We start from the raw sequence: 55,881 nt of genomic DNA on the forward strand, positions 1-55,881 counted from the left end.
GCGAGGGCTGCGTCGTGACGTACGACCACATCGCCTTCCGGCCTACCTGGCCGCGCGATCTGCGAGACGGAAGCTGAGCACGAAGGTCACCGCGAGCAGCCCCGCGCTGATGCCGACGGCCAGCCGCATCCCGGTCACGAAACCGTCGGAGATCAGCGCCCCGAAGACCGCGATCCCGAGCGCTCCGGACATCTGACGCGCCGCGTTCAGGACACCGGCCGTCAGACCCGCCCGCTCCGCCGGCACGGCGTCCATCATCGCCGCGGTCAGCGACGGCACCGTGAGCGCGCAGCCCAGCGCCATGGGGACCAGCAGCACCGCCAGCAGACCCGGCGGCGTGTCGGCGTCGACGTACAGCAGGAGGAGCAGTCCCGCGACGGCCAGGCCCTGGCCCAGCAGCATGGGCAGGCGGGTGCCGTGGCGGCTCGCGAGCTTGCCCGCGATCACGTTCGTCCCCGCGATCAGGCCGGTCATCGGCAGGAACAGCAGACCCGTGTGGAGCGCGCTCAGCCCCTGGACCTGCTGAAAGAAGAGCGAGAAGACGAAGACCATGCTGTAGAAGGCGACGCTGATCGCCGCTCCCGCCGCGACCGCCGCGGTCACCGCCCGGTTGCGGAACAGGGCGAGCGGCACGACCGGATGCGGATGGCGCGCCTCGATGCGCAGGAACGCCGCCGCCGACACCACGGCCACCCCCAGCGCGGCCCAGCCCACCGTGCCGCCCTCGATCACCGCGAACGCCAGCGAGGTCAGCGCCAGCGCCGCCGTCACCTGGCCCGGGACGTCCAGCGGCGCCGGACGGCGGTCGGAGCGGGGGGCCCGGCGGAGCAGGACCACGATCAGCAGGCCCACCGGCAGGTTCACGAAGAAGATCCCCCGCCAGTCGAGGGCCGTCGTCAGCGCCCCGCCCACCACCGGGCCGAGCGCCACCGCCACCGAACCGCCCGCCGCCCACGCGGCCACCGCCCGGGCCCGCCCCGCGGTGTCGGGGTACGCCTGCCGCACCAGCGACAGCGAGGCCGGGAGCACGACCGCCGCCGCCATGCCCTGCGCCACCCGCGCGCCGAGCAGCACCGGGAGGTTCGGGGCCAGGCCGCAGGCGACCGAGGCCAGCGTGAACACCGCGGTGCCGAGGGCATACGCCCGGCTCGCGCCCACCCGGTCGGAGAAGGCACCGGTGGAGAGCATCAGCGCGGCGAGGGGCAGCATGTACGCGTCCACCACCCACTGCAGTCCCGACATGCCGCTGCCGAAGGAGTCGCCGATCGCGGGCAGGGCGACGTTCACCACGGAGGCGTCGAGGCAGATCAGCCCGAAGCCGAGGAGCGCCGCGGTGAGGGTAAGCGCGGGAGAGGGCCGCTCGAGGTGCGACGGGGTGCCGGTGCCCGTCGGTCCGGCGGTCTGCTTCGTTGACATGCCCCCATCCTGCGGATCTTGGGCGGCGTACAGTAGTGGCCCGAATGCCATACGTCCGGAGGTTCTGGCCATGCACCGCGTCGCCGTCATCGCTCCCTTCCGGGTGTCGATGTTCAACCTCGCCATCCCGGAACTGTTCTTCGAACGGACGCTCGTCGACGGCGCGCCCGGGTACGAGGTGACCGTCTGCACCCCGGAACCGGGGACCATCGTCACGACCGGCGGCCTGGACCTGCACGTCGGCCGAGGTCTGGAGGTCCTCGACGACGCCGACACCGTGCTCGTCGCCGGCACCGGGGAGCGGTTCGCGCCCGAGCCGCGCACCGTCGCCGCCGTCCGCCGGGCCGCGGCCGCCGGCAAGCGCGTCGCCTCCATCTGCAGCGGCGCCTTCGTGCTCGCCGAGGCCGGACTGCTCGACGGGCGCAGCGCCACCACCTACTGGCAACTGACCCGGGAACTGCGCGAGCGCTACCCGGCGCTCGACGTGCAGGGCGACGTGCTGTACGTGCAGGACGGCCAGATCCTCACCGCGTCCGGCTACGCGGCCGGTATCGACATGTGCCTGCACATCATCCGCACCGACTACGGCGCCGCCGTCGCCAACGAGGTGGCCCGCCTCGCCCTGGTCGCGCCGGTCCGGCCCGGCGGGCAGACCCAGTTCACCCAGACCCCGCTGCCGCCCGAGCGCGGCACCGCCTGCGCCGACACCCGGGCCTGGGCCATGCGCAACCTCGACAAGCCGCTCACCCTCACCGACCTGGCCCGGCACGCGGGGGTGAGCGTGCGCACCCTCAGCCGCCGGTTCCACGCCGAGAGCGGGGTGAGCCCGCTGCAGTGGCTGCTCCACCAGCGCGTCGAGCGGGCCCGGGAACTGCTGGAGACCACCACGCTGGCGATGGACCAGGTGGCCCGCGCCTGCGGCCTGGGCACCGCCGACTCGCTCCGCGCCCACCTGGTCCGCCGCACCGGACTGACCCCGAGCGCCTACCGGGCCCAGTTCAGCTGCCTCGGGACGGCCCAGGGAATGAACCCGGCCGCTTGAACGTTCACATACTTTCGTGGAGGGTGTCTCCGCGCCCGCCCGAACCGGAGAGAGCCGAGAACCATGCGCGTCGAGATCTGGAGCGACATCGCCTGCCCCTGGTGCTACGTGGGCAAGGCCCGCTTCGAGAAGGCGCTCGCGGCCTTCCCGCACCACGACCGGGTCGAGGTCGTGCACCGCTCCTTCGAGCTGGACCCGAACCGCGCCAAGGACGACACCGGCCCGGTGGTCCCGATGCTCGCGAAGAAGTACGGCATCAGCGAGGCGCAGGCCCAGGCCGCGGAGGACAACCTCGGCACCCAGGCCGCCGCCGAGGGTCTCGCCTACCGCACCCGCGGCCGCGACCACGGCAGCACCTTCGACATGCACCGCCTGCTGCACTTCGCCAGGGAACACGGCCGCCAGGGCGAGCTGATCCAGGCCCTGTACGAGGCGAACTTCGCCGAGGAGGACTCCGTCTTCGGCGACGACGAGCGGCTCGTACGGCTGGCCGCCGCCGCCGGTCTCGACGCGGACGGCGCCCGCACGGTGCTCGCCGACCCCACCGCCTATGCCGACGACGTCCGCGCCGACGAGCGCGAGGCCGCCCGGCTCGGCGCGACCGGTGTCCCCTTCTTCGTCATCGACCGCACGTACGGCATCTCCGGCGCACAGCCCGCCGAGGTCTTCACCCAGGCCCTCACCCAGGCGTGGGGCGAGCGCTCCCCGCTGACCCTGATCGACCAGGGCGGGGCCGAGGCCTGCGGGCCCGACGGCTGCGCGGTGCCGCAGAGCTGAAAAGCGCAGGTCGGGCCGGACCTATAAGGACCGCTTAGCGAAACCACGTAAATATTCGCAATGGACGGGGAGTTCCAGGGGCCGCAGAGTGGTCCCATGGAGACCTTCGAGAGCCTCGTCCGTGCCGAGTTCGCCCCGGAGCACACCTTCCTCAACACCGCGAGCAACGGCCTCCTGCCGGCCCGCACCGTCACCGCCGTACAGGAGGCCCTGCGGATGCGGGCCGAAGGGCTGCCGATCGGCTCCCTCTACGAGGACGCGGAGCGCGTCCGGGCCGCGTTCGCCCGGCTGGCCGGGGTGCCGGTCGAGCGGGTCGCGATGGGGGCCTCGGTCGCCGAGTACGGCGGGCTGATCGCGGCCTCGCTGCCCGCCGGAGCCGAAGTCCTCACCGCTGAGGCCGACTTCGCCTCCCTGGTGAATCCCTTCCACATGCGCGGCGACCTCAAGGTGCGGGCCGTGCCGCTGGAGCGGATCGCCGAGTCGGTTCGGCCGGGCACCGCGCTCGTCGCGGTCAGCGCGGTCCAGTCCGCCGACGGGCGCCTCGCCGACCTGACCGCGGTGCGCGAGGCGGCCGGTACGCACGGCGCCCGGACCTATGTCGACGCCTCCCAGTCCGCGGGCTGGCTGCCCATGGAGGCCGGCTCCTACGACTTCCTCGCCGCCGTCGGCTTCAAGTGGCTGATGGGCCCGCACGGGAACGCCTTCTTCGTCACCCCCGAGGACTTCGGCGGTCTGACCCCGCTGCTCGCGGGCTGGGTCGCGGGCGAGCTGCCCTGGGAGAGCTGCTACGGCCCGGTCCAGGAACTCGCCCACTCCGCACGCCGGTTCGACGTCAGTCCCTCGCTCCTGACCTACGCCGGCCTGGCCGCGTCCCTCTCCCTCATCGAGGAGCTCGGCGTCGACGCCGTGCACACCCACGACGTCGCCCTCGCCGACCGCTTCCGCTCCGGCCTCGCCGACCTCGGCCACACCCCGCTCCCGTCCCCGGGCTCGGCGATCGTCTCGGTCCCGCAACTCGGCCACCGCCAGGCGGAGTTGAGCGAGGCGGGCATCGAGGTCTCCAACCGCGCGGGCAACCTGCGCGCCGCCTTCCACCTCTACAACACCCCTACCGACGTGGACCGCCTGCTGACGGCTCTCTCGTCCTGACGGGTGCCACAGGCGACGCGGCCGTCTCCGGAACGTACGGGAGACGGCCGCGTCGACGGCGTGGCGGTGATGCGGGGCGGGACTACTGCACCGGTGTGAAGTCCCGGGCGCCGATGAACTCCGGCCGCCGTACCGGCGCCGCGAACGGCTCGACCGCCTTGTTCTCCACGCTGTTGAACACGATGAAGACGTTGCTGCGCGGGAACGGCGTGATGTTGTCACCCGAACCGTGCATGCAGTTGCAGTCGAACCAGGTCGCCGAACCGGCCCGGCCGGTGAACAGCCGGATGCCGTGCTGGGCGGCCAGCGAGGTCAGCGCCTCGTCCGAGGGCGTGCCCGCGTCCTGCATCTGCAGGGACTTCTTGTAGTTGTCCTTCGGCGTGGCCCCCGCGCAGCCGAGGAACGTCTTGTGCGACCCCGGCATGATCATGAGTCCGCCGTTGGTGTCGTAGTTCTCGGTCAGCGCGATCGAGACGGACACGGTACGCATGTTCGGCAGGCCGTCCTCGGCGTGCCAGGTCTCGAAGTCCGAGTGCCAGTAGAAGCCGCTGGCGCCGAACCCGGGCTTGACGTTGATCCGGGACTGGTGGACGTACACGTCCGAGCCGAGCAGCTGCCGGGCCCGCCCGACGACCCGCTCGTCGCGCACCAGCCGGGCGAACACCTCGCTGATCCTGTGCACCTCGAAGACCGACCGGATCTCCTTGGACTGCGGCTCGATGATCGAGCGTTCGTCGGCGCGGATCTCCGGGTCGGTGACCAGCCGCTCCAGCTCCTGCCGGTAGACGGCGACCTCGTCGTCGGTGATGAGCTGGTCGACGGCGAGGAAGCCGTCGCGCTCGTACGCCTGGAGGTCCGGGTCCGAGATCGGTCCCGGTGTGCCGGGCGGGGACCAGACGACCGGGTCGCGGCGGGGGGTCGTCACCTCGGTGGCGCCTCGGCTCGGGTACAGGTCGGTCATCTCAGTCATCTGAGTCATCGTCATGATGCGTCACACCTCCTCGTCCTCGGTGAGCAGCGGATACACGCCGTTCTCGTCGTGGTCCTCCCGGCCGGTCACCGGCGGGTTGAAGACACAGATGCAGCGGAAGTCCTGCTTCACCCGCAGCGTGTGCCTCTCGTGGCCGTCCAGGAGGTACATGGTCCCGGGCGTGATCGAGTGGGTCAGCCCGGACTCGTGATCGGTCAGTTCGGCCTCGCCCTCGACGCAGACGACCGCCTCGATGTGGTTCGCGTACCACATCGACGTCTCCGTCCCCGCGTAGAGGATCGTCTCGTGCAGCGAGAAGCCGACCCGCTCCTTGGCGAGGACGATGCGTTTGCTCTCCCATGTGCCGGACGCGGCCTTCACATGCCGGTCGGTGCCTTCGATGTCCTTGAACGAACGGACGATCACGGTTCTGGACGCCTCCTGATCAGATGGTTTCTCGTACGGACCGGGCGAGGACGCTCAGGCCCTCGTCCAGCTCCTCGGGGGTGATGGTGAGGGCGGGCAGCAGCTTGACGACCTCGCTCTCGGGGCCGGACGTCTCGATGAGCAGCCCGAGTTCGAAGGCGCGCCGCGCGATGCGCTCGGCACGGGCCTTCTCGTGGAACTCCAGGCCCCACACCAGGCCGCGGCCCCGGTACTCCTTCACATCGGCGAGGTTCTCCTCGGTGATGGAGATCAGCGCCTGCTCGACCTGCTCACCGCGGGTCCGGGTCTGCTTCTCCATCGCCGAGCCGTCGGCCCAGTAGGTCTCCAGGGCGGCGGTGGCGGTGACGAAGGCGGGGTTGTTGCCGCGGAAGGTGCCGTTGTGCTCGCCCGGCTCCCAGATGTCCAGCTCCGGCTTGAACAGGCAGAGCGACATGGGCAGTCCGTAGCCGCTGATGGACTTGGACACGGTGACGATGTCCGGGGTGATGCCCGCCTCCTCGAAGGAGAAGAAGGCACCGGTACGGCCGCATCCCATCTGGATGTCGTCCACGATCAGCAGCATGTCCTGGCGCTCGCACAGCCCGGCGAGCGCGCGCAGCCACTCCGCGCGGGCGACGTTGATGCCGCCCTCGCCCTGCACGGTCTCCACGATCACCGCGGCCGGCTTGTTGAGCCCGGAGCCCTGGTCCTCCAGCAGCCGCTCGAACCACAGGAAGTCGGGGACCTGGCCGTCGAAGTAGTTGTCGAACGGCATGGGCGTGCCGTGCACCAGCGGGACACCGGCGCCGGCCCGCTTGAAGGCGTTGCCGGTGACGGCGAGCGAGCCCAGCGACATGCCGTGGAAGGCGTTGGTGAACGAGACGATGGCCTCGCGCCCCTTCACCTTCCGCGCCAGCTTCAGCGCGGACTCCACGGCGTTGGTGCCCGTCGGCCCCGGGAACATGACCTTGTACGGCAGATCGCGCGGCCGCAGCACCAGGTCCTGGAAGGTCTGCAGGAAGGCCCGCTTGGCGGTGGTCGACATGTCGAGCCCGTGCGTGACGCCGTCGCGCTCCAGGTAGTCGAGCAGCGCCCGTTTCAGGACCGGGTTGTTGTGCCCGTAGTTCAGTGATCCGGCGCCGGCGAAGAAGTCCAGGTACTCGTGGCCGTCCTCGTCGTACATACGGCTGCCGCGCGCACGGTCGAAGACGGTGGGCCAGCCTCGGCAGTAGCTGCGCACCTCGGACTCCAGGGTCTGGAAGACGCTGAGGTCGGGCTGGGTGATGGTCACGACGAATCGCTCCTCGATGCGTGGGGGGTTCAGTGGGGGAGGGGACCGATGCGGTACAGGACTTCCGGGTCGTGCGGCCCGTCGGGGAACAGGCCCGTCTCGAACAGCACCTCGCGCTCCAGCGCGGCGCCGTGCCGTTCGGCGAACGAGGTGAACAGCCGCTCGGAGGCGGTGTTGCCGGGTGTGATGGTGGTCTCGACGCGGGTGACGCCGTACTCGCCGCCGACCCGGGCGACCAGACCGTCGAGCAGGGCGGCGGCGAGACCGCGTCCGCGGTACGCGTCGTCCACCGCCACCTGCCAGACGAGCAGGGTGTGCGGACGGTCCGGCCGTACGTAGCCGGTGACGAAGCCGACCGGCTGCCCGTGCTCGTCGCGGGCGACCGCCGAGGTGCCGGCGAAGTCGCGGCACCACAGCAGATAGCTGTAGGACGAGTTCAGGTCGAGGGCTTTGGAGTCCCGGGCGATCCGCCACAGCGCGGCGCCGTCGGCCACCGTCGGCCGGTCGATTTGCAGGTCTGCTTGTGCGGCAGTCATGCGAATTGAACTTACCGATGGCAATTGAAAAATGCATGGCCGTGCGGGGTTCCATGGCGTGGCCGGATATGTTATCCGCGCGAGGAGGGAAACACCCGATTTGCCCGAGAGAAAAACCGCAAAAGGGACGCGATGTGTAACGCGTCACAACCGTTTAACCTGCACGAAATCTTTGCGTTTAGCTCAAAAAAAACAGGGCAGAAGAGAACGGTAAGCTGCCCGTGAAAAAGAATTCAGAATTACCTTGAATTCAGCATTCGGTAACTCGGTGGATGTCCTCGTGCGTCATTGCGGCCTCCAGCGCCGCCAGGCACCGCCGTACCGTTTCCGGGGTCGCGTCCGTGCCGTAGTGGTTCACCCGGATCATCTCCTTGGCCAGCGCGCCCCCGCCCGCGGCGAGCGGCAGCGTGGGGTCCAGGCTCAGGGCCCTGGCCACCACCCCCGAGGCGTCCACCCCGGACGGGGTCCGCAGGGTCGTCGCGACCGGCGCCGCCTCCGCCGCCCGGTGCACGTACGGCTCCAGCCCGCCGCCCAGGGCGACCGCACCCGCACGGGTCGCCGCCGCGGCCGCCGCGTGCCGGGCCATCACCGTGTCCAGGCCCTCCGCCTCGATGCGCTCCACGCACGCGTCCAGCGCCAGCATCTCCAGCTGGGCCGGGGCGTGCAGCAGGGCGCGGCGGCCGCCGTCGATCCACCTCTCCTTCCAGTCCAACAAGGAGAGGTACGAGCGGCGCGGGGCCTGGGCGTTCGCGGCCATCCGCGCCCACGCCCGCTCGCTCACCGACACCGCCGACACTCCCGCCGGGCCGCCCATCGCCTTCTGCGCCCCGATCACGCACAGGTCGACGCCCCACGCGTCCGGCAGCACCGGTTCCGCGCCGATCGACGCCACCGCGTCCAGGTAGAACAGGGCGCCGTGCGCGCGGACGACCTCCCCGATCTCCGCCACCGGGTTGGTGTTGCCCGTCGCCGCCTCCGCGTGGACCAGGGAGACGAAGTCGATCTCCGGGTGCTCGGTGAAGGCCTCGGAGATCTGCGCGGCCGTGACCGCCGTGTGGAAGGGCACCGCCAGATCGATCACCGTGGCGCCGCAGTCCCGCAGCCAGTCGCCGAAGGTCTGCCCGTAGGGGCCGGTGATCACGTTGAGGGCGGTCGTGCCGGGGCCCGCGGTGCCGCGGATCGCGCCCTCCAGCGGGAGCAGCGCCTCGCCCTGCATGATCACGACGTCCTGCCGGGTGTCCAGCAGCCGCGCCACCCGGTCCTCGATCGAGGCGAACTGCGCTGCGCTCAGCGGGGCGAGATCCAGGAAGGGGTGGGTCACGGCGGTGCTCTCTTCTCGGTCATGAGGGTCGACGGAGTCGAGCGTAGTGCCCGACCCGAGGGACCTCTGCTCCCGACTTCTTAGGCCGAACGCCCCGGCAGCCATGGGTTTGTTTTGAGGGACTCAAACTTCTCCTTATAATCGGAACGCACAGTTCCCGTACAGGAGGCTCCCCCGTGAAGACGACCTTCGGGCGCCGGACCCGCATTCTGGCCGCCACCACCGCGACGGCCGGGCTGGTGCTCGTGGCCGGCTGCTCCTCGGACGACGACGGCGGCAGCGGCACCAAGACCGCCGCCGGCGGTGTCGAGCTCGTCAAGGCGGGCCGGCTCACCACCTGCACCCACCTGCCCTACCCGCCCTTCCAGTCGGAGATCGACGGCAAGGTGCAGGGCTTCGACGTCTCGCTCATCGACCTGGTCGCGGACGACCTGGGCGTCAAGCAGGCGATCGTCGACCAGCCCTTCGAGAACTTCAAGACCGGTGGGTCCCTCAACGCCGGCCAGTGCGACCTCGCCGCCGCCGGCATGACCATCACCGAGGAGCGCAAGAAGAACGTCGACTTCTCGGACCCGTACTTCGAGGCCACCCAGGCCGTCCTCGCCGACAAGGACAGCGGCGTCGCGTCCTTCGCGGACCTCAAGGGCAAGAAGGTCGGCGCCCAGGCGCAGACCACGGGTGAGGACTACGCCAAGAGCCAGGGCCTGGACCCGGTCTCCTTCGAGTCCTCCGACGCCGTCCTCAACGGCCTGCGCACCGGCCAGGTCGACGCCGTCGTCATCGACTACCCGGTCGTGCAGGGCTGGCTGAAGGACAAGGCCAACGCCGACGCCTTCGAGGTCGCCGAGCAGATCAACACCGGTGAGCAGTACGGCTTCACGGTGAAGAAGGGCAACGCCGAGCTCCTCGCCGCGATCAACAAGGCGCTCGCCGACGCCAAGGCCGACGGCGCGTACAAGGAGATCTACGAGAAGTGGATCGGCCCGTACGACGAGTCCGCCGCCTCGCCGTCCGCGTCGGCGTCCTGACCCCATGGCCGATTCGGACGTACAGCTGCAGCCCAAGAAAACGGGACTGACCCGGCGTCAGAAGCGCAAGCTGTCCCAGGGCATCCAGTACCTCGTCTTCGTCGCGGCCGTGATCGCCTTCGCGCTCGCGGCCGACTGGGACCGTCTGCAGAACCAGTTCGCGCAGGCGGACATCGCCGAGCAGATGTTCCCGGAGATCATCACGCTGGCGCTGAAGAACACCGTGCTGTACACCCTGTCCGGCTTCGCCTTCGGACTGGTCCTCGGCATGGTGATCGCGCTGATGCGGCTGTCGTCCGTGGGCCCGTACCGCTGGTTCGCCGGGGTGTACATCGAGATCTTCCGGGGCCTGCCCGCCCTGCTGATCTTCATCTTCATCGGGGTGGCCGTGCCGCTGGCCTTCCCGGGCACGGAGATCCCCGGCGGCACCTACGGCAAGGTCGCGCTCGCGCTCGGCCTGGTCGCGGCCGCCTACATGGCCGAGACGATCCGCGCGGGCATCCAGGCGGTGCCCAAGGGGCAGCTGGAGGCGGCCCGTTCGCTGGGCTTCTCGCCCGCCCGCGCGATGGTCTCGATCGTCCTCCCGCAGGCGTTCCGGATCATCCTGCCGCCGCTGACCAACGAGCTGGTGCTGCTCTTCAAGGACTCCTCGCTGGTGCTGTTCCTCGGTGTCACCCTGGAGGAGCGCGAGCTGTCCAAGTACGGCCGTGACCTGGCCAGCACCACCGCCAACTCCACGCCGATCCTGGTCGCGGGCCTGTGCTACCTGCTGGTCACGATCCCGCTCGGCTTCGTCGTGCGCCGCATGGAGGCCAAGGCCCAGGAGGCCGTGAAGTGAGTCGTCCCGAGATCCGTGTCAAGGGCCTGCACAAGTCCTTCGGCGACAACGAGGTGCTGCGCGGCATCGACCTGGAGATCCGGCAGGGCGAGGTCGTCTGTGTCATCGGCCCGTCCGGCTCCGGCAAGTCGACGCTGCTGCGGTGCGTCAACCTGCTGGAGGAGCCGACCCGGGGCCAGGTCTTCGTCGGCGGTACCGAACTCACCGACCCGGACGTGGACATCGACGCCGTCCGCCGCCGTATCGGCATGGTCTTCCAGCAGTTCAACCTCTTCCCGCATCTGACGGTGACCGAGAACCTCACGCTGCCGCAGCGCCGGGTGCTCCGGCGCGGCAAGGCGCAGGCCGCCGAGGTCGCCGCCGAGAACCTGGCGCGGGTCGGCCTCGCGGAGAAGGCGGACGCCTACCCGTCCTCCCTCTCCGGCGGCCAGCAGCAGCGGGTGGCCATCGCCCGTTCGCTGGCCATGGGCCCCGAGGTGATGCTCTTCGACGAGCCGACCTCGGCGCTCGACCCGGAGCTGGTCGGCGATGTCCTGGCGGTCATGCGCATGCTGGCCGACGAGGGCATGACGATGATGGTCGTCACCCACGAGATGACCTTCGCCCGCGAGGTCGCCGACCGGGTCGTCTTCATGGACGGCGGAGTGATCGTCGAGGACGGCACCCCCGCCCAGGTCATCGGCAGCCCCCGCCACGAGCGCACCCGCCACTTCCTGTCCCGCCTGCTCGACCCGGCGATGGCCGAGGTGGAGGAGGAGACCTCGGACCAGGTGGGCACGTCCGAGTAGCGGCTGACTAATGTGCGGTGCATGAGCGATCACGCGGTGCTGCACGTGCGAGGCCGGGTCCTGGCCGGGCCCGACGACGTCCGGGACGAGCTGTGGGTCATCGACGGCCGGATCTCCTACGACCGCCCCACGGCCGCCCAGGACATCCGTACCGTCGACGGCTGGGCCCTGCCCGGCCTCGTCGACGCGCACTGCCACGTCGGGCTCGGCGCGCACGGCCCGGTGGACCGGGACACCGCCGAGCAGCAGGCGCTGACCGACCGCGGGACCGGCACCCTGCTCATCCGGGACGCGGGCTCCCCCTCCGACACCCGCTGGACCGACGACCGCGAGGACCTCCCGAAGATCATCCGGGCGGGCCGGCACATCGCCCGTACCCGCCGCTACATCCGCGGCTACGCCCACGAGATCGAGCCGCACGACCTGGTCGCCCACGTCGCCCGGGAGGCCCGCCGCGGCGACGGCTGGGTGAAGCTGGTCGGCGACTGGATCGACCGCGACCTCGGCGACCTCGCCCCGAGCTGGCCGCGCGAGGCGGCCGAGGCGGCCATCGCCGAGGCCCACCGCCTCGGCGCCCGCGTCACCGCGCACTGCTTCGCCGAGAACTCCCTGCGGGACCTGGTGGAGGCGGGCATCGACTGCGTCGAGCACGCCACCGGGCTGACCGACGAGCTGATCCCGCTCTTCGCCGAGCGCGGCGTCGCCATCGTGCCGACCCTGGTCAACATCGCGACCTTCCCCAAGCTCGCCGACGGCGGCGAAGCCAAGTTCCCCCGCTGGTCGGCCCATATGCGCCGACTCCACGAACGCCGCTACGACACCGTCCGCGGTGCCTACGACGCCGGCATCCCCGTCTTCGTCGGCACCGACGCCGGGGGCACCCTGCCGCACGGCCTGGTCGCCGCCGAGGTCGAGGAACTGGTCACCGCCGGCATCCCGCCCCTCCAGGCGCTCTCGGCGGCCACATGGGGCGCACGGCGCTGGCTCGGACGCCCCGGCCTCGACGAAGGAGCGCCGGCGGACCTGGTGGTGTACGAGACGGACCCGAGGGCCGATGTACGGGTGCTGGCCGCGCCGCGGCGGATCGTGCTGAACGGCCGGGTCGTGGGATGACCGGGTGACGGTGGTGAACGTGCGTGCCCAGGGATTCGAAGATGTGCACGGAGCACTCACGTTGGAGTGAACCCTCGCCGGCTTGCTGACGGCCACCCGTGCGCGCGCCCATCCTTACGGGGTCCCAAGCATGTCTCTCTGGGGGTCCCACCACCTTGAACGGCAACAACTTCCGCATGCCCGCACGCCGTTTCGCAACCGTCGCGGCGGCCACGGCCCTCGCCGCCGGACCAGCGGCATTGGCCGGCGCGGGCTCCGCGCACGCGACCGGCGACCAGGGCCGGGCGAGCGCCGTCGTGCTGCGCACCGGGCTCGACGTGTCCCTGCTCAACAAGACCGTGAACATCCCGCTCGCGGTCTCCCTCAACGAGGTCCAGGCACCGCACAGCGACGAACGGACCACGCTCACCGCCCGGTTGGACGGCGTGAACGGCGGACAGCCGTTCAGCGTGCTGCGCGCCGACGTGGCCTCGGCGAAGGCCACGGTCACCGACACCAAGGCCGAGGGCCGCACCCACCTCGCGCAGGCCAGGATCCACGTCCCGGGGCTGCCCCTGCTCTCCCTGATCGAACTGGAGGGCGTCACTTCCGAGGCGACCTGCGAGGCCGGGAAGGCTCCGGCGGCGACCTCCAACCTGCTCGGCGCGGTGACCGTCCTCGGCAAGAAGGTCACCGTGACCACCGGCGGCACCACCGACGTCCAGGTGCCCGGCGTCGGCGAGGTCCGCCTGGACCTGTCCAGGACGCAGACGACCTCCCGTACGGCCGCCGCCACCGCCCTCGAACTCACCGTGTCCGTCAACCCGTTGAAGCTGAACGTGGCCGAGGTGACCGGCACGGTCACCCTGGCGAAGGCCACCTGTGAGACACCCGCGGTCCGCAGTGAGGCACCCGGGATCGAACCGCAGGGCGCCCCGGTCGAGGAGGCGGGCCTCGCCGAGACCGGCGGCAACTCCATGACCCCGTACCTCGCGGGCGGCGCGCTCGTCCTGCTCACCGCGGGCGGGGGAGCGGTGGCCCTGTCCCGCCGCGGCAAGGGCTGAACCGCACCTTCACCCCTGTGTGGGCACCAGAGCCCGCTCCAGCGCCCGGAGGAAGGAGTCCGCCGTCGCCCGGTCCCGCACCGCCAGGCGCAGCCACTCCTCGTCCAGGCCCGGGAAGGTGTCCCCGCGGCGCACCGCGAAGCCCAGCTCGCGCAGCCGTCCTCGTACGGCCGCCGCCCCCGGTAGCCGTACGAGGACGAAGGGGCCCTCCGCCGGTTCCGTCAGGCGAAGGCCCGCGGAGGTGAACTCCCGCAGGCCCGCGACGAGATGGGCCCGGTCGGCGGTGATGCGGTGGGCGGCGTGGGCCGCCTCGGCCAGGGCCCGCGGCTCCACGCACGCCTCCGCCGCGGCCAGCGCCGGGGTGGACACCGGCCACAGCGGCTGCGCCCGCTCCAGTTCCGCGATCGTCTCCGGGGCGGCGAGGACGTAGCCGATGCGCAGCCCGGCCAGGCCCCAGGTCTTGGTCAAGCTGCGCAGGACGACCAGACCCGGCACGTCCGTACGTCCGGCGAGCGCCTCCCGCTCGCCCGGGACCGCGTCCATGAACGCCTCGTCCACGACCAACGTCCGCCCCGGGCGGGCCAGTTCGGCGAGGGACGAGGCCGGGTGCAGCACCGATGTCGGGTTCGTCGGATTGCCGACGACCACCAGGTCGGCGTCCCCGGGGACGGCCGCCGGGTCGAGCCGGAAGCCGTCCTCCGCCCGCAGCAGCACCCGGTCCACCGTGTGCCCGGCATCCCGCAGCGCCGCCTCCGGCTCGGTGAACTGCGGATGCACCACCACCGGCCGGCGGACCTTCAGGGCGCGCGCCAGCAGCACGAACGCCTCGGCGGCGCCCGCCGTCAGCAGCACCCGCTCCACCGGCAGCCCGTGCCGCGCCGCCACCGCCGCCCGCGCGGCCCGCCCGTCCGGGTAGGCCGCCAGCGAGCCGAGCGAGCCGGCGATCCGCTCCCGCAGCCAGGGCGGCGGGGTGTCGGCGCGGACGTTCACCGCCAGGTCGACCAGCGCCGAGCCGTCGTCCCGGACCTCGGCGTCCCCGTGGTGCCGCAGATCGTGGTGGCCCTCAGTGCGCATGGGAGTGGGCCCCGTGGTGGTGGCCGTGGTGGTGGCCGTCGTCGTCCGGGTGGAAGTGCGGCTGCTGCGGCAGCCCCACCTTGTCCTCGAACCCGGGCAGCGCGATCCGGTACACGCAGGAGTCGCAGTTCATCCGCAGATCACCCTTGATGGCCTCCGCGTACCGCTCCATGACCAGATCCAGCAGCTCCGGCTCCGGGCCGATCACCTCGGCCGAGCGCACCTCGACCTCCGGGTGCGCGGCCGCCCACCCCTCGGTCTGCTGCTTCACCCGGTCCGGCAGGATCCCGGTGAACAGGAAGTACGGCAGCACCACGATCCGCCGCGCGCCGAGCTTCGCGCACCGGTCCAGGCCGCTCGGCACGTCCGGCGCCGCCAGCGACACGAACGCCGTCTCCACGGCCGCGTACCCGCGCCCCTCCCACAGCAGCCGGGCCGCCTTCAGCACCTCGGCGTTGGCGTCCGGGTCCGTCGACCCGCGCCCCACCAGCAGCACCGTGACGTCCTTCCGGCCTTGCGGATCGCGCCCGCCGAGCGCTTCGTCGAGCCGCCGCTCCAGCACGTTCAGCAGCGCGGGGTGCGGGCCGAGCGGGCGGCCGTAGGTGTAGGAGATGCCGGGGTGGCGCTCCTTCTCGCGGGCCAGCGCCGCCGGGATGTCGCCCTTGGCGTGCCCGGCGGACACCAGCATCAGCGGCACCGCGGCGAACCGGCGCACGCCCCGCTCCACCAGCTCGGCGACGGCGTCGCCCAGCGGCGGCGGGGACAGCTCGATGAAACCGCCCGCGACGGGCAGTTCGGGGTGGCGGCGGCCCAGCTCCCGTACGAAGTCGCGGAACGCCTCGGCCCCGGCATCGTCCCGGGTGCCATGGCCGGCGATGAGCAGCGCGGGCGGGGGGGTGGTCACGGTTTCTCCTCGGGTGAAGTGGGGTGGTACAGCAGGGCGTTCAGCGCCGCGGACGCGACGGCCGAACCGCCCTTCTCGGACACGTTGCTGACCGCGGGCAGCCCGCTCTCGCGCAACGCGGCCTTGGACTCGACAGCGCCGACGAAACCGACGGGCAGGCCGATGACGAGTGCGGGGGCGGCGTCCAGGGTCAGCAGCTCCTCCAGGGCGGTCGGCGCGTTGCCGATCACCCAGAGGGCGCCGGGCCCGACCTGCTCGTACGCCAGCCGGATGCCGTGGGCCGAACGGGTCAGACCCGGCCCGGCCACCCCGTCCCTGAGCCGGCACACGGTCTCGCGCCGGGTGATCCCGGCCCCGACCATCTCCACGTCCACGACCACGGGCGCACCCGCGTGCAGCGCGGCATGGGCCCGCGCGAGGTGGGCCTCGTCCATGACGAGGTCGGCCGCGTACTCCAGGTCGGCCGCGGAGTGGATGACCCGTTCCACGACCGCCCGGGTCAGCGGCGGGAAGTGCGAGGTGTCCAGCCGGGCGCGCAGCCGCCGGTAGGACTCCTCCTCGATCGGATGGACGACTCGGTTCACTTCGGGTCCTCCTGCGCGGCCTGCCAGCGGTAGCCGCGCGGCGTCACCATGCGCCCCGCGATGGTCCGGGTCGCGGTGTTGCCCACGGTCACCACCGTCATCATGTCGACCGTCGCCGGGTCCAGTTCCCCGAGCGTGGTCACCCGGGCCGCCTCGTCGGGGCGGGAGGCGTTGCGCACGACACCGACGGGCGTCGTCGGCTCCCGGTGCCCGGCGAGGATCGCCAGCGCCTTCGGCAGCTGCCAGTCCCGGCCGCGCGAGCGGGGGTTGTAGAAGGTGACCACGAGGTCCGACTCGGCCGCCGCCCGCACCCGCCGCTCGATGATCTCCCACGGTGTGTGCAGGTCGGACAGGCTGATCGAGACATGGTCGTGGCCGAGCGGAGCCCCGAGGATCGCCCCGGCCGCCAGCGCGGCGGTGACCCCGGGCACGCCGATCACCTCGATGTCGTCGCTCGCCTCCGCCAGCGCGGGCGAGGCCATGGCGTACACCCCGGCGTCCCCGCTGCCGATCAGCGCGACGGCATGCCCCTGCCGGGCCTCGGCCACCGCCGTCCGGGCCCGCTCCTCCTCGGCCCCGAGCCCCGACTCCAGCACCCGGGTGCCGGGGCGGAGCAGATCGCGGATCTGGTCGACGTACTGGTCGAGCCCGACGAGCACTGCGGCGCGCCGCAGTTCGGCCTTCGCGCGCGGGGTGAGCAGGTCCCGGGCGCCGGGTCCGAGCCCGACGACCGCGAGCCGGCCGCGCGCGGGACGCCGTACGACCGCACAGGTCGCCATCGCCGACTTCCGCTTGGGCACGAGGAGTTCACCGCCCTCCCGCAGCGCCGACGCCTCGGCGACGGACGGCGTGCCCACGGCGGCCAAGGGGGCGGCCGAGGGGTTGGGGACCTCGACGGCCGCCAGTTCCGACGCCGGGTAGGTGACCAGCGGGACGCCGAGCCGCTCGGCCGCCGCGACGATGCCGGGCTCCCCGGCCTTGGCGTCCACGGTGGCGAGCCGGGCCACCGAACGGACCGACAGGCCCTCCAGCGAGCCGTGGATCAGCTCCAGGATCTCCTCCACCGGTGCCCCCTTCGAGGCGCCGACGCCGACGACGAGGGACGGCGGGCGCAGGACGACCTCGCGCTCGGCGGGGTCGACGGCACGGTCGGTCACCCGGACCGTGTACGCGCCCTCGCCGGAGACCTTCAGCGCGGGCAGCGGCCACGCCGACTCCGCCTTCAGGGCGACCGGTTCACCGTCCAGCAGGGCCCGCGAGACCGCGGCGACATCGCCCTCCACCGGGAAGCCGAGCGTGTCGAGACCGGGCAGACCGACGGCATCGGTCGCCGTCGTCACCACCGGCCGCGCCCCCAGCACTGCGGCGACCTCGCCGGCGAGGTCATTGGCGCCGCCCCCGTGGCCGCCGACCAGCGACACGGCGAACCGCCCGCCCTCGTCGACGCAGACCACGCCCGGGTCGGTCCTTTTGTCGCCGAGCAGCGGCGCGACCAGACGCACCACCGCCCCGGTGGCCAGGAAGCACACGAGCTGCTCGCACTCCGCGAACGCGGCCCGTACGGCGTCCGCCACGGGACCCTCGTACACGCGCGTCCGGTCCGGCCAGGCCGCGGCCAGCCGGTCCCGCGCAGCCGCCCCCGCCGCGGTGGCGGAAATGAGGCCGATCACTGAGCAACTCCTTCACGAGAAAGGGGCGTTCGCACACCCCAGAGCAGAAATACGGGATTGGTCGCCGCCAGCCGGGACACGTCCCCCGGCAGCGGCGCGAGCCGCGAGGACTGCAGCAGCACCCCGTCGCAGTCGAACCCCGCCCCGGTCAGCGCCGCCCGCACGGCCGGCACCCGGTCCAGCGCCGCCATGGCGACCACCACGGCCCGCCGGGCCCGCCGGGCACAGGCGGTCACAATGGCGGGCAGCTCCCGCCCCCCGCCCCCGATGAACACGGCGTCCGGATCGTCGAGATCGGACAGCACCGTCGGCGCGGCCCCGTGCACGGCCCGTACGTCGACCCCGTGCGCGGCCGCGTTGGCGCGGATCCGCTCGATGCCGTCCCGGGTCTTCTCCACCGCGGTGACGGCGGCGCCGAGCCGCGCGCACTCCACGGCCACCGAACCCGAGCCCGCGCCGACGTCCCAGACCAGATCGCCGAGCCGGGGCCCGAGCCTGGCCAGCGCCAGCGCCCGCACCTCGAACTTGGTGATCATGGAGTCCCGGTGGGTGAACTCCGTCTCGTCCAGCGCCCATCCGGCGGGCCCGACAGGCGGACCGGCGACCGTCCGCACCGGTCCCAGCAGCCGCGTCTCGTCCAGGCACAGGACGACACTCACCGCCGTACCCCAGTCGCGGGCCGCGGCCTCGGCCGGCGTGACCCGCTCGACGCGCTCCTCGGCGGTGCCCAGCGCCGAGGCGACGAGCAGGACCCGCGCCTCGCACCTGAGGGCCGCGCCCAGTTCGGCGGGGCCGGAACCGGGACCCGTCAGCACGGCCACCTTCGGCCGCGCCCGGCACACGTTGACGGCCGTCCGCAGCTCCCGCCCGTGCGCGCTGACCACGACGGCGTCGTCCCAGGGCACCCCGGCCCGCGCGAACGCCGCGGCCACGGACGAGACACCGGGCCGCACCTCCAGCGCACCGGACCCGAACCGCTCGGCCAGCACCCGCACGATCCCGAAGAACCCCGGGTCGCCGGAGGCCAGCACGACCACCCGGTCCGACTTCTCCAGATGCCGCTCGATGACGTCCAGCGCCGGTGCCAGCGGACCGAGGACGACCCGCTCGGCATCGGCGGGGACGGCGGCGGCATCGAGGTGCCGCCGCCCGCCGACGACGAGCCGCGCCCCGGCCAGCACCTCGGCGGGAACCGGCGCCCCCGTCCCCGTACCGACGACCGTGATCACGTACTCGCCCCCCGCTCGCGCAGCGCACGACGGGCCTCCGGGTCCGCCTTGCGGAAGCCGTGGAAGTGACCGGGGTGGTAGAGGTGCGAGCGGGTGCCGTGCGCGGAGAGCGCCGGGCCGACCAGGAAGAGGGTGTGCTTCCAGAGCTTGTGCTCCTTCACGGTCTCCTCCAGCGTGCCCACCGTGCACCGCACGATCAGCTCCTCCGGCCAGGTGGCCTGGTAGGCGACCACGACCGGGGTCTCGGTCGGATAGCCGCCCTCCAGCAGCTCCCGCACCAGTTGCCCGCTGCGGGCCGCGGACAGGAAGATCGCCATAGTGGTGCCGTGCTTGGCGAACTCCCGCACCTCCTCACCGGGCGGCATCGGCGTCTTGCCGCCGCCGAGCCGGGTCAGCACGACGGACTGCGCCACCTCCGGAATGGTCAGCTCGCGCTGGGCGAGCGCGGCGACCGCGGAGAAGGCGGAGACACCGGGAATCACCTCGGTCGCGATCCCGATCCGGGCACACCGGTCGAGCTGCTCCTGCGTACCGCCCCACAGGGCGGGGTCCCCGGAGTGGATCCGGGCGACCCGCAGCCCTTCGTCCCGGGCCCGCTCGTACACCGTGACGACGTCCTCCAGGGACATGGCCGCCGAGTCGAGGATCTCCGCGTCCGCACGCGCGTGCTGCAGGACCTCCGCCTGGACCAGGCTGGCGGCCCAGATCACCACGTCGGCCTCGGCGATGGCACGCGCGGCACGGAACGTCAGCAGATCGGCGGCGCCGGGGCCGGCACCGACGAAGGTCACCTTGCCGGCGGGGGCATCGGCCATGGGGATCGGTCCTCTCGGGTTTGCGGGGGAAGCGGTGGGGATGGGACGGGCCGGAAAAGTCAGTGGGCAAGCGGGCGTCGGACCCGCACGGACGCGTGCCGATCGGATAGCAAGGCCCTATGGCGGTCTTCGTAGCGCTCGGCGCGTTCCTGATGACGCTGGCCGGCGGCTGGACGGCGCAACGCGTCACCGACCGCCGCCACCTGGTGCTGGGCCTGGCCGGCGGCCTGATGCTCGGCGTGGTCGGCCTGGACCTGCTCCCGGAAGCACTGGACGCGGCCGGCGAGGAGATCCACGGCGTACCGGCCGCCCTGCTCCTCTTCGTGGCCGGTTTCCTCCTGGCCCACCTGGTGGAACGGCTGCTGGCCGCCCGTCAGGCCGCGCACGGCGCCGAGGAGAAGGACGGGCGCGCCCCCGAGGTGGGCCTCACCGCGGCCGCGGCGATGGTCGGCCACAGCGCCATGGACGGCGTGGCCATCGGCGCGGCCTTCCAGATCGGCGACGGCATGGGCGCGGCGGTCGCCGTCGCCGTCATCGCCCACGACTTCGCGGACGGCTTCAACACGTACACGATCACCAGCCTGTACGGCAACGCCCGCCGCAGAGCCCTCGCGATGCTGTTCGCCGACGCGGTCGCGCCCGTGGCGGGCGCCGCGTCCACGCTCTTCGTGGACATCCCCGAGGGCCTGCTCGGCGCCTATCTCGGGCTGTTCGGCGGCGCCCTGCTCTACCTCGCGGCGGCGGAGATCCTGCCCGAGGCCCACCACGAGCATCCGGCCGGCTCGACGCTGCTGTGCACGATCGCGGGGGTGGTGTTCATCTGGCTGGTGGTCGGCGTGGCCGGCTGACCGCGGCCCGGGACCGCTCACAGCTTCCCGCCCCGCCCGCCGTCGCGCCGGGCGGGCGCGATGAGCGTGGAGAGGTACGGCAGCGGCGCCCCGTCGAGGTCGGCGGCGGGCCGGATGGACTCCTCGGGCAGCCCGAGCGCGGCACCCCACACGGCGTCGCCGATCCGCCCGGTCTCCCGCAGCGCCTCGGCGACCTCGGCGGCCTGCCGCCCGAACTTGTAGGCGACGACCGTGCCGGGCCCGGCCAGGGCGTCCTTGAGCACGGCGGCACCGGCGGTGACCGGAACGAGGGTCAGCGGCTCGGTGCCCTCGGTGAGCACGGCACCGGAGCGGGCGGCGAGATCCTGCATCGCGGTGATGCCCGGCACGGTCTCCACGGCCGTGTCCGGCAGCAGTTCCCCGATGGTCAGGGCGAGATACGTGAAGGTGGAGTACACGTTGGGATCGCCGATGGTGGCGAAGGCGACGACGGAGTGCTGGCGCAGCAGCCGCGCCACGCGCTCCCCGGCGGCGTCCCAGGCGTCCTCCCGCCGCTTGCGGTCGCTGCGCTCGTTGAGTGCGAACACCACCCGTACGACCTTGTCCTCGGGCACGTAGTGCAGCACGGTCGCCTCGGCGCGCCCCCGCTCCCCGGTGTCCAGGACGGGCACCACGACGACATCGGCGGCCCGCAGAGCGTTGACACCCTTGACGGTCACCAGCTCGGGATCGCCGGGGCCCACCCCGACTCCGATCAGCCTGCTGCTGCTCATGACGTCCGGCACCTCTCCACGAACCGACGGGCGACACCGGGCCGGGACGCCCAGTGCGTGTGCAGATAACTGGCGTGCACACCGCGCTGTACAAAACCTTCGACGCGACGCTCCGGGGCGCGCACGCCCCACGCGGGGTCCGCCCCCGCCCCCGGCTCCACGACGGTCCGGTGGAACTCGTGCCCCCGCATCCGGGTCCCGGCGACGGCGAGCGAACTGTCACTCACCGCCACGGCATCCCGGTACCCGAGGGTGAGCCGCTCCGACATCCGCGCCTCGGCATCGAGGATCCCGCACATCGGCAGCCCGTCGAGCTCCCGGCACAGATAGAGCAGCCCGGCGCATTCGGCGGCGACGGGAGCGCCGCTCAGGGCGAGCTCGGTGACGGCCTTGCGCAGGGGCTCATTGGCGGACAGCTCGGCCGCGTACACCTCCGGGAACCCGCCCCCGATGACCAGACCCCGGGTCCCGTCGGGCAGTTGCTCGTCCCGCAGCGGATCGAAGGGGACGACATCGGCACCGGCGGCGGTGAGCAGTTCCGCGTGTTCCGCGTAGGAGAAGGTGAACGCGGGCCCGCCGGCGAGGGCGACCGTCACCCGTTCAGTCCGTCCGGCGCCCTCATCCGGAGACCAAGCGGCACCCGACACCGCCCCCGCACTACGCGCCAGCGCCAGCAACCCCTCCAGATCACACCCCGCGGCCACCTGCGCCGCCATCGCGGCGACCGCCTCCACCGCCGCCGGACGCCGCTCGGCAACCGGCACCAATCCCAGGTGCCGAGAAGGCGTGTCCACCTGCGCGACCCGCCGCAGCACCCCCAGCACGGGCACCCCGACCGACTCCAGCGCCTCCCGCAGCAACCCCTCGTGCCGATCCGACGCGACCTTGTTCAGGATCACGCCCCCGACCCGGACCTCCGGATCCCACGACACGAACCCGTGCACCAGCGCCGCGACGGACCGCGACTGCGAGGACGCGTCCACCACCAGCACCACCGGCGCCCGCAACACCTTCGCCACCTGGGCGGTGGACGCCAGTTCACCCTCGCCCGCGGCCCCGTCGTACAGCCCCATCACGCCCTCGACCACGGCGAGGTCACATCCGCGCGCCCCGTGCAGGAACAGCGGCCCGACCAGCTCGGGCCCGCACAGATACGCGTCGAGATTGCGCCCCGTCCGCCCGGTCGCGAGCGCGTGATACCCGGGATCGATGTAGTCGGGCCCCACCTTGTGCGCGGACACGGCAAGCCCGCGCGCGGCGAACGCGGCCATCAGCCCGGTGGCGACGGTGGTCTTGCCGCTGCCGGAGGCCGGCGCGGCGATGACCAGACGGGGGACCGCGGACATCACCACTCGATGCCCCTCTGCCCCTTCTGCCCGGCGTCCATCGGATGCTTCACCTTGGACATGTCGGTCACGAGATCGGCGAGGTCGACGAGCTTTCCGGGAGCGTTCCGCCCGGTGATCACCACATGCTGGGTCCCGGGCCGGTCGCGCAGCACGTCGACGACCTCATCGGTGTCGACCCACCCCCAGTGCATCGGGTACGCGAACTCGTCGAGCACGTACAGCCGGTACGTCTCGGCCGCCAGGTCCCGCTTGACCTGCTCCCAGCCCTCCCGGGCCTTCTCCTCGTTGTCCATCTGGGCGTCGCGCTGCACCCACGACCAGCCCTCGCCCATCTTGTGCCAGTCGACGGACCCGCCCTCACCACTGGCACCGAGCACCCGCAGCGCGTTCTCCTCGCCGACCTTCCACTTGGCCGACTTCACGAACTGGAACACCCCGATCGGCCACCCCTGGTTCCAGGCGCGCAGCGCGAGCCCGAAAGCGGCGGTCGACTTGCCCTTCCCGATGCCCGTGTGGACCACGACCAACGGCCGGTTACGCCGCTGACGCGTCGTCAGCCCGTCGTCCGGAATCACACTCGGCTGCCCCTGAGGCATTACGCGGCCCTCCTCTGTACGTCCTTGACCAGCCCGGCGATGGAGTCGGCCCGCAACTCGTCCAGCGTCACGGCCGTACCCCCCAGCTCCCCGGCCAACTGCCCGGCGAGACCGAGCCGTACGGGCCCCGACTCGCAGTCCACGACGACCGACGCGATCCCCTCGGCCGCGAACAGCCGAGCCGCCCGACCGGCCAGCGCGACCGGCTCCGGCCCACCGGTGGCGCGTCCGTCGGTCACGACCACGAGCAGCGCCCGCCGGGCGGGATCCCGCAGCCGCTCCACCCGCAGCACGTCATGCGCCTTCAGCAGCCCGGCGGCGAGCGGCGTACGCCCACCCGTGGGCAGCGACTCCAGCCGGCCCGCGGCCGCGTCCACGGACGAGGTCGGCGGCAGTGCCACCTCCGCGGCCGAGCCCCGGAAGGTCACCAACCCCACCTTGTCCCGCCGCTGGTAGGCGTCCAGCAGCAGCGACAGCACGGCCCCCTTCACCGCGGCCATCCGCTGCCGGGCCGCCATCGACCCGGACGCGTCGACCACGAACAGCACGAGATTGGACTCGCGGCCCTCCCGCACCGCCTGCCGCAGATCGTCCCGCCGCACCAGGAGCCCGGCTCCCGTGCGCCCCCGCGCCCTCTGATGCGGCGCGGCGGCCTGCACGGTGGCCGCCAGGTGCAGCTTGGTCAGCGGGCCCCGGGGCCGCCGCGCACCCGTCGTCCGCCCCTGCTCGGTACGCGCCCGCGAACGCCGCCCGGCGGCACCCTCGCCGATGCCGGGCACGTTCAGCACCTTGGTACGGAACGGCTCGGAGGGGCGTACGGCGGACTGCTCGCCCGCGCCCGAGGGCTGCGGCTCGCCGCCCTCCCCGGCCTCGGGGGGCGCACCCGCGTCCCCGCCCTCCGGGCCCTCGTCGGGCTCCGGCGCGCCACCGCCGCCCCCGCCCGGGCCGTCCGGACCGGGATCGGGATCGTCGTCCTCCCCGGCGAACTCCTCCAGCGTCTGATCCAGCTTGTCCTCGTCGAGTCCCGGCGCGTCGAAGGGGTTGCGCCGCCGGCGGTGCGGCAGCGCGAGCAGCGCGGCCTGCCGTACGTCCTCGGCCAGCACCTCCGTCCGCCCGGCCCACGCGGCCAGCGCGGTGGCGGTGCGCGCCATCACGATGTCGGCGCGCATCCCGTCCACCTCGAAGGCGGCACAGGTCGCCGCGATCTGCCGGAGCGCCCCGTCCCCGAGCCGCACCGACGGCAACAACTCCCGCGCGGCGACGATCCGTTGCCGTACCGCCGTCTCCTCGTCCGCCCAACGGGCCGCGAAGCCGCCCGGATCGTCGTCGTAGGCGAGCCGCCGCCGGACCACCTCCACCCGCTGGTCGGGCTCCCGGGAGGCGGCGACCTCGACGGTCAGCCCGAACCGGTCGAGGAGCTGCGGCCGCAGCTCGCCCTCCTCCGGGTTCATGGTCCCGACGAGCAGGAACTTCGAGGCGTGCCGTACGGAGACACCCTCCCGCTCCACGTACGACGCGCCCATCGCCGCCGCGTCGAGCAGCAGGTCGACCAGGTGGTCGTGGAGGAGGTTGACCTCGTCGACGTAGAGGATCCCGCGGTGCGCGTCGGCCAGCAGGCCCGGCTCGAAGGCCTTCACGCCCTCGGCGAGCGCCCGCTCGATGTCCAGAGCGCCCACCAGCCGGTCCTCGGAGGCCCCGACGGGCAGTTCGACCATGCGGGCGGGCCGGGCGGTACCGGGCCCGGCCTCGTGCGGCCCGTCCGGGCAGGCCGGGTCGGGCCGCCCCGGATCACAGGAGAACCGGCACCCGGGCACGACGGCCACCTCGGGCAGCAGCGCCGACAGCGCGCGTACCGCCGTCGACTTGGCGGTGCCTTTCTCACCGCGCACCAGCACACCGCCGACGGCCGGGGACACGGCGTTCAGCAGCAGCGCGAGCCGCAGATCGTCCTGGCCGACAACGGCCGTGAACGGGAAGGGGGTGGTCACTGGTCGCCCTCCAAGTCGCCTTCCAGCTCCAGATACGTGGCCCGCAGCCGCTCCAGCGTCTCCGCGTCCGGCTCCGCCCACAGCCCGCGGTCGGCGGCCTCCAGCAGCCGCTCGGTGATCCCGCGCAGCGCCCAGGGGTTGGACTTCTTCATGAAGTCCCGGTTCTCCGGGTCGAAGACGTACTCGGTGCTGAGCTTCTCGTACATCCAGTCGTCCACCACGCCCGCCGTGGCGTCGTAGCCGAAGAGGTAGTCCACGGTCGCCGCCATCTCGAAGGCGCCCTTGTAGCCGTGCCGGCGCATCGCCGCCATCCAGCGCGGGTTGACCACGCGAGCCCGGAAGACGCGGTGCGTCTCCTCACCCAGCGTGCGGGTCTTCACCTGGTCGGGGGTGGCGGAGTCGCCGACGTACGCCTCGGGGGACGCGCCCGTCAGATGGCGCACCATGGCCACCATGCCGCCGTGGTACTGGAAGTAGTCGTCCGCGTCGACGAGGTCGTGCTCACGGGTGTCGACGTTCTTCGCGGCGACCGCGATCCGCCTGAACGCCGTCTCCATGTCCCCGCGCGCCGCCCGCCCGTCGAGCCCGCGCCCGTAGGCGTAGCCGCCCCACACCGCGTACACCTCGGCGAGGTCGGCGTCGGAGCGCCAGTTGCGGGCGTCGATCAGCGGCAGCAGACCGGCGCCGTACGCGCCCGGCTTGGAGCCGAAGACGCGTGCCGTCGCCCGCCGCCGGTCACCGTGCTCGGCGGTGTCCTCCTCCACGTGCTTGCGGACGTAGTTGGACTCGGCGGGCTCCGCCAGCTCGGCCACCGCCCGTACCGCGTCGTCGATCAGCGCGACCACATGCGGGAACGCGTCCCGGAAGAACCCGGAGATCCGGACGGTGACGTCGATGCGCGGCCGTCCCAGCTCCGGCAACGGCACCACCTCGAACCCGGTCACCCGGCGCGAGGCGTCGTCCCACACCGGGCGGCAGCCCAGCAGCGCCAGGATCTCCGCGATGTCGTCGCCCTGGGTGCGCATCGCGGACGTGCCCCACACCGTGAGCCCGACGGACTTCGGGTACTCCCCGGTGTCCTGGAGGTAGCGGGCCACCAGCGAGTCGGCGAGGGACTGGCCGACCTCCCAACTCAGCCGGGACGGAATGGCCTTGGGGTCGACCGAGTAGAAGTTGCGGCCGGTCGGCAGGACGTTCACCAGACCGCGGGTCGGCGACCCGGACGGGCCCGCCGGGACGTAACCGCCGTCCAGGGCCCGCAGGATGTGCCCGATCTCGTCGGTCGTCCGCGCGAGCCGCGGCACGACCTCGTCGCAGGCGAACTCCAGCACGGCGACGGCCTCGGGCAGCTCGGTGCCGAGCACCTCGCGCACGAGAGCGGGGACCGCGGCGGCCTCCCAGTCCCGCTCCTCCATGCCCTCCGCCACCCGGCGGCACAGCTGCTCCAGCAGATCGATCGCGTCGGCGGCCGTACGCGCGGGCCCCTCCACCAGGTCCGACAGCTCCACCGGCACCTTCAGCGGCGCGCCCGGCTCGGCCAGCAACTCCTTCTCGCTGAGCCCGAAATGGGCCGCGAAGGACGCCCTGAGTCCGGGCAGCGCGTTCGCCTTCCCGCCCCACACCTGCGCGGCGCGCAACACGGCGAGCACCAGGTTCACCCGCGGCTCACCGACCGGACCGCCGCCGAGGATGTGCAGGCCGTCACGGATCTGCACGTCCTTGATCTCGCACAGATAGCCGTCGATGTGCATGACGAACTCGTCGAACTCGGTGTCGTCCGGCTGCTCGTCGACATGCAGGTCGTGATGGAGCTCGGCCGCCTTCACCAGCGTCCAGATCTGCGCGCGCACGGCCGGCGCCTTCGTCGGGTCCAGGTCGGAGACGAGCGCGTACTCGTCGAGCAGCTGCTCCAGCTTCGCCAGGTCACCGTAGGTGTCCGCGCGCGCCATCGGCGGTACGAGGTGGTCGACGACCGTGGCGTGGCCGCGCCGCTTGGCCTGGGTGCCCTCGCCGGGGTCATTGACGATGAAGGGGTAGACGAGGGGGAGTTCACCGAGTACGGCGTCCGGCGCGCAGCCTCCGCTCAGCCCGAGCCCCTTGCCCGGCAGCCACTCCATCGTGCCGTGCTTGCCCATGTGGACGATCGCGTCGGCGCCGAACGAGTTCTCCAGCCAGCGGTAGGCCGCCATGTAGTGGTGGGACGGCGGCATGTCCGGGTCGTGGTAGATCGCGATCGGGTTCTCGCCGAAGCCGCGCGGCGGCTGGATCATGACCACGACGTTCCCGAACTGCAGGGAGGCGAGCACGATGTCGTCCCCGTCGACGTACAGCGAGCCCGGCGGCTCGCCCCACGCCTCCAGCATGGCGTCCCTGAGCTGCGGGTCGAGCCGGTCGAACCACGCCCGGTAGTCCGCCAGCGGCACTCGCGCGGGCGCGGAGGCCAGCTGCTCCTCGGTCAGCCACTCGACGTCATGGCCGCCGGCCTCGATGAGCCGGTGGATCAACTCGTCGCCCTCGGACGGGTATTCCGTCACCCCGTACCCGGCTTCCTTCAGCGCGTCCAGGACCCGCACCGCCGAGACGGGCGTGTCGAGACCGACCGCGTTGCCGACCCGGGAGTGCTTGGTCGGGTAGGCCGTGAAGACGAGCGCCAGCTTCTTCTCGGCGTTCGGCTTGTGCCGCAACCGGGCGTGCCGTACGGCGATTCCGGCGACGCGCGCGGCCCGCTCGGGGTCGGCGACGTACACCGGGACGTCGTCGGGGCCCTGCTCCTTGAAGGAGAACGGCACGGTGATCAGCCGGCCGTCGAACTCCGGGATCGCGACCTGCATGGCCGCGTCCATGGGGGAGAGGGCGGCGTCGGACTCGTCCCAGGCCCGGCGCGAGGAGGTCAGGCAGAGCCCTTGCAGCACGGGGATGTCGAGGTCGGCGAGGGCTCCGATGTCCCACGCCTCCTCGTCGCCGCCGGCCGATGCCTGGGAGGCGTGTGTGCCGCCGGCGGCGAGGACCGTGGCGACGAGGGCGTCGGCCCGGCCGAGGATCTCGTACAGCCCCGCGTCCGCGCCGCGCAGGGAACCGCAGTACACCGGAAGGGCGTTGGCGCCGCGGGCCTCGATGGCGTCGCAGAGCGTGTCCACGAACGCGGTATTGCCGCTGAGCTCATGGGCCCGGTAGAAGAGCACGCCGACGGTCGGGCGGCCGCTCTCCTGCGTGCGGGAGCCATGGACGCCGTACTCCGGCATCTGCTGCGGCTCCAGGAAACCCTCGCCGGTCAGCAGCACGGTGTCGGAGAGGAACCGGGCGAGTTCGGTGAGGTTGGCGGAGCCGCCCTCGACGAGGTACCGCAGCGCCTCGGCGACCACACCGGCGGGCACCGACGACTCGGCCATCAACTCGGCGTCCGGGACGCTCTCTCCGCCCAGCAGCACCGTCGGGATGCCGGACGCCTTCAGCGCGGCGAGCCCGTCCTCCCAGGCGCGCTTGCCGCCGAGCAGCCGGACGACGGCGATGTCGGCGCCCGCGATGAGCGCGGGCAGTTCCGCGGCGACGTCCACGCGGGTCGGGTTGCCGATCCGGTAGGAGGCGCCGGACGCGGCCCTGGCCGCCAGCAGATCCGTGTCGGCGGTCGACAACAACAACACTGTGCTCATGCGGGCGCTCCCGGTGGAATGAAAGGCAGTCCTTGCGGCGCGCCCGACTCGATGAGCCGCCAGAGCGCGTCGGTGTCCGCGTGCTGTTCGATCAGATCGCCCAGCCGGTCCAGCTGTTCCTCGCGCAGCGCGGCGAAGGAGGTGTCGGGGGCCGGTACGAAGCGGCGACCCGCGGCGGCCGCCACCTCCCGCAGGAACGCCCGGCGGAAACCGTCCGACTCCAGCGATCCGTGCCAGTGCGTGCCCCAGGTCTGCCCGACCCGGCAGCCGTCTAGGAAGGGCTCGCCGCCCGCGACGGAAGCGACCCCGTGGTGGATCTCGTACCCCTCGACCCGCTCGCCGAGGGCTTCCCCCACCGGCCGGGTGAGGGTCTTCTCGCGCGCGAACCGCACCCGTACGGGCAGGACGCCGAGCCCTTCGACGCGGCCCCTGCGGCTCTCCACGTCGTCCTCGATGTGCTCGCCGAGCACCTGGAAGCCGCCGCAGATGCCGAGCACGGGCCGCTGTTCGGCGGCCCTGCGCACGAGGGCGTCGGCGAGCCCCCGCGCGCGCAGCCACTCCAGCGCCTTCACCGTGCCCCGGGTCCCGGGGACCACGACGAGGTCGGCGTCGGCCAGTTCCTCCGGCCGGTCCACGAACCGCACGACGACACCCGGCTCGGCGGCCAGCGCGTCGACGTCGGTGAAGTTGGACATGAGCGGGACCGCGCAGACGGCCACCCGCAGCACGTCCGCGCCGACGGGCGGGGCGACCACGGACTCCCGCACGGTCCCGCGCAGGGAGACGCGCAGTCCGTCCTCCTCGTCGATGCCGAGCCCGTGCCGGAAGGGCAGGACGCCGTACGTGCGGCGCCCGGTGAGGTCGTGCAGCATGTCGAGGCCGGGTTCCAGCAGCGAGACGTCACCGCGGAACTTGTTGACCAGGAACCCGGCGACGAGTTCCTGGTCCTCCCGGGAGAGGAGCGCCACCGTCCCGAAGAAGGAGGCGAAGACGCCCCCGCGGTCGATGTCACCCACCACCAGCACGGGCAGCCCGGCGCGGCGCGCGACGCCCATGTTGACGATGTCGGTGCGCCGCAGATTGATCTCGGCCGGCGAACCGGCCCCCTCGCAGATCACGGCGTCATACGTGCCCCGCAGCTCGGCGAGGCAGTCGAGCACGGTCCCGAGGAGCTGCTGCTGCCGCCCGCCGTGATAGCCGCGCGCGCTCAACTCGCCCACCGGCTTGCCCATGAGCACGACCTGACTGCTCTGCTCGCCGCCCGGCTTGAGCAGCACCGGGTTCATCAGCGCGGTCGGTTCGACGCGGCAGGCCTGCGCCTGCATGGCCTGCGCCCGGCCGATCTCGGCGCCCTCGCGGGTGACGAAGGAGTTCAGCGACATGTTCTGCGCCTTGAAGGGCGCGACCTTCACCCCCTGCCGGACCAGCCAGCGGCAGATCCCGGCGGTGACGACACTCTTGCCGGCGTCGGAGGTGGTACCGGCGACCAGGAGACCTCCGCCGTTCATGACCGCCTCCCCGCCACGACGCGGCGCGCGACGACGCTGACCGCCAGCGCCAGCCAGCTCACCCGCCGGGACAGCCGTACGGCCCGTTCGATGTCCCCGACCTCCACAGCACGCCCTTCCCCGTTCAGCACCGGCCGGTGCTCGATCCGTCCGCCGTACGACAAGGTCCCCCCGAGCCGCACCCCCAGCGCCCCCGCGAACGACGCCTCCACGGGCCCGGCGTTGGGGCTCGGATGCCGCGCCGCGTCAGCCCGCCAGGCCCGCACCGCACCCCGGGGATCGCCTCCGGCGACGGCGGCGAGTACGGCGGTCAGCCGCGCCCCGGGCCACCCGGCGACGTCGTCGAGGCGGGCGGAGGCCCAGCCGTAGCGCCGGTAACGGGGCGACTTGTGGCCGACCATGGCGTCGAGGGTGTTCACCGCCCGGAACCCGAGGAGCCCCGGCACCGAGCCCACGGCCCCCCACACCAGTGCTCCCACGACGGCGTCGGAGGTGTTCTCGGCGACGGACTCCACCACCGCCCGCGCGATCCCGTCGGCGTCCAGCGCCTGCGGATCCCGCCCGCACAGATGCGGCAGCCGCGCCCGCGCCGCCTCGACGTCCCCCGCCCGCAGCGCTCGCCCGACGGTCCGGGCCTCCCGCCCGAGCGAAGTCCCCCCGACCACCGCCCAGGTGGCGGCAGCGGTCAGCGCGACGGAAGCGGCGGGGGAGCGGCGTACCGCACGGGAGGCGAGCGCACCCACGGCGACGGCGCCACCGGCGCACACGGCGGTGTGCAGCGCGCCCCGGCCCCGGTCGTCCCGCCACAGCCGCCGTTCCACGGCGCTCGCGGCCCGCCCGAACACGGCGACCGGATGCCCGCGGCGGGGATCGCCGAGGATCAGGTCACCGAGGAGGCCGGCGGCGGCGCCGTACGCGAAGACGCGATCGGCCCGCATCGGCTCAGCCGGCCGACGGGTCGGCCGGAACCCCGGCGTCGGGGGTCGTGCATCTCGGAGCCTGTGTCAGACGGCAGCCGCGCATGGCGATATGTCCTCACTCAGGGTGTCCACGCCCTGGTTCGACTAGACCGGCGGTGAGAGTTCCTGGCTCCCGGGGCTTCCTACCCCGGTGACAGTGGCGGGACCGCGCCGGAATCGCACCGGCTTCCTCTCCTGCCGCCGTAAATGGCTCCGGCAGTCCACCACGGGCCCGGAACAGCCGTCAACTTGCTGTTGACCTGCGAGAGGAGAGTGTGCTGAGGCCCACACCGGGTCCGGCCGGGCGGGGTTGGCCCCTGGGGTCACCCGCCCCCGGCCGACTGCCCGCAAGTGCCTTGCGCGACCGCGCGCGTACGCGAAAGCGCCCTGCCCCGAACACCCCGTAAGGGGCACCGGAACAGGGCGCGAGCCCGTCGCGCGAGGCGCGTCAGACCACGATCAGATAGATCCCGTACGCCACAGCCGCCGCGCACGCCGCGAAACACGCGTACGCGCCGGTGACCGCCAGTCCCGCGGAGCCCCCCTGCTCCGCGGCCCGCTCGCGCCGCGTCAGACCCGCGATGCCGAGGGTGAACAGGGCCACCAGGGCCACGGTGACCACGAGGCTGACGCCGAAGACGGAGCCGAGAGCCGCCCAGTCGATCTTCATGATGCTGCTTCCTTGAGTATCCGGTCGGGGGTCAGACGCGGGCCGACGGCGTCGGGCCCCCGGCCGGGGCCGGGATCGTCGCCGCGAGCTCCTCGGTCACCGGGCCGGCGGGCGGCGGCGTGACGGCCGCCATCGCCGTGGTCACGACACCCGCGGGCTCCTCGGTCTCGTTGACGTTGGTGTGGTCGACGATCTCGCGGCGGGACACCTTCCAGATGGCCGCGCTGGAGCCGACCAGGAACACCGCCACGACCGCCGTGCCCCAGGGGCCGAAGTTCGTGACCCACTCGGCCAGCGCACCGACGAGCGCCGCGGCCGGCAGCGTCAGGCCCCACGCGACGAACATCCGCGTCGCCGTGGACCAGCGGACGACGCCGCCCTTGCGGCCGAGGCCCGCGCCCATCACCGCACCGGAGACGGAGTGCGTGGTGGAGAGGGAGAAACCGAGGTGGGAGGAGGCCAGGATGACCGTCGCCGCGCTGGTCTGGGCGGCGAAGCCCTGCTGCGGCTGGAGGTCGGTCAGGCCCTTGCCCATGGTGCGGATGATCCGCCAGCCACCGAGGTAGGTGCCGAGCGCGATGGCCACGCCCGCGGAGAGGATGACCCACATCGGCGGGTCCGAGTCGGGCGCCAGGGTGCCGCCGGCGACGAGGGCGAGGGTGATGATGCCCATCGTCTTCTGCGCGTCGTTGGTGCCGTGGGCGAGGGAGACCAGGCCGGCGGAGGCGATCTGGCCGGCGCGGTAGCCCTTCTCGGAGGACTGGCTGCCGTCGGCCTTCTTGCCCAGGGAGTACATCAGCTTCGTCGCGAGCATCGCCGCGAGGCCCGCGACCAGCGGGGCGGCGATCGCCGGGATGAGGACCTTGGTGACGAGCACGTCGCCGTGGACCGCGCCGACGCCCGCCGAGGCGATGGTCGCGCCGATCAGGCCGCCCATGAGGGCGTGCGAGGAGCTGGAGGGCAGACCGACCAGCCAGGTCAGCAGATTCCAGAGGATCGCCCCGACCAGCGCGGCGAAGATGACCTCGGGACGGATGCCGGTCTCGTCCACGAGACCTTTGGAGATCGTGTTGGCGACCTCCACGGAGAGGAACGCGCCGACAAGGTTCAGCACGGCGGACATGGCCACCGCGACCTTGGGCTTGAGGGCACCGGTCGAGATGGTCGTGGCCATCGCATTGGCGGTGTCGTGAAAACCGTTCGTGAAATCGAACGCGAGTGCGGTTATTACCACAATCGCGAGGATCAGCGAGAAGTTTTCCATTTACCCAGGCAATCGTTCGAGGTCATTGGCTGGACGAACGTAAGTAACCTGAGTGAACGGAAGGTGAACTGGGGTGAGCTACGGGGTGTCTGAACAAGGCGTTCCGTCTTGCGTCGGTTCCATGCGGCTCCGCAGGCTTCAGGCGCCCCAAGGGCCGGGAGCCCCGGGCGACCTTCCGGAGCGGGCTCAGGGGCCGTGAAAGAGATCCTGGTCACCCCTGAAGCCGGGCGCGTCGGCTGGCAGGATCGCCGCATGGCTGAGCAGCGAGAGAACCGGCGGGGCGCGGGGGAGTCATGGCCGGAGGGCGTGGGCCCCGAGGAGGCGCGCGCGTGGCAGGAACTGGTCGCGACGGCCCGCCGGACCGTGTCCGACGGTCTGGTGGTGGGCACGTCCGGGAACGTCTCGGTACGCGTCGGTGACACGGTCCTGGTCACCCCCACGGGGGTGCCGTACGACCGGCTCACGCCCGAGGACGTGACGGGCGTCGACCTGTCCGGGCGCCGGGTCCTCGGAAAGCTGCGGCCCACGAGCGAGCTGCCCATGCATCTCGCCGTCTACGGCGCCACCGGCGCCCGCGCGATCGTCCACACACACGCCGTGCACGCCACGGCCGTCTCGACGCTGGTCCAGGAGGTCCCGGCGATCCACTACATCACCGCGGACCTCGGCGGCCCCGTCCGGGTCGCCCCGTATGCGACGTACGGCACCGAGGAACTGGCCGAGAACATGCTCCGGGCCCTGACCGACCGCACCGCCTGCCTCCTGCAGAACCACGGCACCCTGGCCTACGGCGCCACCCTGACCCAGGCCTACGACCGCACGGCCCAGCTGGAGTGGATGTGCCGAGTCTGGCTCACGGCGTCCTCGATACCGGGCCTGTCCCCCTCCCTGCTGTCCGCCGAACAACTGACGGAGGTGAGGGAGAGGCTGCGGGGCTACGGCCAGCAGTCCTGACCCGGCGGCCCTCGGGCCCGCGCGCTACCCCGCTGGCGGTGCCGGGGGTCCTCCGCCTCGCGCGTCCGCTGTTCCGTTGTCCGAGAGGCATGTCGTCCGTCCCGCTGACCGCCGCCTGCGCCCACCGTCCCGCTGGCGGTGGCGCGTGCGCGTCGCCCTGCTGGCGTGGCCCGGTCCGGTGTCCCGTCGGCCGTGAGGCATGTCGTCCGTTCCGCTGGCCGGCGCCCGCGTCCACCGTCCCGCTGGCGGTGACCCGCGTCGGCCCTCCCGCCGGCGGTGACGCGCGCCCGCCGCCCCGCTGGCGTGACGCCGGTCCGCCGTCCCGCTGACCGGCGCCTGTGTCCTCCGTCCGCTGGTAGTTACGCGCGTCCGCCGCCCTGCTGGCGTAGCGCGGGTCCGCAGTCCCGTTGGCCGTGACGCATGTCCGCCGTTCCGCCGACCGGTGCCTGCATCCGCCGTCCCGCTGGCGGTGACGCGCGCTCGCCGACCCGCTGGCGTGACGCCGTTCCGCTGTCCCTTTGGCCGTGACGCATGTCCGCCGTTCCGCTGACCGTCGCCCGCCCCCGCCGTCCCGCTGGCCGTGACCCGCGTTTGCCCTCCCGCTGCCGCGACGCGGATCCGCCGCTCCGCTGACCGTCACGCGCGTCCGCTCTCCCGCTGACGGCGCCCGCGTCTGCCCTCCCGCTGGCCGCCCCCCCGGCCTCCGCCCACCCTTGCCGCCCCCGCGTCCGCCCACCCCTGCCGCCCCCGCGTCCGCCCACCCCTGCCGTCTCGCCCCCCTAACCGTCTCGCCCCCCTAACCGCCCCGCCCCCGCCCTCCCACTGGCCGTACGCGGGGTCCGCCAGGACACTGGTGGCGTGCGCACTGTCACCGCGACGGCCGCTGCCGTCACCATGGCCCTGGCCGCCGGCGCGGCAAGCGTGGCCGCCGGGCGACTCGCCAGCGATGCCGCGCTCAAGGCGCCCCCCGGCAGGCCCCTGCCCACCGAACCCCGGCTCACGGTGCACGGCACGGCGGCCGGCCAGATCTCGCTCACCCGCGACCTGGCCTCCCTGCGCCCCGGCGTCTACGGCCTCGGCGGCGACGGCTCGCACGCGGTCGTGGGCCCCGTCCTCGGCACCGCGACCCACACCGCCGACACGGTCGTCCGCCGCCTGGAACGCGTCACCCACGGCACCCTCAGCCCCGGCGACCGGGTCTGGCTCACCCCCAACCTCCACGTCGGCGACCCCCGCGCCGCACTCGGCCTCGACCACGCCGACGTCGACATCCCCGGCGAACTCGGCCCGCTGCCCGCCTGGTTCGTGCCCGGCGCCCGCCCCACCTGGATCATCGCGGTGCACGGTCTCGGCACCACCCGCGAACTCGCCATGAACGTCATGGAGTCCCTCACCGCCCGCCACTTCCCGGTCCTCGCCCTCGGCTACCGCGGCGACCTGGGGGCACCCCGCTCCCCGGACGGCCTGAGCCACCTCGGTGAGACCGAGTGGCGCGACCTGGACGCGGCACTCCGCTACGCCGTGCGCTACGGAGCCCGGCAGTTCGTCCTGCTCGGCTGGTCCACCGGCGCCACGATGGCCCTGCGCGCCGCCGCCCGCTCCGGGCTGCGCGACCGGATCTCGGGACTCGTCCTGGACTCCCCGGTGCTCAGCTGGGAGGCGACCCTGCGCGCCCTCGCCGCCGCCCGCCGCACCCCGGGCGCCGTGCTCCCCCTCGCGGTCCGCGCCGCCCAGGGCCGCACGGGCCTGTACGGCGACCGCGCCGCCCCCGACGAGATCAGCTACCGGCTCAGTGTGCCGACCCTGATCTTCCACGGCCCCGACGACATCGTCGCCCCCTGGACCCCTTCCCGCCGCCTGGCCGACGCCCACCCCGGCCTGGTGAGCCTCCACACCGTCAAGCGCGCCCCGCACGGAGCCATGTGGAACGCGGACCCCAGGGCCTACGAGGAAACCCTGCGCCGCTTCCTGACCCCTCTCATGTGAGCGCCCCGGACGACGGGCACCCCGGACCGGTCCCACCGGTTCCGTTTAACCCGGTACAACTGGCCTGTTCTCGGTCCTCCGTCGCCCGCCGGACCCCGTGCGTTGGCCATCCCCGTCGCCCCTCGTGACATTCCGTTTGGGTTTTCGGACCGTCAACCGGAAGACTGCACCCGTGACGTCCCGTATCCCGCGCGACTCCAGGCTTCGACTCGTCCGCCCGCGACCCCTGGCCGCCGCCCCCAGAGCTGTGAACCAACGGCGCCCACGCCGCCCCGCCCCCCGCCCTCCCGAGGGCACCCCGGCCCCCGCGGAGCTGGCCAGAATGGCGCGCTCCGGCCTGGCCGCGGCGGCCCGGGTCGCGCACTGGGCCGACGTCGCCCTGCGCCCCGGCCGCGACGGCGCCCACCCTGACAGCAAGGGCACCCTCTCCGACGCGAGCGCCGAACGGGCCGCGGCCGAACTGGACCTGACCGTCGCTCAGGTCCGCGCGGACTGGGACACCGCACGCCTCGCCGGTCTGATCGAGGTGCACGGCGACAGCGCGCGCCCCGGCTGGCGGCTGCGCGCATGGCACCGGGACGACAGCGCCGTACTGCGCGGCTGGGTCGCCCTCTTCGACGCCTGGTCGCTCGCCCACCCGGAGCCCGCCGACCACGAGCCCGCCGCGGTCGCCGAGGTCGTCTCGGCCATGCCCCAGGTGCTCTCCTTCCTCCAGCTGTCCGCCGGCCCGGTGCCGGTGGCGCAACTCCTCGACCTGCTGGAACAGCGCGTCACCGAACTGCGCACCGAGCGCTGCGAGATCCCCTACGGCCCGCAGCCCGAGCCGGACCGCGCCGCCCCCGCCGAGGACACCCCGCTCGCCCCGCTGCTGGACTGGGCCCTGCACGCCCTCGCCTCGGTCGGCGCCCTCACCTACGGCGACGGCCAGGCCACCTTGACCCCGCTCGGCAGCTGGGCGGTCTGGGTCAAGCTGGAGCAGATCTGCGTCGCCGCGCAGAGCCCCGCCGGGAACATCGAGCAGGCGGCCGAGGACATGCTCCGCGGCTGCGCCCAGCTCCGCCCGAACGCCGCCCGTGCCGAGTACCGCGCCTGGCTGGCGGCCCGCCCGGTCGGCAGCGCGGTCACCGAGCTGATCGACGCCGCCCGCGGCGAGGACGCCCTGCTGCGCGGCCTCGCCTTCGAGGCGCTGCGCGTGGTGGGCGCCCCCGCCGAACCCGACGTACGGTCCGTGGCCGAGGAACCGGCCCTCAGGCCGTACGCGCTACTGTGGCTGGCCGAGCACGACGGGGTGGACCCCGAGGACGCCCATGAGGTCCTCACCCGCGAAGAGGCCACCTGGCTCTGGGTCGACACCGCCGCCGCGGTCGCCGACCACGGCGAGGCCCCCATGCTCGTGCGCCACCTGGAGTCCGCGCTGCAGCCGACGGTCCCCGCCCTGCTGGACGAGGTACGCGCCGTCGGCCACCCGCGCACGGTCCAGGTCCTGGTCGCCCTCGCGGCCGCCCACCCCGACCCGGCCCTGGCCAAGGCGGTCCGCCGCGCCGCCTTCCAGGTCCACACGGGCGGGAACTAACCCCCGATCTCCGGCGTGTACGTGCCGAAGCTCCAGATGTTGCCCTCGGTGTCCCGGGCGATGTAGTCCCGGGAGCCGTAGTCCTGGTCCGTCGGGGGCATCAGGACCTCCACGCCGTGCTCCACGGCGCGCCGGTGGTGGGCGTCGACGTCGTCCACCACGACGTACACCCCGGCCGGGCCCGCGCCCTTCATCGCCGTGTCGAAGACACCGCCGCTGCCCTTCGAGCCGACCATGACCGCGCCGTTGCCCTGGGTCAGCTCGGCGTGCAGCACCGTGCCGTCCTCGCCCTCGTACATCGTCAGCTCGGTGAAGCCGAGTGCTTCCGTGAGCTGCCTGACGCCCGCCTTCGCGTCCGCGTACAGCACCGTCGGAAAGATGCTCGGACGCCCGCCCTCCGTGCCTGCCATGTCGCTCACTCCCTCGAGATCACTCACGCAACCGCACGTTCACTGCCGGAAATGTCACCTGTCGTCCAGTCTCGCAGCGCCCACTGACAACGCCCCGCGCTCACCGGAAGGTGTCGCACCGGGCCATGTCCCCGCTGTCGAAGCCCTGCCGGAACCACTGCTGCCGCTGCGCCGCCGACCCGTGCGTCCAGGACTCCGGCGTCACCCGGCCCTGGAAGCGTTCCTGGATCCGGTCGTCGCCCACGGCCGCCGCGGCGTCCAGGCCGTCCCGGATGTCGGCGTCGGTGAGGCTGGTGATCAGCGGCCGCCCGGTCGACTCGTCCTTCGTCGTGGTCGCGTGGTGCGCCCACACACCCGCGTAGCAGTCGGCCTGGAGCTCCACCCGGACCGCGTTGCTGTCCGCCCCGGTCCGCCCGTCCCGCGACCGGTCGAGCGTGCCCGTCAGGTCCTGCACGTGGTGCCCGTACTCGTGCGCCACCACGTACGCCTGCGCGAACGGCCCGCCGCCGGCGCCGAACGTCGTACGCAGTTCGTCGAAGAACCCGAGGTCGAGATAGACCTTGCGGTCGCCGGGGCAGTAGAACGGCCCGACCGCGCTGGTCGCCGACCCGCACGCGGTGCCGACCTGTCCGCTGAAGAACACCGTCGCCGAGCGCGCGTACGCCCCGCCGCGCCGCGTGAACTCCTCGTCCCAGTAGTCCTGCACGCTGTTGACCACGGCCACGATGCGGCAGTCGTCCCGGGTGTTCGCGTCCTGCCCGGTCCGGCAGGACTGCTGGACCTGCGCCAGGCCCGACGCCGTGCCCGAGGGCTGCTCGGACCCGTCGGTCAGCCCCAGCTGGTCGGGGCCGACCCCGAAGAACAGCGCCAGCACCAGCGTCAGCAGACCGGCGATCCCGCCCCCTACGGTGGCCCGCCCGCCGGGCACCCGCCTGCCCCGCACGTCCTGCACCTCCGAGGTGTCCAGCCGGGCATCGTCGTCGAACTGCATGGAACCCACACCCTCCGCCTAGGCCGGACCTTCATCCTCGCCCGCTCCCGCACCCGGGGCGCCGACCACGCACCCGAACGGGGGACGCCCTCCGGCGCCACCCACGGCCCGCCGGTCCACCCGCCCCCCGCCTGGCTACGCTCTGCGCCTGACCTGTGGGAGAGCGCAAGGGAGGGGCGTCATGGCCGTGCTGGACGCGACGCCGGCCCGCCCAGGCGCCCGGCGCGCGTCCGGTCCCGCCCCTCCCGTCTTCCCCGCCCTGCTCGCCGTAGCCCTCGCGGTCGTCCTGCTCGCGGCGGCCCACCATCTGCGCCCCGCGCCCTACGGAGAGCGCCTCACCGTCCACGCGCGCGTGGCGCACGCGAGCGTGCCGCGCACCCAGGGGGCGGCCGTCGAGGCCCATGACGCGGCCGGCGGCGCCCTCCTGTGGCGGCACACCCGCGCCGGCCGCCACCCCCTGGCCGTGCTCCCCGCGCGCGGGGACACCGTGGCCCTCTGGGACGACGGTCTGGTCACCGCCACCGACGGCCGCACCGTCCGCTGGCACCGCGCCCTGCCCGCCGCCGCCGACTGGCTCCCCGCCCACGGCGGCACCGGCGTCCTGCGCCCCCTGGGCCGCGCCATGCTCGCCGTCGTCACCCCGCACCGCGTCACCGCGTACCGCCTGCGCGACGGCGATCTGCGCTGGGTGCTCCCCGCGCGCGAGGGGTGCGCCTTCGCCCCCGCGCGTGCCGTACGTCACGGCCGGACACTGCTCCTGGCCCAGCCGTGCCCGGGGGCCGCGTGGACGTCCCAGCTCATCGCCGTGGACGACCTGGGCCGGGTCACTCCGCACCGCCGACCGCTCGGCAATGACGCCCTCGGCGGCCGAAAACCGCTTGCACGGCCCCGTTAGACTGGCCTCATGGCCATTCTCCTCGCGCATTAGACGGCGGGAACGTCCTCAGCCGCCCATCCCGCCAACGACCCCGCCCTGGAGTCTGTCCGTGATCTCCGCCACCGGCATCGAGCTGCGCGCCGGCGCCCGCGTCCTCATCGAGTCCGCCACCTTCCGCGTCGCCAAGGGTGACCGCATCGGTCTGGTCGGCCGTAACGGCGCCGGCAAGACCACCCTCACCAAGTGCCTCGCCGGTGAGGGCATCCCCGCCGGCGGTGCCATCACCCGGTCCGGTGAGGTCGGCTACCTCCCGCAGGACCCGCGCACCGGCGACCTCGACGTGCTCGCCCGCGACCGCATCCTCTCCGCGCGCGGCCTGGACACCCTGATCCGCAAGATGCGGGAGAACGAGCAGCGCATCGCGAACGGCTCGGGCGCCACCCGCGAGAAGGCGCTCAAGCAGTACGAGCGCCAGGAGACCGAGTTCCTCACCAAGGGCGGGTACTCCGCCGAGGCCGAGGCCTCCACCATCGCCGCCGCGCTCAACCTGCCCGACCGCGTGCTCGGCCAGCCGCTGCACACGCTCTCCGGCGGTCAGCGTCGCCGTGTCGAACTCGCCCGCATCCTCTTCTCGGACGCGGACACCCTGCTGCTCGACGAGCCGACGAACCACCTCGACGCGGACTCGATCGTCTGGCTGCGCGACTACCTGAAGACCTACCGCGGCGGCTTCATCGTGATCTCCCACGACGTCGACCTGGTCGAGACGGTCGTCAACAAGGTCTTCTACCTGGATGCCAACCGCGCCCAGATCGACGTCTACAACATGGGCTGGAAGCTCTACCAGCAGCAGCGCGAGGCCGACGAGAAGCGCCGCAAGCGCGAGCGGCAGAACGCCGAGAAGAAGGCCTCCGCGCTCCACTCGCAGGCCGACAAGATGCGCGCCAAGGCCACCAAGACCGTCGCCGCGCAGAACATGGCCCGCCGGGCGGACAAGCTGCTGGCCGGTCTCGAGGCCGAGCGGAAGGCCGACAAGGTCGCCAAGCTGCGCTTCCCGGAGCCGTCCCCGTGCGGCAAGACCCCGCTGATGGCGGAGGGGCTGTCCAAGTCGTACGGCTCCCTGGAGATCTTCACCGATGTCGACCTCGCCATCGACAAGGGCTCCCGCGTCGTCATCCTGGGCTTGAACGGTGCCGGCAAGACGACCCTGCTCCGGCTCCTGGGCGGCGCCGAGAAGCCCGACACCGGCCAGGTCATCGAGGGCCACGGCCTCAAGCTCGGCTACTACGCGCAGGAGCACGAGACCCTCGACCCGGAGCGCACGGTCCTGGAGAACATGCGCTCCGCCGCCCCCGACCTGGACCTCGTCGAGGTCCGCAAGACGCTCGGCTCGTTCCTGTTCTCCGGCGACGACGTCGACAAGCCGGCCGGTGTCCTCTCCGGTGGCGAGAAGACCCGTCTGGCGCTCGCCACCCTCGTGGTCAGCTCAGCGAACGTGCTGCTGCTGGACGAGCCGACCAACAACCTCGACCCGGCCAGCCGCGAGGAGATCCTCGGCGCGCTGCGCACCTACAAGGGCGCGGTCGTCCTGGTCACCCACGACGAGGGCGCGGTCGAGGCGCTCCAGCCGGAGCGCATCATCCTGCTGCCCGACGGTGTCGAGGACCTGTGGGGCGCCGACTACGCGGATCTCGTCGCCCTGGCTTGATCGAATGGCTGATCCACTGCGTATGGATCATTCGGCCGATCCGTGATCCATCATCTGTGTGAGATCTCCTCGTACCGGGGTGTGTCCTACACGGATTTTCCGGCCGAGTCCTTTGTCGACAAGGGCTCGGCCGTCGCGCGTCCCTGACCTGCCGCTTCGCGGAACAACCCGTTCGGCGGTACGAACCCGCCGTCACGGAATCATCGGTTCCTCTTGTGTGGACCTGCTCCTGTCGTCACATCCATGTCTCACGGACCTTGCCGAATGGGTGGCCATCAGGCCCGGGAGGGGTGATCATGAGGGGACCAGAGCGCACTTCCCATGAGGAGGACCGGGTGGCCGAGACTCTGAAGAAGGGCAGCCGGGTAACCGGCGCCGCGCGCGACAAGCTCGCGGCAGACCTGAAGAAGAAGTACGACTCCGGTGCGAGCATCCGGGCGCTGGCCGAGGAGACCGGCCGCTCGTATGGCTTCGTGCACCGGATGCTCAGTGAGTCGGGCGTCACGCTGCGTGGGCGTGGCGGGGCGACCCGCGGCAAGAAGGCCGCGGGCTGACCTCCGGGCAGCCCACCGGCTTCGATGGTGGCCACCCGGTCGGTCGGTTGACCGGCCGGGTGGTTACTGTGCAGTCACTTAAGCGACCGCACCCATCGGAGGCGCCCCATGGCTTCGCTCGACCCGGCTCTCGACAAGGACGGCGTACGACTCACCGTCGATGACGCAGTCGCCACGGTGACGCTGACCAACCCCGCCAAGCGCAACGCGCAGAGCCCCGCTCTGTGGCGCGCGCTGGCCGAGGCCGGTCGGCTGCTGCCCGGAACCGTCCGGGTCGTGGTGCTGCGGGCCGAGGGCAAGTCCTTCTCGGCCGGACTCGACCGGCAGGCGTTCACGCCGGAGGGCTTCGACGGTGAGCCGTCGTTCATCGATCTCGCGCGCGGCGGCGACGCCGAGCTCGACGCGACGATCGCCGAGTACCAGGAGGCGTTCACCTGGTGGCGGCGCAGCGACCTCGTGTCCATCGCCGCCGTCCAGGGCCATGCCATCGGGGCGGGCTTCCAGCTCGCGCTCGCCTGTGACCTGCGCGTCGTCGCGGACGACGTGCAGTTCGCCATGCGCGAGACCAGCCTCGGCCTGGTGCCCGACCTGACCGGCACCCACCCCTTGGTGGGCCTCGTCGGCTACGCCCGGGCGCTGGAGATCTGCGCCACCGGGCGCTTCGTCACGGCCGAGGAGTCCGTCAGCACCGGCCTGGCCAACATCGCCGTCCCCGCGGACCAGCTCGACGACGCGGTGCGCGACCTCGCCGCCGCCCTGCTGGCCGCCCCCCGGGACGCGGTCATCGAGACCAAGGCACTCCTGCGCGGGGCGGCCGACCGCACCTACGAGGAGCAGCGCGTCGCCGAACGCGCCGCCCAGGCGCGCCGGCTGCGGGACCTGGCGGGCGTGGGCGAGTGACCCCTCACCCGGCGACGGCGGTGATCAGGACCGCCACCGTCGGGTGATCCGGCACCGCCTGCGCCACCTGGGTGCGGACCGCACGGGCCACCTCCACGGCCCGGTGGTCCGCCCGTACCGCGATCTCCACCCGGACATGACGGGCCGGCAGGGCGGCCTCGGCGGGCCGGTCCTCGAAGTGCACCGGCCGGCCGAGGCCGCCCAGGATGCCGGTCAGCCCCGCCACCCCCGGCACCGCGAGCGCGGCCGCGGCGGCGCGGGCCTCGTCGCCCTCACCGGGCTCCCGGGCCGACGGAGCCTCCCGCGGCGGTACCGGAGCGGACTGCGCCCCCTCGTCCAGCAGCGCCGTCACCCGTAGATCCACCTCCGTCACCGCCAGCCCCAGCCGCCGGTCCGCCGCCTGAGCCAGCGCCCCGCGCAGCCGGTCCGCCACCGCGGGCAGCGGCTCCGCCGCCGTAGCCGCGAAGTCCGCCGTCACCCGCAGCGCGCCGGGCGGCAGCGCGCTCGGCGGCGCCGGAACCACAGGCTCCTGCGTCTCGCCGGGATCGGCGAGCGCGATCCTGAGCGCGCCGAGACGCACCCCCGGCAACTCGTGCGCCGCGCTGCGCAGCGCCTCCGCGGCCGCCTCCTCGGCGATCCACGCGCCGTCACGTGGCCCGCCCAACGGCAGCAGCCTGCCGAGCCCCAACTGCTGCCGCACCGTCCGCGCCCATCCGTCCACCGTCATTACTCCAGCCTGCCGCATCCCCGGGGCGAAATGACGCAACCCCGCTTACGGTGGACGAAGAAGGACGAACCGAAAGGGACGTGCGGCGATGAGTGACATGACGCAGAGGGCCGAGGTCGAACAGGAGTCGGCCGGACAGACCCGCAGGACCGTCAAGCGCGGTGGCGGTGACCCGGGGAGCCGGGGCCGGACCACGATCGCCGACGGCGTGGTGGAGAAGATCGCGGGACTCGCGGCGCGTGACGTCGTCGGAGTGCACGCCATGGGCAGCGGGATGAGCCGCACCTTCGGCGCGGTACGGGACCGGGTGCCGGGCGGTGCCTCGAAGTCCGTCACGCGCGGGGTGAAGGCCGAGGTGGGCGAGGTGCAGACCGCGCTCGACCTGGAGATCGTCGTCGACTACGGCGTGGCGATCTCCGACGTGGCCCGGGCCGTGCGGGAGAACGTCGTCTCCGCGGTGGAACGGATGACCGGCCTGGAAGTGGTCGAGGTCAACATCGCGGTGAGCGACGTGAAACTGCCCGACGAGGAGGACGAAGAGGAACCGGAGCCCCGGCTCCAGTGACCGGCCACCCCACTGCTGAAGGGAGCGCACCATGAGCATGGCCGTCGTCGGCATGATCGCCGGCATGGCGCTGGGCTTCGCCGGGTATTTCGGCGGCTTCGGTGCCTTCCTGCTGGTGGCCGCCCTGGGCGCCACCGGGTTCGTCGTGGGCCGGTTCCTCGAAGGGGACCTGGAACTCGGCGACTTCTTCCGCACCCGTGACGACCGGCGCGACCGGCGGTGACGTAGGTGACCGTGCACTCCGGTGACGTGGACAGATCCCGGGCCGTCGTGCCGCCGGGCGAGCGCGGCGCCACCCGGATCGCCGACCGGGTGGTGGTGAAGATCGCCTCGCAGGCGGCCCGCGAGGCCCTGGGCCCGCTGCCCGCGGACGTGTCGCCCCCGCACGCGGGAGCCGTCGTCCATCACGACACGGCCCGCCTGCGCCTGCATCTCGAACTCGACTACCCCACCGACATCGGCGCCCGCTGCGCCGCCGTGCGTCGTCATGTCGCCGAGCGGGTACGCGCGTTGGTGGGCATGGAGGTGCCGGAGGTCGTCGTCCACGTGGAGCGGCTGCACCCGGTACACGGCGCGGCACAGGGGAGGACGCGATGAGCGAGCCCCAGGGCTCCGAGGGCATGACACGACCACTGCCGGTCCTCGAGAAGACCGGCACCGACCCGCTCGGACCGGACGCGTCCGCGGCCGGCTCCGACCCACCGCCCGTCCTGGGCGGCAAGGACGCCGCGAACGGCCGCTTCTGGTCCACCCGCCGGGTCACGGCCGCGATCGTCGCCCTGCTGCTCCTGGCCCTGGTCGGCCTGTTCCTCTACGACATCGCCGCCGTGCGCGCCGACCGGCCCGCCATGGCCTGGCGCCGGGACCTGGCCGACCAGCTCGCCGAGCGCCCCCTCGACGACATCCGGGTGCTGATCGGCGCGGGCGTCGCCACGGCCCTCGGCCTGTGGCTGCTCTGGCTGGCCGCCACACCCGGCCTGCGGTCCCTGCTGCCGATGCGCCGCACCCACCCCGACGTGCGCGGCGCACTGGACCGTCAGGCCGCCGCGCTGGTGCTGCGCGACCGGGCCATGGAGATCGCCGGTGTGCAGTCGGCCCGGGTCCGCATGCGCCGCAAGCGGGCCGACGTCCGCGCGGTCTCCCACTTCCGGGACCTGGACGACGTACGCGCCGACCTCGACGGCGCGCTCGCCGACGCCGTGAACGGCCTCGGCCTGTCCCGGCCGCCCGCCCTGTCGGTGCGGGTGCAGCGACCCGGACGGAAGGGGTGAGCGCGATGCTCAGGACCGTCAACCGCGTCCTGCTCGGCCTCGTCGGCCTGCTCCTGGTCGTCCTCGGCGGCTCCGTGCTCGCCGTGGGCCTCGGTCTGAACCCGCCGTCCTGGTGGATCCACGACGGCCGGGACGACGTCCTGCTCAGCGACTCCGAGCGGACCCGCTGGCAGGACGAGGGCTGGTGGTGGCCGGCGGTCATCGCCGCGCTGGCGGTGCTGCTCCTGCTGCTCCTGTGGTGGCTGACCGCGGTGCTGCGGCGTCGTCGGCTCGCCGAGGTCCTGGTCGACACCGGCGACGGCGAGGGCGCGCTGCTGCGGGGCCGCGCCCTGGAGGGCGTACTGGTGAGCGACGCGGAGTCGATGGACGGGGTCCACCGGGCGCACACCCGGCTGACCGGCCGCAGGAGCGCCCCCGGGGCCCGCGTACGGCTGCTGCTAGAACCGCATGTGGACCCGGGCACGACCCTGACCGACCTCACGGCCGGGCCCCTCACCCACGCACGCCAGTCGGCGGGACTGGCGGAGCTTCCGGCGGAGGTCAGGCTGAAGGCGGCCAAGCACCGCGCGGAGCGGGTCAGTTGAACCGGACCTGCTCCCTCGGAGCACCCTCCGCGGCTAGAACCCGTGCCGCAGGCCGCCGTCCACCGGGACCATGATGCCGGTCAGGTACGAGGCGGCCGGGGAGAGCAGGAACGCGCCGGTCCGGCCGAACTCCTCCGGCCTCCCGTAGCGCCGCAGCGGGATCCGCGTCTCGGCGGCCGCGCGCGTCGCCTCCGGGTCCGCGGACATCCCGTCCAGCTCGCGCACCCGGTCCGTGTCGATGCGCCCCGGCAGCAGCCCCACGACCCGGATCCCGCGCGGTCCCAGCTCGTCCGCGAGGGACTTGGCGAACCCGGCGAGGCCGGGCCGCAGTCCGTTCGAGATGGTCAGGCCCGGAATCGGCTCGTGCACGGACCCCGACAACACGAAGCCGATGACACCGCCCGCCTCCAGCTCGGCCGCCGCCGCCCGGGCCAGCCGCACCGCGCCGAGGAACACCGACTCGAACGCCGCCTGCCACTGCTCGTCGGTGTTGTCGGCGACGAAGCCGGGCGCCGGGCCGCCGACGCTGACGAGGACACCGTCGAAGCCGCCGAAGTGCTCGCGCGCGGCGGCGATCAGCCGGGCGGGCGTCTCCGGGTCGGCGTTGCCCGCGGCGACCCCGACCGCGTCCGGGCCCAGCGCGGACGCGGCCTCGGCGACCGTCGTCTCGTCCCGCCCCGAAATGATCACCTTCGCGCCCTCGGCGACCAGCTCCCGCGCGGTGGCGTTGCCCAGCCCACGCGTCGCTCCGGTGACGACGTACACCCGGTCCTTCAGTCCAAGATCCATGCCCCCTATCCTGCCTCCTCCGTCCCGAACAGGGCGAGGGCGGTGTTCACCAGGCCGATGTGGCTGAACGCCTGCGGGAAGTTGCCCAGCTGGACACCGGCCACGGGGTCATACTCCTCGGCCAGCAGCCCGACGTCGTTGCCGAGCACCACGAGCCGTTCGAACAGCTCCCTGGCCTCCTTGCCGCGGCCGATCATGTGCAGGGCGTCCGCCAGCCAGAACGAGCACGCCAGGAAGGTGCCCTCGCTGCCCGGCAGTCCGTCGGCCGTCTCCTCGGGGCTGTAGCGGCGCAGGAAGCCGCCGTGGCACAGCTCGTCGCGGACCGCGTCGATGGTGCCGATCACCCGGGGGTCGTCCGGCGGCAGAAAGCCCACGCGCGGGATCAGCAGCAGCGAGGCGTCCAGCTCGCGCGAGCCGTAGTACTGGGTGAAGGTGTTCCGCTCGGGGTCGTAGCCCTTCTCGCACACCTCCCGGTGCACCTCGTCGCGCAACGCGCGCCAGGCGTCCACGTCGCCCTCCAGATGGGGGTCGCGCTCCACCGCGCGCACCGCGCGGTCGGCGGCCACCCACACCATCACCTTGGAGTGGACGAACTGCCTGCGGCCCCCGCGCACCTCCCACAACCCCTCGTCGGGCTGCCGCCACGCGCTGCACAGGAAGTCCATCAGCGCGATCTGCAGCGCCCACATCTGCGGGTTGGAGGGCAGGCCCGAACTGCGGGCCAGCGACAGCGAGTCCATGACCTCGCCGTACACGTCGAGCTGGACCTGCTTCACGGCCTCGTTGCCGATCCGTACCGGCCCGGAGTCGGCGAAGCCGGCCAGCCACGGCAGCTCCATCTCGGGCAGCCGGCGCTCACCCGCCACGCCGTACATGATCTGCAGGTCCGCCGGGTCGCCCGCGACCGCCCGCAGCAGCCAGTTCCGCCAGGCCTCGGCCTCCTCCTGGTACCCGGCGGCCAGGAGCGCGCCGAGGGTGAGGGTGGAGTCCCGCAGCCAGCAGTAGCGGTAGTCCCAGTTGCGTACTCCGCCCAGCTCCTCCGGGAGCGAGGTGGTGGGGGCGGCGACGATGCCGCCGGTGGGGGCGTAGGTGAGCGCCTTCAGGGTGATCAGGGAGCGGACCACGGCGTCCCGGTGCGGGCCGTCGTAGCGGCAGTGGGCCGCCCAGGCCTGCCAGTCGGAGACGCTGGTGGCCAGCGATGCGTAGGGGTCGACGAGCGCGGGGCGTGGTTCGTGCGAGGGGTGCCAGGTCAGCACGAACGCCACCGACTCGCCCTCGGCGACGGTGAACTCCGAGTACGTGCAGTGGTCGGCGCCCCAGGTGCGCACCTGCGGTTCGCTGCGCAGCCACACCGAGTCCGGGCCCGCCACCGCGACCCGGTGGCCGTCGGAGCGGCGTATCCAGGGGGTGATCGAGCCGTAGTCGAAGCGCAGCCGGAGCGTGCTGCGGACGGTGACCTCGCCGCGCAGGCCCTCGACGATGCGGACGAGGTCGGGGGCGCGGTCCCGTTGGGGCATCAGGTCGGTGACGCGGACGGCGCCTTGATCGGTCTCCCATTCGGTGTCCAGGACAAGGGTGTCCGGTCGGTAGGCGCGGCGGGTGCACCGCTCGGCGCCGGTGGGGGCGATCCGCCAGTGGCCGTTCTCCTCGTCGCCGAGCAGCCGGGCGAAGCAGGCGGCGGAGTCGAAGCGGGGCAGGCACAGCCAGTCCACGGAGCCGTCCGTGCCGACCAGGGCAGCCGTCTGTTCGTCGCCGATGAGCGCGTAGTCCTCGATACGGGGATGCACGGGGAGCGGGTTCCCGGCAGGAAGGACGCGCAATCTTGCGCTGTGGTCATTCCGGCCGGACGGCTCACACCGCCGCGGGCTCGCTCCGCGCGGCGGGCTGCCCGGTCTCGCGCGCCCGGCGGTCGCGCAGCTCGCGGCGGACCAGGATCACCCAGCCGACCGGGACGCCCGCGGCGAACAGCCACCACTGGACGGCGTAGGCGTAGTTCAGCGCGGCGTCCTCCTTGCCGGGCTTGCCGAGCTGCTGCGGGGTGCCGCCCTTCGGGGCCGGTCCGGTCTGCACGAGGTAACCGCCGAGCACCCGGGCGTCGAGGCGGCGCGCCTCCTGCGCGCTGTTGATCAGCATGATCTGGCGGTCGGGCAGGCCCTGGAGGTCCTTGATGCCGCTCGCCTCGGTCGTCTCGTCGGGCATCAGCCGGCCGGTGACGGTGAGCTCGCCGCCCGGCGGGGCGGGCACCTCCGGGAACGCGCTCTGGCTCGCCGCCCGGTCGGCGGGGATCCAGCCCCGGTTGACCAGCAGCACCTTGCCGTCGCGCAGCACGAACGGGGTGAGCACGTGGTAGCCGACCTCGTCGTCGGCGTTGGTGCGGCGGCGGACGACGACCTCGTCGTCGGTGTCGAAGTGCCCGGTGGCGGTGACGGTGCGGTACCGCTCGTTCCTGGTGACGGCGTGCCCGGGGGCGGTCAGCCGCTCGACGGGTACCGGCTTCGCGGCCAGCGAGTCGGAGACCAGCTGGTTGCGGGCGGTGCGCTCGTCGTAGCGGTGCATCTGCCAGATGCCCAGCCTGATCATCGTGGGGATGAGCAGCACGGCGACCAGCGTGAGGATCACCCACTGCCGGGACAACAGGAAGCGGTACACCCCACGACCGTACAACTCGGTCGTGGGGTGCGTTCAGGCGGGTACCGGGTCACACCTTGTCGATGATGCCCGCCTTTCCCTCCGCGCGGGCGCAGTGGGCACCGCAGTACCAGTGGCCCTCGACCTCGACGCCCTGCCCGATGATCTGGACGCGGCAGTGCTCGCAGATGGGGGCCATGCGATGGATCGCACAGGCGAAGCAGTCGAAGACATGCACCGCGCCCTGCGCACGAATCTCGAAGGACATCCCGTAGTCATTGCCGCAAACTTCGCATCTCGCCATGCGCCACAGGGTGGGCCGTCGGGGCGGTGCGAGCGAGTGGGCGCTGGGCGAGTCGCACCGCAATCACCCATCCGTACGGTCACTGCTCGGGTGCCGGCTCCACATCGGCGAGCAGCTGCCCGAACGCCGCCTCGTCCACCACGGGGGTGCCGTACTGCCGGGCCTTGACCACCTTGGAGGTGCCCGAGTCCGGGTCGTTGGTGACGAGCAGGCTGGTCAGCCGGGAGATGCTGGTGGCGACATGGAGTCCGGCCTCGACCGCCCGGTCCTCCAGCAGGTCGCGCTCGACGGAGGTGTCGCCGGAGAAGGCGATCCGCATGCCCTGTTTGAGCCTTTTGCCCTCTTCATAGCGCCCTGGGTTGGGATAGGGGCAGGCGGGCCTTTTGCGGGCGGGGCGCCAACTGGTCGGCCGGTAGCCGCCGTAGCTGCCCTGCTGCTGCCGCGGCACGGCCCGGTCCGTCCACTCGGTCAGCGGCCGGCACTCGTGCAGGGGAAGCCGTACGCCGCCCTCGGCCGCGGCCTTCAGGCTCGGCCGGAACGCCTCCGCCAGCACGCGCGCGTCGTCCAGCGCGTGGTGCGCGCGCTGCTGGACGACGCCGAAGTGCGCGGCCAGCGACTCCAGCTTGTGGTTGGGCAGCGGCAGAGCCAGTTCCTTGGAGAGCGCGATGGTGCACAGCCGCTGCCGCACCGGCGCCTCGCACCGGGCGCGTGCGTACTCGCGGGCGATCATCTGCCAGTCGAAGACGGCGTTGTGCGCGACGAGCACCCGGTCCGCCAGGCGGGCGGAGAACTCCTCGGCGATCTCGGGGAAGAGGGGCGCGCCCTCCAGTACGTCGCTCGTCAGACCGTGGATCCACACCGGGCCCGGGTCGCGCTCGGGGTTGACCAGCGTGTACCAGTGGTCCTCGACCTCGCCGCGCGCGTCCAGCCGGTAGACGGCCGCGGAGATGATCCGGTCGTCCCGGGCCAGCCCGGTGGTCTCCACGTCAACGACCGCGTATCCCTGCGGATACGCGGCCGGCCACCCGGCGGGCGCGGACGCTGCGGTCGTACGGTCTTCGAGCATGGTCACTGAGGATACGGGCCGGGACTGACAGTCCCCTCCCGCGGCCCCGAGTCGCCACCCCGTCAGGTGCCCTGCCCCGCCCGTCCGTTCGAGGACCGGCCGGGGGAGCGCGTCAAGTCCCGTGCCGCGCGGGGCCGTCCGGAAGAGGGGTGCCCCTTTGGCGGAGATCGCCAACAAGTAAGCGCGTACCCCAGGTAATACTTGTGAGTAACAACGTCTAGCCGTGGGCGACCAGCGGTTCTACCGTGCCAGCATGCCGAACCTGCCCGATGTCGTGCTGTGGTCGATACCCGCCTTCGTCCTGCTCACCGTGGTCGAGATGATCAGCGTCCGCCTCCATCCCGACGAGGAGGCCGCGGGGTACGAGACGAAGGACGCCGCGACCAGCCTCGGTATGGGGCTCGGCAGTCTGTTCTTCGACTTCCTGTGGAAGATCCCGATCGTCGCGATCTACACGGCGGTCTACGAACTGACGCCGCTGCGGGTGCCCGTGCTGTGGTGGACCATCCCGTTGCTGCTGCTCGCGCAGGACTTCTTCTACTACTGGTCCCACCGCGGCCACCACGTCGTGCGGATCCTGTGGGCCTGCCACGTCGTGCACCACTCCAGCAAGAAGTTCAACCTCACCACCGCACTGCGCCAGCCCTGGACCTCCCTGACCGTCTGGCCGTTCTACGTCCCCCTGATCGCCTGCGGTGTGCACCCGGCCGCGCTCGCCTTCTGCTCCTCGGCGAACCTCGTCTACCAGTTCTGGATCCACACCGAGCGCATCGACAAGATGCCCCGGTGGTTCGAGTTCGTGTTCAACACGCCCTCTCACCACCGCGTCCACCACGCCTCCCAGGGCGGCTACCTGGACCGCAACTTCGGCGGCATCCTCATCGTCTGGGACCGGTTGTTCCGCTCCTTCGTCGCCGAGACCGAGCGTCCAGTCTTCGGGCTGACCAAGAACATCGACACGTACAACCCGGTGAAGGTCGCCACCCACGAGTACGTCTCCATCGCCAAGGACCTCAAGGCGGCACGCCGTTGGCGGGACCGGGCCGGGCTCCTGCTGCGCGGCCCCGGCTGGCGGCCCGCCCCGGAACCCGCGCGGGAGAGCGTGTCGGCGTGAGGCCCGTTCTCCTGGCGGCCTTCGCTCTGGCCGCCCTCGTCGACCTGGGCTCCCTCGCCGCCGGCTTCGACCCCGGGCACCTGGTCGCCAAGCCGCTGCTGATGCCGCTGCTCGCCGGGTACGCCGCCCTGTCCCGGGCGCCCCGGCTGCTCGTCGCCGCCCTGCTGTTCGGCTGGGGCGGCGACGTCCTGCTGCTGTCCGACGCCGAGCCCGCCTTCCTCGCCGGCATGGGCTCCTTCGCTGCCGGGCACGTCTGCTACCTGCTGCTGTTCCAGGGGCGCGGGGGCCACCAGCCGTTCCTGCTCGCCGGGTACAGCGTCGCCCTCACCACCACCGTCGCCACGCTCTGGCCCGCCCTTCCGGCCGACCTGCGCGTCCCGGTCGCCGGCTACAGCCTGCTGCTCACGGCCATGGCCTACCGCGCGGGCAGCCGGTTCGGCCTCGTCACCGGACTCGGCGGCGCGCTGTTCATGCTCTCCGACACCCTCATCGCGACCGGCGTCGCCGACTGGTCCCAGCCGCCCCGACCGGACCTGTGGATCATGCTCACCTATATCGCGGCGCAGGTCCTGCTCGTCACGGGCACACTCAGAGCGTTCGAAGCGCGTGCGTACCCGGCGGCGACGTACGGGGAGGTGCGCTCGGCCACCCCCTGAGCGCTCTCACGCCCCGTTCGACATGTGGGTGGCGGACGTACCCGACCCGGTCGTCCAACTGCCCACCGACGCCGTGATCCGGGTGCTGCGCGCCTGCATTTGCGGCAGCGACCTGTGGGCCTACCGCGGCGAGGCGGGCCGGCAGCCCGGCCAGCGGACCGGGCACGAGTTCCTCGGCGTCGTCGAGGAGACCGGCCCGGAGGTCTCCGGCGTGCGGACCGGCGATCTGGTCGTCGCGCCCTTCATGTGGTCCGACGGCGTCTGCGACTACTGCCGGGAGGGCCTGACCACCTCCTGCGAGCACGGCGGCTTCTGGGGCTCCGTCGGCTACGACGGCGGCCAGGGCGAGGCGGTGCGCGTGCCCTTCGCCGACGGCACCCTCGTCCGGCTGCCCTAGGAGGCGGCCTCCGACGAGCGGCTGCTGACCGCCCTGCTCACCCTGTCCGACGTGCTGGGCACCGGCCACCACGCCGCCCTCGCCGCGGGCGCCCGGCCGGGGGCCACGGTCGCCGTGGTCGGTGACGGCGCCGTCGGCCTGTGTGCGGTGCTCGCCGCCAAGCGGCTGGGCGCCGAGCGGATCGTCACGCTCGGCCGCCATCAGGTCCGCACCGACCTCGCCCGCCGCTTCGGCGACACCGACGTCGTCGCCGAGCGCGGCGAGGCCGCGGTCGACGCCGTCCGCGAACTCGCCCGCGGCCAGGGCGCGCACGCCGTCGTCGAGGCGGTCGGTACCGAGCTGTCCATGCGTCCTGCCGTGAAACATCACCCGTGACGGCGGCGGCATCGGCTTCGTCGGCGTGCCGCACGGCTGGGGGTCCCCCCAGGCCCTTTGGGCACTGGGGGAGGGGCCGGACTCGACCTCGGCGTCATGTTCGACCGGAACATCGCCCTGCGCGGCGGTGTCGCGCCGGTCCGCGCCTACATCCCCGAGCTGCTGCCCGACATCCTGGACGGCACCATCGACCCCTCACCGGTCTTCGACCTGACGGTCGGTCTGGAGGGCGTGCCCGACGGCTACCGGGCGATGGATGAGCGGGCGGCGCTCAAGGTCATGGTCGCCATCTGAGTCATGGTCAGCATCTCCGTCATGGTCACCATCTGATCGGCACCGGCAACGCGGCCAGCAGCCCCGACACCGCCACCACCACCCCCAGCGCGACGACCTCCACGCGCGCGGGGGCGCAGGCCGTGAGCGGGTCGGCGGCCCGGCTCAGCCGGATCCGCGCCCACAGGGCGAGCCCGGCGACGGCGGCCACCAGCAGCACCTTGGCGAGCAGCACGCGGCCGTACGCCGTCGCCGTCAACTGCTCGACGACCGTCTCGGGCGGCATGCGGCGCAGCGAACTGCACACCCCGGTCGCGGTGATGACGGCGAGCAGGACGGCCGCCACGCGCGCGTAGAGCCCGAGCAGCGCCGCCCCGGACGGCGGACCGCCCCGTAGGCTCCGCAGGACGTGCAGCAGTCCGCCCGCCCACAGCGCCGCACAGATCAGATGGACCAGCGTCAGACCGGAACCGGTGAGCGGGGACTGCTCGGTCACCGGATGCGCGCGCAGCGCCTCGGCGACGACGACCGCGGCCAGCGGCCAGAGCTGGGTGCCGGGCCGCCGGGACAGCGCGCACAGCCCGGCCACGGCGAAGGCGTTGACCTCCAGCAGCGCGAGCTTGCCGTCGCGGGTGGCGTACAGGCCGCCGACGTCGAGGTCGGAGAGGCCGTCCGGCACGAGGTTGCCGGTCGAGACGACGGAGGCCAGCCCCAGGGCGGCGAGGAAACCCGCGCCTGCCGCCCAGGGCGCCCAGCTGCGGGGCGGCGGGGGAGTACTGGGTACGGAACGGGCCAGCCGGTTCACGAACAGTTCGCCGACCGGGACGCACAGGGCCGCGAACAGCACCGTCCGCAGCAGCGCGATGCCGCCGGTGCCGGGGGCCGCGGCCTCCCCGGTGCCGTGCAGTGCCGGGGACGGCCCGAGCAGCGGTATCAGCGCCCCCAGGGTCACCAGCACGAGGACGGCCACGGCTCGGCCGGTGCCGGGGCCGCGCCGGGACTCGCTCGCGTCGGCAACCTCCGACGTGGGTCTTATCAAGGTCACCTCAAGATCTTCACCAGTCCTCCCAGAACCGGGCAAGCGCTGGAAAACAACTGGCGGTACGGCATTCCGCCCATGGGTACGTTTCCGGACGGTCCGCATCTCAGCTCCAGGCCGCCGGATCGGCCCCCGGCGTGCCGGGCGGGCGTGCCCAGTCACCGGGCCCGCCCAGGTAGGCCACCGGCGGCAGGGCGTACCGCAGCCGCCCGAGCGTACTGTCCCTCTCGGCCAGCCAGGGCTCCGGCCCCCCGTACGCCGCCCCGCCCGTCCCGCCCGCGTCGATTTCGCAGGTCAGCCACAGCGCGGTGCGCGCCAGCGACAGCCGTACGACCCTGCTGCCGCTGTCGTCGGCCTGCTCGGTCAGGGCGCGCAGCACGGCCGCCGCGAGCAGGTACCCGGTGCCGTGGTCGAGCGCCTGCGCGGGCAGCGCGCCCGGCCGCCGCGCCGAGCCCTCCGTGACGGCGATGCCGGTCGCCGCCTGGACCAGGCTGTCGAACCCGCGCCGCCGTCCCCAGGGCCCGGACGCGCCCCACGCCGAC

At 72.9% G+C, this 55,881-nt stretch carries 55 protein-coding genes, 1 pseudogene and 1 riboswitch (2 of these 57 only partly in view); of the genes and pseudogenes, 25 read left to right on the forward strand and 31 right to left on the reverse strand.

The features are described from left to right. Positions 1-77, forward strand: partial view of a DUF1349 domain-containing protein gene (locus ACFYW5_RS22255; protein WP_389418776.1) — the end only. 532 nt of this gene lie to the left of the window's left edge; the window shows 77 of its 609 coding nt (coding positions 533-609); its start codon lies off the left edge, out of view; the stop codon is at positions 75-77. Here ACFYW5_RS22255 and ACFYW5_RS22260 read toward each other — a convergent pair. Continuing rightward, on the reverse strand, positions 43-1,416 hold the full coding sequence (locus ACFYW5_RS22260; protein ID WP_389418777.1) for an MFS transporter: 1,374 nt from the start codon (positions 1,414-1,416) through the stop codon (positions 43-45). The two genes, ACFYW5_RS22255 and ACFYW5_RS22260, sit on opposite strands and share 35 nt — an antisense overlap. A 70-nt stretch (positions 1,417-1,486) precedes the next feature. Here ACFYW5_RS22260 and ACFYW5_RS22265 point away from each other — a divergent pair, with 70 nt between their 5' ends. The 3 genes from ACFYW5_RS22265 (at position 1,487) to ACFYW5_RS22275 (ending at position 4,384) form a co-directional block, all read left to right on the forward strand. Next, entirely contained in the window at positions 1,487-2,458 is a 972-nt protein-coding gene (locus tag ACFYW5_RS22265) for a GlxA family transcriptional regulator (RefSeq protein ID WP_389418778.1), read from the forward strand. Positions 2,459-2,521: 63 nt separating this feature from the next. Further along, positions 2,522-3,235, forward strand: coding sequence for a DsbA family oxidoreductase (locus tag ACFYW5_RS22270; protein ID WP_389418779.1), 714 nt, complete (start codon positions 2,522-2,524; stop codon positions 3,233-3,235). 96 nt (positions 3,236-3,331) lie between these two features. Beyond that, on the forward strand, positions 3,332-4,384 hold the full coding sequence (locus ACFYW5_RS22275; RefSeq protein ID WP_389418780.1) for an aminotransferase class V-fold PLP-dependent enzyme: 1,053 nt from the start codon (positions 3,332-3,334) through the stop codon (positions 4,382-4,384). Between the two features lie 82 nt (positions 4,385-4,466). Here the strand turns inward: ACFYW5_RS22275 and thpD are convergent, their stop codons facing one another. The 5 genes from thpD to ACFYW5_RS22300 all read right to left on the reverse strand — a co-directional run bounded on the left by thpD (position 4,467) and on the right by ACFYW5_RS22300 (position 8,928). Then, entirely contained in the window at positions 4,467-5,363 is an 897-nt protein-coding gene (thpD, locus tag ACFYW5_RS22280; RefSeq protein WP_389418875.1) for an ectoine hydroxylase, read from the reverse strand. A gap of 12 nt (positions 5,364-5,375) precedes the next feature. Continuing rightward, on the reverse strand, positions 5,376-5,780 hold the full coding sequence (locus ACFYW5_RS22285; protein WP_389418781.1) for an ectoine synthase: 405 nt from the start codon (positions 5,778-5,780) through the stop codon (positions 5,376-5,378). A gap of 19 nt (positions 5,781-5,799) precedes the next feature. Further along, positions 5,800-7,071, reverse strand: coding sequence for a diaminobutyrate--2-oxoglutarate transaminase (ectB, locus tag ACFYW5_RS22290; RefSeq protein ID WP_389418782.1), 1,272 nt, complete (start codon positions 7,069-7,071; stop codon positions 5,800-5,802). A gap of 29 nt (positions 7,072-7,100) precedes the next feature. Next, on the reverse strand, positions 7,101-7,607 hold the full coding sequence (ectA, locus tag ACFYW5_RS22295; protein WP_389418783.1) for a diaminobutyrate acetyltransferase: 507 nt from the start codon (positions 7,605-7,607) through the stop codon (positions 7,101-7,103). Positions 7,608-7,857: 250 nt separating this feature from the next. After that, a complete protein-coding gene (locus ACFYW5_RS22300) occupies positions 7,858-8,928 on the reverse strand; it encodes a pyridoxal-phosphate-dependent aminotransferase family protein (protein WP_389418784.1) in 1,071 nt (356 codons plus the stop codon). A gap of 176 nt (positions 8,929-9,104) precedes the next feature. Here ACFYW5_RS22300 and ACFYW5_RS22305 point away from each other — a divergent pair, with 176 nt between their 5' ends. From ACFYW5_RS22305 to ACFYW5_RS22325, 5 genes are all read left to right on the forward strand, one after another. Then, the gene (locus ACFYW5_RS22305) at positions 9,105-9,956 is read left to right on the forward strand and encodes a transporter substrate-binding domain-containing protein (RefSeq protein WP_389418785.1); all 852 of its coding nucleotides are present in this window, start codon (positions 9,105-9,107) and stop codon (positions 9,954-9,956) included. Between the two features lie 4 nt (positions 9,957-9,960). After that, positions 9,961-10,794 (forward strand): amino acid ABC transporter permease, encoded by an 834-nt coding sequence (locus tag ACFYW5_RS22310; RefSeq protein ID WP_389418786.1) that lies wholly within the window; start codon positions 9,961-9,963, stop codon positions 10,792-10,794. Continuing rightward, on the forward strand, positions 10,791-11,582 hold the full coding sequence (locus tag ACFYW5_RS22315; RefSeq protein ID WP_389418787.1) for an amino acid ABC transporter ATP-binding protein: 792 nt from the start codon (positions 10,791-10,793) through the stop codon (positions 11,580-11,582). The genes ACFYW5_RS22310 and ACFYW5_RS22315 overlap by 4 nt, the downstream gene beginning before the upstream one ends. A 21-nt stretch (positions 11,583-11,603) precedes the next feature. After that, on the forward strand, positions 11,604-12,695 hold the full coding sequence (locus tag ACFYW5_RS22320) for an amidohydrolase family protein (protein WP_389418788.1): 1,092 nt from the start codon (positions 11,604-11,606) through the stop codon (positions 12,693-12,695). A 155-nt stretch (positions 12,696-12,850) separates the two neighbouring features. Then, positions 12,851-13,738, forward strand: a complete 888-nt coding sequence (locus ACFYW5_RS22325) for an SCO1860 family LAETG-anchored protein (RefSeq protein WP_389418789.1) — start codon at positions 12,851-12,853, stop codon at positions 13,736-13,738. Positions 13,739-13,747: 9 nt separating this feature from the next. Here the strand turns inward: ACFYW5_RS22325 and cobC are convergent, their stop codons facing one another. Genes cobC through cobM form a run of 6 tightly spaced genes read right to left on the reverse strand, consistent with a single transcriptional unit; the run spans position 13,748 to position 20,014 of the window. Further along, complete coding sequence (cobC, locus tag ACFYW5_RS22330; protein WP_389418790.1) at positions 13,748-14,812, reverse strand: Rv2231c family pyridoxal phosphate-dependent protein CobC; 1,065 nt, start codon at positions 14,810-14,812, stop codon at positions 13,748-13,750. After that, on the reverse strand, positions 14,802-15,716 hold the full coding sequence (locus tag ACFYW5_RS22335; protein ID WP_389418791.1) for a sirohydrochlorin chelatase: 915 nt from the start codon (positions 15,714-15,716) through the stop codon (positions 14,802-14,804). The genes cobC and ACFYW5_RS22335 overlap by 11 nt, the downstream gene beginning before the upstream one ends. After that, positions 15,713-16,300, reverse strand: a complete 588-nt coding sequence (locus ACFYW5_RS22340) for a precorrin-8X methylmutase (protein ID WP_389418792.1) — start codon at positions 16,298-16,300, stop codon at positions 15,713-15,715. Before ACFYW5_RS22340 ends, ACFYW5_RS22335 begins: the two co-directional genes overlap by 4 nt. Continuing rightward, a complete protein-coding gene (cobJ, locus tag ACFYW5_RS22345; RefSeq protein WP_389418793.1) occupies positions 16,297-17,970 on the reverse strand; it encodes a precorrin-3B C(17)-methyltransferase in 1,674 nt (557 codons plus the stop codon). The genes ACFYW5_RS22340 and cobJ overlap by 4 nt, the downstream gene beginning before the upstream one ends. Next, complete coding sequence (cbiE, locus tag ACFYW5_RS22350) at positions 17,967-19,199, reverse strand: precorrin-6y C5,15-methyltransferase (decarboxylating) subunit CbiE (protein WP_389418794.1); 1,233 nt, start codon at positions 19,197-19,199, stop codon at positions 17,967-17,969. Before cbiE ends, cobJ begins: the two co-directional genes overlap by 4 nt. Then, entirely contained in the window at positions 19,196-20,014 is an 819-nt protein-coding gene (gene cobM / locus ACFYW5_RS22355) for a precorrin-4 C(11)-methyltransferase (RefSeq protein WP_389418795.1), read from the reverse strand. The genes cbiE and cobM overlap by 4 nt, the downstream gene beginning before the upstream one ends. 119 nt (positions 20,015-20,133) lie before the next feature. Here cobM and ACFYW5_RS22360 point away from each other — a divergent pair, with 119 nt between their 5' ends. Next, positions 20,134-20,862, forward strand: coding sequence for a ZIP family metal transporter (locus ACFYW5_RS22360; RefSeq protein WP_389418796.1), 729 nt, complete (start codon positions 20,134-20,136; stop codon positions 20,860-20,862). A 17-nt stretch (positions 20,863-20,879) separates the two neighbouring features. On the opposite strand, the gene cobI is transcribed toward ACFYW5_RS22360, so the two are convergent. From cobI to ACFYW5_RS22405, 9 genes are all read right to left on the reverse strand, one after another. Continuing rightward, a complete protein-coding gene (cobI, locus tag ACFYW5_RS22365) occupies positions 20,880-21,626 on the reverse strand; it encodes a precorrin-2 C(20)-methyltransferase (RefSeq protein WP_389418797.1) in 747 nt (248 codons plus the stop codon). Next, positions 21,611-22,960 carry a cobyrinate a,c-diamide synthase gene (locus ACFYW5_RS22370; RefSeq protein WP_389418798.1) on the reverse strand — a complete coding sequence of 450 codons (1,350 nt, stop codon included), beginning with the start codon at positions 22,958-22,960 and terminating at the stop codon, positions 21,611-21,613. Before ACFYW5_RS22370 ends, cobI begins: the two co-directional genes overlap by 16 nt. Then, positions 22,960-23,559 (reverse strand): cob(I)yrinic acid a,c-diamide adenosyltransferase, encoded by a 600-nt coding sequence (gene cobO / locus ACFYW5_RS22375; protein ID WP_389418799.1) that lies wholly within the window; start codon positions 23,557-23,559, stop codon positions 22,960-22,962. Before cobO ends, ACFYW5_RS22370 begins: the two co-directional genes overlap by 1 nt. Next, a complete protein-coding gene (locus ACFYW5_RS22380) occupies positions 23,559-25,547 on the reverse strand; it encodes a putative cobaltochelatase (RefSeq protein ID WP_389418800.1) in 1,989 nt (662 codons plus the stop codon). The genes cobO and ACFYW5_RS22380 overlap by 1 nt, the downstream gene beginning before the upstream one ends. Continuing rightward, positions 25,544-29,197: a cobaltochelatase subunit CobN gene (gene cobN / locus ACFYW5_RS22385; protein ID WP_389418801.1), complete on the reverse strand. Its 3,654-nt coding sequence runs from the start codon at positions 29,195-29,197 to the stop codon at positions 25,544-25,546. The genes ACFYW5_RS22380 and cobN overlap by 4 nt, the downstream gene beginning before the upstream one ends. Next, complete coding sequence (locus tag ACFYW5_RS22390; protein WP_389418802.1) at positions 29,194-30,705, reverse strand: cobyric acid synthase; 1,512 nt, start codon at positions 30,703-30,705, stop codon at positions 29,194-29,196. The genes cobN and ACFYW5_RS22390 overlap by 4 nt, the downstream gene beginning before the upstream one ends. Next, positions 30,702-31,643 (reverse strand): cobalamin biosynthesis protein, encoded by a 942-nt coding sequence (locus ACFYW5_RS22395; RefSeq protein ID WP_389418803.1) that lies wholly within the window; start codon positions 31,641-31,643, stop codon positions 30,702-30,704. Before ACFYW5_RS22395 ends, ACFYW5_RS22390 begins: the two co-directional genes overlap by 4 nt. Before the next feature lie 120 nt (positions 31,644-31,763). After that, positions 31,764-31,906, reverse strand: a riboswitch (cobalamin riboswitch). 206 nt (positions 31,907-32,112) lie between these two features. Continuing rightward, on the reverse strand, positions 32,113-32,334 hold the full coding sequence (locus ACFYW5_RS22400) for a hypothetical protein (RefSeq protein ID WP_389418804.1): 222 nt from the start codon (positions 32,332-32,334) through the stop codon (positions 32,113-32,115). Positions 32,335-32,365: 31 nt separating this feature from the next. Then, entirely contained in the window at positions 32,366-33,598 is a 1,233-nt protein-coding gene (locus ACFYW5_RS22405; RefSeq protein ID WP_389418805.1) for an anion permease, read from the reverse strand. A 252-nt stretch (positions 33,599-33,850) separates the two neighbouring features. Here ACFYW5_RS22405 and ACFYW5_RS22410 point away from each other — a divergent pair, with 252 nt between their 5' ends. The 3 genes from ACFYW5_RS22410 to ACFYW5_RS22420 all read left to right on the forward strand — a co-directional run bounded on the left by ACFYW5_RS22410 (position 33,851) and on the right by ACFYW5_RS22420 (position 38,111). After that, on the forward strand, positions 33,851-34,552 hold the full coding sequence (locus tag ACFYW5_RS22410; RefSeq protein ID WP_389418806.1) for a class II aldolase/adducin family protein: 702 nt from the start codon (positions 33,851-33,853) through the stop codon (positions 34,550-34,552). A gap of 858 nt (positions 34,553-35,410) precedes the next feature. Next, on the forward strand, positions 35,411-36,538 hold the full coding sequence (locus tag ACFYW5_RS22415) for an alpha/beta hydrolase family protein (RefSeq protein WP_389418807.1): 1,128 nt from the start codon (positions 35,411-35,413) through the stop codon (positions 36,536-36,538). A 172-nt stretch (positions 36,539-36,710) separates the two neighbouring features. Next, entirely contained in the window at positions 36,711-38,111 is a 1,401-nt protein-coding gene (locus tag ACFYW5_RS22420) for a hypothetical protein (RefSeq protein ID WP_389418808.1), read from the forward strand. Here ACFYW5_RS22420 and ACFYW5_RS22425 read toward each other — a convergent pair. Together ACFYW5_RS22425 and ACFYW5_RS22430 are read right to left on the reverse strand one after the other, a co-directional pair. Then, positions 38,108-38,521: a VOC family protein gene (locus tag ACFYW5_RS22425; protein ID WP_389418809.1), complete on the reverse strand. Its 414-nt coding sequence runs from the start codon at positions 38,519-38,521 to the stop codon at positions 38,108-38,110. The two genes, ACFYW5_RS22420 and ACFYW5_RS22425, sit on opposite strands and share 4 nt — an antisense overlap. A 100-nt stretch (positions 38,522-38,621) precedes the next feature. Then, positions 38,622-39,512: a neutral zinc metallopeptidase gene (locus ACFYW5_RS22430; protein WP_389418811.1), complete on the reverse strand. Its 891-nt coding sequence runs from the start codon at positions 39,510-39,512 to the stop codon at positions 38,622-38,624. Positions 39,513-39,693: 181 nt separating this feature from the next. Between ACFYW5_RS22430 and ACFYW5_RS22435 the strand changes: the two genes are divergently transcribed. From ACFYW5_RS22435 to ACFYW5_RS22450, 4 genes are all read left to right on the forward strand, one after another. Then, the gene (locus ACFYW5_RS22435; protein ID WP_389418812.1) at positions 39,694-40,407 is read left to right on the forward strand and encodes a hypothetical protein; all 714 of its coding nucleotides are present in this window, start codon (positions 39,694-39,696) and stop codon (positions 40,405-40,407) included. A gap of 91 nt (positions 40,408-40,498) precedes the next feature. Continuing rightward, on the forward strand, positions 40,499-42,097 hold the full coding sequence (locus ACFYW5_RS22440) for an ABC-F family ATP-binding cassette domain-containing protein (protein WP_389418813.1): 1,599 nt from the start codon (positions 40,499-40,501) through the stop codon (positions 42,095-42,097). Positions 42,098-42,432: 335 nt separating this feature from the next. After that, positions 42,433-42,651, forward strand: a complete 219-nt coding sequence (locus ACFYW5_RS22445; RefSeq protein WP_019758351.1) for a helix-turn-helix domain-containing protein — start codon at positions 42,433-42,435, stop codon at positions 42,649-42,651. Between the two features lie 108 nt (positions 42,652-42,759). Then, positions 42,760-43,551: an enoyl-CoA hydratase/isomerase family protein gene (locus ACFYW5_RS22450; protein WP_389418814.1), complete on the forward strand. Its 792-nt coding sequence runs from the start codon at positions 42,760-42,762 to the stop codon at positions 43,549-43,551. A gap of 4 nt (positions 43,552-43,555) precedes the next feature. Here ACFYW5_RS22450 and ACFYW5_RS22455 read toward each other — a convergent pair whose 3' ends face one another. Further along, entirely contained in the window at positions 43,556-44,278 is a 723-nt protein-coding gene (locus ACFYW5_RS22455) for a nucleopolyhedrovirus P10 family protein (RefSeq protein WP_389418815.1), read from the reverse strand. An 88-nt stretch (positions 44,279-44,366) separates the two neighbouring features. Between ACFYW5_RS22455 and ACFYW5_RS22460 the strand changes: the two genes are divergently transcribed. The 5 genes from ACFYW5_RS22460 to amaP are packed head-to-tail and all read left to right on the forward strand — an operon-like array spanning position 44,367 to position 46,698. Continuing rightward, positions 44,367-44,843: an Asp23/Gls24 family envelope stress response protein gene (locus ACFYW5_RS22460; protein WP_389418816.1), complete on the forward strand. Its 477-nt coding sequence runs from the start codon at positions 44,367-44,369 to the stop codon at positions 44,841-44,843. A 31-nt stretch (positions 44,844-44,874) separates the two neighbouring features. Further along, a complete protein-coding gene (locus tag ACFYW5_RS22465; RefSeq protein WP_389418817.1) occupies positions 44,875-45,066 on the forward strand; it encodes a hypothetical protein in 192 nt (63 codons plus the stop codon). A gap of 5 nt (positions 45,067-45,071) precedes the next feature. Then, the gene (locus tag ACFYW5_RS22470; protein WP_389418818.1) at positions 45,072-45,440 is read left to right on the forward strand and encodes a hypothetical protein; all 369 of its coding nucleotides are present in this window, start codon (positions 45,072-45,074) and stop codon (positions 45,438-45,440) included. After that, positions 45,437-46,114, forward strand: a complete 678-nt coding sequence (locus ACFYW5_RS22475; protein ID WP_389418819.1) for a DUF6286 domain-containing protein — start codon at positions 45,437-45,439, stop codon at positions 46,112-46,114. Before ACFYW5_RS22470 ends, ACFYW5_RS22475 begins: the two co-directional genes overlap by 4 nt. Before the next feature lie 5 nt (positions 46,115-46,119). Beyond that, entirely contained in the window at positions 46,120-46,698 is a 579-nt protein-coding gene (amaP, locus tag ACFYW5_RS22480) for an alkaline shock response membrane anchor protein AmaP (protein WP_389418820.1), read from the forward strand. Between the two features lie 33 nt (positions 46,699-46,731). Here amaP and ACFYW5_RS22485 read toward each other — a convergent pair whose 3' ends face one another. The 5 genes from ACFYW5_RS22485 to ACFYW5_RS22505 all read right to left on the reverse strand — a co-directional run bounded on the left by ACFYW5_RS22485 (position 46,732) and on the right by ACFYW5_RS22505 (position 51,485). Next, the gene (locus ACFYW5_RS22485) at positions 46,732-47,487 is read right to left on the reverse strand and encodes an SDR family oxidoreductase (protein ID WP_389418821.1); all 756 of its coding nucleotides are present in this window, start codon (positions 47,485-47,487) and stop codon (positions 46,732-46,734) included. Between the two features lie 5 nt (positions 47,488-47,492). Continuing rightward, positions 47,493-49,274 (reverse strand): glycoside hydrolase family 15 protein, encoded by a 1,782-nt coding sequence (locus ACFYW5_RS22490; RefSeq protein WP_389418822.1) that lies wholly within the window; start codon positions 49,272-49,274, stop codon positions 47,493-47,495. Between the two features lie 64 nt (positions 49,275-49,338). Next, complete coding sequence (locus tag ACFYW5_RS22495) at positions 49,339-50,136, reverse strand: SURF1 family protein (RefSeq protein ID WP_389418823.1); 798 nt, start codon at positions 50,134-50,136, stop codon at positions 49,339-49,341. Positions 50,137-50,185: 49 nt separating this feature from the next. Next, positions 50,186-50,419, reverse strand: a complete 234-nt coding sequence (locus ACFYW5_RS22500; protein WP_389418824.1) for a hypothetical protein — start codon at positions 50,417-50,419, stop codon at positions 50,186-50,188. Between the two features lie 79 nt (positions 50,420-50,498). Then, positions 50,499-51,485, reverse strand: coding sequence for a DEDDh family exonuclease (locus tag ACFYW5_RS22505; RefSeq protein WP_389418825.1), 987 nt, complete (start codon positions 51,483-51,485; stop codon positions 50,499-50,501). A gap of 253 nt (positions 51,486-51,738) precedes the next feature. Between ACFYW5_RS22505 and ACFYW5_RS22510 the strand changes: the two genes are divergently transcribed. The 3 genes and pseudogenes from ACFYW5_RS22510 to ACFYW5_RS22520 all read left to right on the forward strand — a co-directional run bounded on the left by ACFYW5_RS22510 (position 51,739) and on the right by ACFYW5_RS22520 (position 54,321). After that, positions 51,739-52,599, forward strand: coding sequence for a sterol desaturase family protein (locus ACFYW5_RS22510; protein ID WP_389418826.1), 861 nt, complete (start codon positions 51,739-51,741; stop codon positions 52,597-52,599). Then, positions 52,596-53,255, forward strand: coding sequence for a lysoplasmalogenase (locus ACFYW5_RS22515; protein ID WP_389418827.1), 660 nt, complete (start codon positions 52,596-52,598; stop codon positions 53,253-53,255). The genes ACFYW5_RS22510 and ACFYW5_RS22515 overlap by 4 nt, the downstream gene beginning before the upstream one ends. Positions 53,256-53,277: 22 nt before the next feature. Further along, positions 53,278-54,321, forward strand: a pseudogene (locus tag ACFYW5_RS22520) (alcohol dehydrogenase catalytic domain-containing protein). Positions 54,322-54,346: 25 nt separating this feature from the next. Here ACFYW5_RS22520 and ACFYW5_RS22525 read toward each other — a convergent pair. Together ACFYW5_RS22525 and ACFYW5_RS22530 are read right to left on the reverse strand one after the other, a co-directional pair. Continuing rightward, the gene (locus ACFYW5_RS22525; RefSeq protein WP_389418828.1) at positions 54,347-55,345 is read right to left on the reverse strand and encodes a CopD family protein; all 999 of its coding nucleotides are present in this window, start codon (positions 55,343-55,345) and stop codon (positions 54,347-54,349) included. A 100-nt stretch (positions 55,346-55,445) separates the two neighbouring features. Continuing rightward, on the reverse strand, positions 55,446-55,881 hold the final stretch of the coding sequence (locus ACFYW5_RS22530; protein ID WP_389418829.1) for a CoA transferase. Its footprint extends 914 nt past the window's final position; 436 of the gene's 1,350 nt are visible here — the last part of the coding sequence; its start codon lies off the right edge, out of view — the gene reads right to left on this strand; the stop codon is at positions 55,446-55,448.

The sequence above is a fragment of the Streptomyces sp. NPDC002779 genome, assembly GCF_042888685.1.
GTDB lineage: Bacteria > Actinomycetota > Actinomycetes > Streptomycetales > Streptomycetaceae > Streptomyces.

Bases quoted from the DNA above. Each gene is read 5' to 3' on its own strand.
- ACFYW5_RS22260 (WP_389418777.1), bottom strand. From the start codon at position 1,416: ATGTCAACGAAGCAGACCGCCGGACCGACGGGCACCGGCACCCCGTCG.
- ACFYW5_RS22265 (WP_389418778.1), top strand. From the start codon at position 1,487: ATGCACCGCGTCGCCGTCATCGCTCCCTTCCGGGTGTCGATGTTCAAC.
- ACFYW5_RS22270 (WP_389418779.1), top strand. From the start codon at position 2,522: ATGCGCGTCGAGATCTGGAGCGACATCGCCTGCCCCTGGTGCTACGTG.
- ACFYW5_RS22275 (WP_389418780.1), top strand. From the start codon at position 3,332: ATGGAGACCTTCGAGAGCCTCGTCCGTGCCGAGTTCGCCCCGGAGCAC.
- thpD (WP_389418875.1), bottom strand. From the start codon at position 5,363: ATGACTCAGATGACTGAGATGACCGACCTGTACCCGAGCCGAGGCGCC.
- ectA (WP_389418783.1), bottom strand. From the start codon at position 7,607: ATGACTGCCGCACAAGCAGACCTGCAAATCGACCGGCCGACGGTGGCC.
- ACFYW5_RS22310 (WP_389418786.1), top strand. From the start codon at position 9,961: ATGGCCGATTCGGACGTACAGCTGCAGCCCAAGAAAACGGGACTGACC.
- ACFYW5_RS22320 (WP_389418788.1), top strand. From the start codon at position 11,604: ATGAGCGATCACGCGGTGCTGCACGTGCGAGGCCGGGTCCTGGCCGGG.
- cobC (WP_389418790.1), bottom strand. From the start codon at position 14,812: ATGCGCACTGAGGGCCACCACGATCTGCGGCACCACGGGGACGCCGAG.
- cobM (WP_389418795.1), bottom strand. From the start codon at position 20,014: ATGGCCGATGCCCCCGCCGGCAAGGTGACCTTCGTCGGTGCCGGCCCC.
- ACFYW5_RS22360 (WP_389418796.1), top strand. From the start codon at position 20,134: ATGGCGGTCTTCGTAGCGCTCGGCGCGTTCCTGATGACGCTGGCCGGC.
- ACFYW5_RS22370 (WP_389418798.1), bottom strand. From the start codon at position 22,960: ATGTCCGCGGTCCCCCGTCTGGTCATCGCCGCGCCGGCCTCCGGCAGC.
- cobO (WP_389418799.1), bottom strand. From the start codon at position 23,559: ATGCCTCAGGGGCAGCCGAGTGTGATTCCGGACGACGGGCTGACGACG.
- cobN (WP_389418801.1), bottom strand. From the start codon at position 29,197: ATGAGCACAGTGTTGTTGTTGTCGACCGCCGACACGGATCTGCTGGCG.
- ACFYW5_RS22390 (WP_389418802.1), bottom strand. From the start codon at position 30,705: ATGAACGGCGGAGGTCTCCTGGTCGCCGGTACCACCTCCGACGCCGGC.
- ACFYW5_RS22395 (WP_389418803.1), bottom strand. From the start codon at position 31,643: ATGCGGGCCGATCGCGTCTTCGCGTACGGCGCCGCCGCCGGCCTCCTC.
- ACFYW5_RS22400 (WP_389418804.1), bottom strand. From the start codon at position 32,334: ATGAAGATCGACTGGGCGGCTCTCGGCTCCGTCTTCGGCGTCAGCCTC.
- ACFYW5_RS22405 (WP_389418805.1), bottom strand. From the start codon at position 33,598: ATGGAAAACTTCTCGCTGATCCTCGCGATTGTGGTAATAACCGCACTC.
- ACFYW5_RS22410 (WP_389418806.1), top strand. From the start codon at position 33,851: ATGGCTGAGCAGCGAGAGAACCGGCGGGGCGCGGGGGAGTCATGGCCG.
- ACFYW5_RS22425 (WP_389418809.1), bottom strand. From the start codon at position 38,521: ATGGCAGGCACGGAGGGCGGGCGTCCGAGCATCTTTCCGACGGTGCTG.
- ACFYW5_RS22430 (WP_389418811.1), bottom strand. From the start codon at position 39,512: ATGCAGTTCGACGACGATGCCCGGCTGGACACCTCGGAGGTGCAGGAC.
- ACFYW5_RS22435 (WP_389418812.1), top strand. From the start codon at position 39,694: ATGGCCGTGCTGGACGCGACGCCGGCCCGCCCAGGCGCCCGGCGCGCG.
- ACFYW5_RS22450 (WP_389418814.1), top strand. From the start codon at position 42,760: ATGGCTTCGCTCGACCCGGCTCTCGACAAGGACGGCGTACGACTCACC.
- ACFYW5_RS22455 (WP_389418815.1), bottom strand. From the start codon at position 44,278: ATGACGGTGGACGGATGGGCGCGGACGGTGCGGCAGCAGTTGGGGCTC.
- ACFYW5_RS22460 (WP_389418816.1), top strand. From the start codon at position 44,367: ATGAGTGACATGACGCAGAGGGCCGAGGTCGAACAGGAGTCGGCCGGA.
- ACFYW5_RS22465 (WP_389418817.1), top strand. From the start codon at position 44,875: ATGAGCATGGCCGTCGTCGGCATGATCGCCGGCATGGCGCTGGGCTTC.
- ACFYW5_RS22475 (WP_389418819.1), top strand. From the start codon at position 45,437: ATGAGCGAGCCCCAGGGCTCCGAGGGCATGACACGACCACTGCCGGTC.
- amaP (WP_389418820.1), top strand. From the start codon at position 46,120: ATGCTCAGGACCGTCAACCGCGTCCTGCTCGGCCTCGTCGGCCTGCTC.
- ACFYW5_RS22485 (WP_389418821.1), bottom strand. From the start codon at position 47,487: ATGGATCTTGGACTGAAGGACCGGGTGTACGTCGTCACCGGAGCGACG.
- ACFYW5_RS22500 (WP_389418824.1), bottom strand. From the start codon at position 50,419: ATGGCGAGATGCGAAGTTTGCGGCAATGACTACGGGATGTCCTTCGAG.
- ACFYW5_RS22505 (WP_389418825.1), bottom strand. From the start codon at position 51,485: ATGCTCGAAGACCGTACGACCGCAGCGTCCGCGCCCGCCGGGTGGCCG.
- ACFYW5_RS22510 (WP_389418826.1), top strand. From the start codon at position 51,739: ATGCCGAACCTGCCCGATGTCGTGCTGTGGTCGATACCCGCCTTCGTC.